46 protein-coding genes, 1 tRNA gene and 2 rRNA genes are annotated in these 57,671 nt (G+C 64.9%); 32 read left to right on the top strand and 17 right to left on the bottom strand.

Annotation, left to right across the window (positions count from 1 at the left end):
* Positions 1–93 precede the first annotated feature (93 nt).
* From QF050_RS00245 to QF050_RS00210, 8 genes are all read left to right on the top strand, one after another.
* On the top strand, positions 94–699 hold the full coding sequence (locus tag QF050_RS00245; RefSeq protein ID WP_308928614.1) for a PadR family transcriptional regulator: 606 nt from the start codon (positions 94–96) through the stop codon (positions 697–699).
* Positions 696–1,433: an ABC transporter ATP-binding protein gene (locus QF050_RS00240; RefSeq protein ID WP_308928613.1), complete on the top strand. Its 738-nt coding sequence runs from the start codon at positions 696–698 to the stop codon at positions 1,431–1,433. Before QF050_RS00245 ends, QF050_RS00240 begins: the two co-directional genes overlap by 4 nt.
* Positions 1,433–4,288, top strand: coding sequence for an FtsX-like permease family protein (locus QF050_RS00235; protein ID WP_308928612.1), 2,856 nt, complete (start codon positions 1,433–1,435; stop codon positions 4,286–4,288). The genes QF050_RS00240 and QF050_RS00235 overlap by 1 nt, the downstream gene beginning before the upstream one ends.
* Positions 4,289–4,463: 175 nt before the next feature.
* The gene (locus QF050_RS00230) at positions 4,464–6,761 is read left to right on the top strand and encodes a carbon starvation CstA family protein (RefSeq protein ID WP_308928611.1); all 2,298 of its coding nucleotides are present in this window, start codon (positions 4,464–4,466) and stop codon (positions 6,759–6,761) included.
* On the top strand, positions 6,761–6,964 hold the full coding sequence (locus QF050_RS00225) for a YbdD/YjiX family protein (protein WP_308928610.1): 204 nt from the start codon (positions 6,761–6,763) through the stop codon (positions 6,962–6,964). Before QF050_RS00230 ends, QF050_RS00225 begins: the two co-directional genes overlap by 1 nt.
* A gap of 78 nt (positions 6,965–7,042) precedes the next feature.
* Positions 7,043–7,669 (top strand): bacterial proteasome activator family protein, encoded by a 627-nt coding sequence (locus QF050_RS00220; protein WP_308928609.1) that lies wholly within the window; start codon positions 7,043–7,045, stop codon positions 7,667–7,669.
* Between the two features lie 7 nt (positions 7,670–7,676).
* The gene (locus QF050_RS00215; RefSeq protein ID WP_308928608.1) at positions 7,677–8,120 is read left to right on the top strand and encodes a hypothetical protein; all 444 of its coding nucleotides are present in this window, start codon (positions 7,677–7,679) and stop codon (positions 8,118–8,120) included.
* Positions 8,121–8,237: 117 nt separating this feature from the next.
* Positions 8,238–9,083: an aldo/keto reductase gene (locus QF050_RS00210; protein WP_308928607.1), complete on the top strand. Its 846-nt coding sequence runs from the start codon at positions 8,238–8,240 to the stop codon at positions 9,081–9,083.
* A 218-nt stretch (positions 9,084–9,301) separates the two neighbouring features.
* On the opposite strand, the gene QF050_RS00205 is transcribed toward QF050_RS00210, so the two are convergent.
* From QF050_RS00205 to QF050_RS00190, 4 genes are all read right to left on the bottom strand, one after another.
* The gene (locus tag QF050_RS00205) at positions 9,302–9,487 is read right to left on the bottom strand and encodes a hypothetical protein (protein ID WP_308928606.1); all 186 of its coding nucleotides are present in this window, start codon (positions 9,485–9,487) and stop codon (positions 9,302–9,304) included.
* A 94-nt stretch (positions 9,488–9,581) separates the two neighbouring features.
* Positions 9,582–10,451 (bottom strand): class II glutamine amidotransferase, encoded by an 870-nt coding sequence (locus QF050_RS00200; protein ID WP_308928605.1) that lies wholly within the window; start codon positions 10,449–10,451, stop codon positions 9,582–9,584.
* Positions 10,452–10,469: 18 nt separating this feature from the next.
* A complete protein-coding gene (locus tag QF050_RS00195) occupies positions 10,470–11,870 on the bottom strand; it encodes a glutamate decarboxylase (protein ID WP_308928604.1) in 1,401 nt (466 codons plus the stop codon).
* Between the two features lie 102 nt (positions 11,871–11,972).
* Positions 11,973–12,947, bottom strand: a complete 975-nt coding sequence (locus QF050_RS00190) for a hypothetical protein (RefSeq protein WP_308928603.1) — start codon at positions 12,945–12,947, stop codon at positions 11,973–11,975.
* Between the two features lie 100 nt (positions 12,948–13,047).
* Between QF050_RS00190 and QF050_RS00185 the strand changes: the two genes are divergently transcribed.
* Positions 13,048–14,289 carry an NAD(P)/FAD-dependent oxidoreductase gene (locus tag QF050_RS00185; protein ID WP_308928602.1) on the top strand — a complete coding sequence of 414 codons (1,242 nt, stop codon included), beginning with the start codon at positions 13,048–13,050 and terminating at the stop codon, positions 14,287–14,289.
* Positions 14,290–14,305: 16 nt separating this feature from the next.
* Here the strand turns inward: QF050_RS00185 and QF050_RS00180 are convergent, their stop codons facing one another.
* Together QF050_RS00180 and QF050_RS00175 are read right to left on the bottom strand one after the other, a co-directional pair.
* The gene (locus QF050_RS00180) at positions 14,306–14,944 is read right to left on the bottom strand and encodes a hypothetical protein (protein WP_308928601.1); all 639 of its coding nucleotides are present in this window, start codon (positions 14,942–14,944) and stop codon (positions 14,306–14,308) included.
* Between the two features lie 124 nt (positions 14,945–15,068).
* Entirely contained in the window at positions 15,069–15,650 is a 582-nt protein-coding gene (locus tag QF050_RS00175; RefSeq protein WP_374121556.1) for a polysaccharide deacetylase family protein, read from the bottom strand.
* A gap of 693 nt (positions 15,651–16,343) precedes the next feature.
* Here QF050_RS00175 and QF050_RS00170 point away from each other — a divergent pair.
* The 3 genes from QF050_RS00170 to QF050_RS00160 all read left to right on the top strand — a co-directional run bounded on the left by QF050_RS00170 (position 16,344) and on the right by QF050_RS00160 (position 18,810).
* On the top strand, positions 16,344–17,075 hold the full coding sequence (locus tag QF050_RS00170; RefSeq protein WP_308932061.1) for a PspA/IM30 family protein: 732 nt from the start codon (positions 16,344–16,346) through the stop codon (positions 17,073–17,075).
* Positions 17,076–17,316: 241 nt separating this feature from the next.
* Positions 17,317–18,399: a hypothetical protein gene (locus QF050_RS00165; RefSeq protein WP_308928599.1), complete on the top strand. Its 1,083-nt coding sequence runs from the start codon at positions 17,317–17,319 to the stop codon at positions 18,397–18,399.
* 168 nt (positions 18,400–18,567) lie between these two features.
* A complete protein-coding gene (locus QF050_RS00160; protein ID WP_308928598.1) occupies positions 18,568–18,810 on the top strand; it encodes a hypothetical protein in 243 nt (80 codons plus the stop codon).
* 397 nt (positions 18,811–19,207) lie between these two features.
* Here the strand turns inward: QF050_RS00160 and QF050_RS00155 are convergent, their stop codons facing one another.
* Positions 19,208–19,840, bottom strand: a complete 633-nt coding sequence (locus QF050_RS00155; protein ID WP_308928597.1) for a hypothetical protein — start codon at positions 19,838–19,840, stop codon at positions 19,208–19,210.
* Positions 19,841–19,984: 144 nt separating this feature from the next.
* Here QF050_RS00155 and QF050_RS00150 point away from each other — a divergent pair, with 144 nt between their 5' ends.
* On the top strand, positions 19,985–20,836 hold the full coding sequence (locus QF050_RS00150; protein WP_308928596.1) for a phosphotransferase: 852 nt from the start codon (positions 19,985–19,987) through the stop codon (positions 20,834–20,836).
* A gap of 26 nt (positions 20,837–20,862) precedes the next feature.
* Entirely contained in the window at positions 20,863–20,985 is a 123-nt protein-coding gene (locus QF050_RS00145) for a hypothetical protein (RefSeq protein ID WP_308928595.1), read from the top strand.
* A gap of 484 nt (positions 20,986–21,469) precedes the next feature.
* On the opposite strand, the gene QF050_RS00140 is transcribed toward QF050_RS00145, so the two are convergent.
* The 6 genes from QF050_RS00140 to tmk all read right to left on the bottom strand — a co-directional run bounded on the left by QF050_RS00140 (position 21,470) and on the right by tmk (position 26,980).
* Positions 21,470–21,715: a hypothetical protein gene (locus tag QF050_RS00140; protein ID WP_308928594.1), complete on the bottom strand. Its 246-nt coding sequence runs from the start codon at positions 21,713–21,715 to the stop codon at positions 21,470–21,472.
* A 173-nt stretch (positions 21,716–21,888) separates the two neighbouring features.
* Entirely contained in the window at positions 21,889–22,602 is a 714-nt protein-coding gene (locus QF050_RS00135; RefSeq protein WP_308928593.1) for an alpha/beta hydrolase, read from the bottom strand.
* A 782-nt stretch (positions 22,603–23,384) separates the two neighbouring features.
* Positions 23,385–23,457, bottom strand: a tRNA-Thr gene (locus tag QF050_RS00130).
* A 105-nt stretch (positions 23,458–23,562) separates the two neighbouring features.
* Complete coding sequence (locus tag QF050_RS00125; RefSeq protein ID WP_308928592.1) at positions 23,563–25,131, bottom strand: alpha/beta hydrolase; 1,569 nt, start codon at positions 25,129–25,131, stop codon at positions 23,563–23,565.
* Positions 25,128–26,291 carry a DNA polymerase III subunit delta' gene (locus tag QF050_RS00120; protein WP_308928591.1) on the bottom strand — a complete coding sequence of 388 codons (1,164 nt, stop codon included), beginning with the start codon at positions 26,289–26,291 and terminating at the stop codon, positions 25,128–25,130. Before QF050_RS00120 ends, QF050_RS00125 begins: the two co-directional genes overlap by 4 nt.
* The gene (gene tmk, locus QF050_RS00115; protein WP_308928590.1) at positions 26,288–26,980 is read right to left on the bottom strand and encodes a dTMP kinase; all 693 of its coding nucleotides are present in this window, start codon (positions 26,978–26,980) and stop codon (positions 26,288–26,290) included. Before tmk ends, QF050_RS00120 begins: the two co-directional genes overlap by 4 nt.
* Before the next feature lie 135 nt (positions 26,981–27,115).
* Between tmk and QF050_RS00110 the strand changes: the two genes are divergently transcribed.
* Positions 27,116–28,306, top strand: coding sequence for a PLP-dependent transferase (locus QF050_RS00110; RefSeq protein WP_308928589.1), 1,191 nt, complete (start codon positions 27,116–27,118; stop codon positions 28,304–28,306).
* A 9-nt stretch (positions 28,307–28,315) separates the two neighbouring features.
* Entirely contained in the window at positions 28,316–28,669 is a 354-nt protein-coding gene (locus tag QF050_RS00105; protein ID WP_308928588.1) for a DUF2516 family protein, read from the top strand.
* On the opposite strand, the gene QF050_RS00100 is transcribed toward QF050_RS00105, so the two are convergent.
* On the bottom strand, positions 28,654–29,514 hold the full coding sequence (locus tag QF050_RS00100; RefSeq protein ID WP_374121482.1) for a class I SAM-dependent methyltransferase: 861 nt from the start codon (positions 29,512–29,514) through the stop codon (positions 28,654–28,656). The genes QF050_RS00105 and QF050_RS00100 overlap by 16 nt on opposite strands.
* 100 nt (positions 29,515–29,614) lie before the next feature.
* Here QF050_RS00100 and QF050_RS00095 point away from each other — a divergent pair, with 100 nt between their 5' ends.
* Positions 29,615–30,361 carry a phosphoglyceromutase gene (locus QF050_RS00095; protein WP_308928586.1) on the top strand — a complete coding sequence of 249 codons (747 nt, stop codon included), beginning with the start codon at positions 29,615–29,617 and terminating at the stop codon, positions 30,359–30,361.
* A 67-nt stretch (positions 30,362–30,428) separates the two neighbouring features.
* On the opposite strand, the gene phoU is transcribed toward QF050_RS00095, so the two are convergent.
* Entirely contained in the window at positions 30,429–31,091 is a 663-nt protein-coding gene (gene phoU / locus QF050_RS00090; protein WP_308928585.1) for a phosphate signaling complex protein PhoU, read from the bottom strand.
* A 205-nt stretch (positions 31,092–31,296) separates the two neighbouring features.
* Between phoU and QF050_RS00085 the strand changes: the two genes are divergently transcribed.
* Together QF050_RS00085 and QF050_RS00080 are read left to right on the top strand one after the other, a co-directional pair.
* Positions 31,297–32,538: an ATP-binding protein gene (locus QF050_RS00085; protein ID WP_308932060.1), complete on the top strand. Its 1,242-nt coding sequence runs from the start codon at positions 31,297–31,299 to the stop codon at positions 32,536–32,538.
* Positions 32,535–33,215 (top strand): response regulator transcription factor, encoded by a 681-nt coding sequence (locus QF050_RS00080; protein WP_308928584.1) that lies wholly within the window; start codon positions 32,535–32,537, stop codon positions 33,213–33,215. The genes QF050_RS00085 and QF050_RS00080 overlap by 4 nt, the downstream gene beginning before the upstream one ends.
* Before the next feature lie 115 nt (positions 33,216–33,330).
* Here QF050_RS00080 and QF050_RS00075 read toward each other — a convergent pair whose 3' ends face one another.
* Positions 33,331–33,903 carry a hypothetical protein gene (locus QF050_RS00075; protein WP_308932059.1) on the bottom strand — a complete coding sequence of 191 codons (573 nt, stop codon included), beginning with the start codon at positions 33,901–33,903 and terminating at the stop codon, positions 33,331–33,333.
* A 271-nt stretch (positions 33,904–34,174) separates the two neighbouring features.
* Here QF050_RS00075 and QF050_RS00070 point away from each other — a divergent pair, with 271 nt between their 5' ends.
* The 8 genes from QF050_RS00070 (at position 34,175) to QF050_RS00035 (ending at position 41,705) form a co-directional block, all read left to right on the top strand.
* Positions 34,175–34,657: a CarD family transcriptional regulator gene (locus QF050_RS00070; protein ID WP_011690592.1), complete on the top strand. Its 483-nt coding sequence runs from the start codon at positions 34,175–34,177 to the stop codon at positions 34,655–34,657.
* Positions 34,658–34,764: 107 nt separating this feature from the next.
* Positions 34,765–35,544, top strand: coding sequence for a 2-C-methyl-D-erythritol 4-phosphate cytidylyltransferase (ispD, locus tag QF050_RS00065; protein WP_308928583.1), 780 nt, complete (start codon positions 34,765–34,767; stop codon positions 35,542–35,544).
* Positions 35,545–35,552: 8 nt separating this feature from the next.
* Positions 35,553–36,053 carry a 2-C-methyl-D-erythritol 2,4-cyclodiphosphate synthase gene (ispF, locus tag QF050_RS00060; protein WP_308928582.1) on the top strand — a complete coding sequence of 167 codons (501 nt, stop codon included), beginning with the start codon at positions 35,553–35,555 and terminating at the stop codon, positions 36,051–36,053.
* A gap of 9 nt (positions 36,054–36,062) precedes the next feature.
* Entirely contained in the window at positions 36,063–37,529 is a 1,467-nt protein-coding gene (cysS, locus tag QF050_RS00055) for a cysteine--tRNA ligase (protein ID WP_308928581.1), read from the top strand.
* A gap of 104 nt (positions 37,530–37,633) precedes the next feature.
* Positions 37,634–38,623, top strand: a complete 990-nt coding sequence (rlmB, locus tag QF050_RS00050) for a 23S rRNA (guanosine(2251)-2'-O)-methyltransferase RlmB (protein ID WP_308928580.1) — start codon at positions 37,634–37,636, stop codon at positions 38,621–38,623.
* A 91-nt stretch (positions 38,624–38,714) separates the two neighbouring features.
* Positions 38,715–40,820, top strand: coding sequence for a glycogen debranching protein GlgX (gene glgX, locus QF050_RS00045; RefSeq protein ID WP_308928579.1), 2,106 nt, complete (start codon positions 38,715–38,717; stop codon positions 40,818–40,820).
* A 32-nt stretch (positions 40,821–40,852) separates the two neighbouring features.
* On the top strand, positions 40,853–41,341 hold the full coding sequence (locus QF050_RS00040) for a ribonuclease domain-containing protein (protein WP_308928578.1): 489 nt from the start codon (positions 40,853–40,855) through the stop codon (positions 41,339–41,341).
* 7 nt (positions 41,342–41,348) lie between these two features.
* On the top strand, positions 41,349–41,705 hold the full coding sequence (locus tag QF050_RS00035; protein WP_308928577.1) for a barstar family protein: 357 nt from the start codon (positions 41,349–41,351) through the stop codon (positions 41,703–41,705).
* Between the two features lie 7 nt (positions 41,706–41,712).
* Here QF050_RS00035 and glgP read toward each other — a convergent pair whose 3' ends face one another.
* Positions 41,713–44,331: an alpha-glucan family phosphorylase gene (glgP, locus tag QF050_RS00030; RefSeq protein WP_308928576.1), complete on the bottom strand. Its 2,619-nt coding sequence runs from the start codon at positions 44,329–44,331 to the stop codon at positions 41,713–41,715.
* Positions 44,332–44,523: 192 nt separating this feature from the next.
* Between glgP and QF050_RS00025 the strand changes: the two genes are divergently transcribed.
* The 5 genes from QF050_RS00025 to QF050_RS00005 all read left to right on the top strand — a co-directional run bounded on the left by QF050_RS00025 (position 44,524) and on the right by QF050_RS00005 (position 57,662).
* Positions 44,524–46,566: an alpha-1,4-glucan--maltose-1-phosphate maltosyltransferase gene (locus tag QF050_RS00025; RefSeq protein ID WP_308932058.1), complete on the top strand. Its 2,043-nt coding sequence runs from the start codon at positions 44,524–44,526 to the stop codon at positions 46,564–46,566.
* Positions 46,563–48,356, top strand: coding sequence for a maltose alpha-D-glucosyltransferase (gene treS / locus QF050_RS00020; protein WP_308928575.1), 1,794 nt, complete (start codon positions 46,563–46,565; stop codon positions 48,354–48,356). Before QF050_RS00025 ends, treS begins: the two co-directional genes overlap by 4 nt.
* Position 48,357: 1 nt before the next feature.
* Positions 48,358–52,023: a 1,4-alpha-glucan branching enzyme gene (locus QF050_RS00015; protein WP_308928574.1), complete on the top strand. Its 3,666-nt coding sequence runs from the start codon at positions 48,358–48,360 to the stop codon at positions 52,021–52,023.
* Positions 52,024–52,512: 489 nt separating this feature from the next.
* Positions 52,513–54,034 (top strand): 16S ribosomal RNA (locus QF050_RS00010).
* A gap of 499 nt (positions 54,035–54,533) precedes the next feature.
* Positions 54,534–57,662 (top strand): 23S ribosomal RNA (locus QF050_RS00005).
* The 16S and 23S rRNA genes sit together here, the layout of an rRNA operon.
* Positions 57,663–57,671: the final 9 nt, after the last annotated feature.

Here is a 57,671-nt window from a genome sequence, read left to right as displayed (position 1 = left end):
GGGTCCCTCCGCCGGGTTAGTGTTGTCTATACGCGGTATGCACGGGTCTTGGGGGCTCGTGCATACCGGTAATGACCAGCCCGGGGGAGCATAATGTCCATACGCCACAGCCTCCTCGCCCTGCTGCAGGACCAGCCGCGCTACGGCTACCAGCTGCGGGTCGAGTTCGAGAACCGCACCGGGGCCACCTGGCCCTTGAACATCGGGCAGGTGTACACCACGCTGGACCGGCTGGAACGCGATGCGCTGGTAGCCAAGGACGGCGACGACGGCGAGGGCCACGTCGTCTACAGCATCACCCCGGCCGGCCAGGCCGAGGTCCGGAGCTGGTTCGCCGCGCCCGTAGAGCGCACCCACCCGCCCCGCAACGAGCTCGCCATCAAGCTCGCGCTCGCCGTGACGCTGCCCGGCGTGGACGTCCAGGCCATCATCCAGGCCCAGCGGGTGGCGTCCATCAGGGCCCTGCAGGATTACACCAAAGCCCGCCGCGACACCGCGGCGAACCAGCGCGCCGCGGACACCGCCTGGCTGCTGGTGCTTGACTCGCTGATCTTCCAAACCGAAGCGGAGGTCCGCTGGCTGGACCTCTGCGAGGCCAGGATGGTGCAGCAGGCGCAGTCCGCCGCGGCGGCCACTGCCCGGAAGACGTCCAACGGGGCCACGGAAGACGCCCCGCTGAACGCGGACACCCGCCGGTGAGCGTGCAGGGGCCGCAGCAGGTCCTCGAGCTCGCGAAAGTCGGCAGGACGTTCGGTGCGGGCGCGACGGCGGTCGCCGCGCTTCGCGACGTGGACCTCACCATCGGCGCGGGGGAGTTCGTCGCCGTCATGGGCCCCTCGGGCTCCGGCAAGTCCTCCCTGCTGGCCCTGGCCGGCGGCCTGGACCGTCCGACGTCGGGCGCTGTCTTCGTGGAGTCCACGCCCCTGGCGGGGCTGGGCCTGAACGAGCTGGCCCGGCTGCGCCGCCGCGCTGTGGGGTACGTGTTCCAGGACTTCAACCTGGTGCCCACCCTGACGGCCGAGGAGAACGTGGCGCTGCCCCTGGAACTGGACGGGACATCGACCAGGAAGGCGCACCGGCAGGCAGCCGACGCGCTCCGGCAGGTGGGGATACCCGAGCTCGCCTCCCGGTATATGGACCAGATGTCCGGCGGCCAGCAGCAGCGGGTGGCCATCGCCCGGGCCATTGTCGGCGAGCGGCGGCTGATCCTGGCCGACGAACCCACCGGGGCCCTGGACTCCACCACCGGCCAGGGGGTCATGGAGGTCCTGCGGTCCCGTGCCGACGCCGGTGCCGCCGTCATGCTTGTCACCCATGAGGCGCGGCACGCCGCCTGGGCTGACAGGGTGGTGTTCCTGCGGGATGGCCGGATCATCGACCAGGCCACCGCCATGCACGACCCCACCATGCTCCTCACCCAGGCCGGACTCTGATGCCGTTCGACCTGGCTCCGGCGCCGCATGGCCGCCGGAGCAGCCTTCGGGTTGCCCTGCGGCTGGCGCGCCGCGACATCGCCCGCCACAAGGGGCGGTCCCTTCTGATCATCCTGCTGATCATGGTGCCGGTGGCCGGGATGACCGGTGCCGCCACCCTCTACCAGAGCTCCCAGCGGACGCCCGCGGAAATCGTGGACTACGAACTCGGCGGCACGCAGGCCCGGTTCAGCGCCCTGCCGGTTCCGGGCGCCGATTCGCTCCAGGACCCGCTCAACGACGCCATGGTGGCCTCCAGCACCGGCCGTCATGACCCGGATTTCAAGCCGACCGACCCCCGCGATGTCCTTCCCGCCGGCTACCAAGTCCTGCCACAGCGCCTGCTGCAGCTGACCACCGGGGTGGGGGAAGCCCTTGTAGCACTGCAGGGCAGGGAAGTGGACGCACTCAACCCGGCCTTCGCCGGCAAGTACACGCTCCTGGACGGGCGTCCTCCGCGCGGCGCGGCGGAGGTCCTCGCCTCACCCGGGCTGCTGGCCCGCTTCCACCTCACCTTCGGCCAGGAAATCACGACGTCGGCAGGAACCTTTGTCCCGGTGGGCACCATCCGCGACGCCGGCTCGGCGGACAGCAACAGCTTCCTGTACCTGCAGTCCAACCAGGTGCCGGCGGACCTTGCCCCCGGCCCGCAATCCCACCTGTCGGTGTCGTATTACCTGGTGGGGCCTGAGCCCGTGACATGGGACTACATCAAGGACGCCAACAGCAAAGGCGTGGCTGTGCTGTCCCGCAGCGTGGTCCTGGACCCGCCGCCCCTCGAACAGCGCGTCGTCCCGGGTTCGCGGCCCCGCGACGACTCCTCGGCCCTAATGGCCGTCTACGCCACCTTCGGCCTGGTCGGCGCGCTCGCACTCCTGGAGATGGGCCTGCTGGCCGGCGCCGCCTTCGCCGTGGGAGCCAAGCAGCAGGTGCGCGAACTGGCCCTCCTGGCTTCCTCCGGGGCGGAAAGCCCCACCATCCGCGCGGTGGTCACGGCGGGCGGACTGTGGCTTGGCGGCATCGCTGTTGCCGCGGGGGCCGCGGTGGGGCTGGGAGCCGCTGCCGTCGTCGTCCATCTGGTCCGGCTGACCGGATCCGTCCGGCTGGCGGGCCTGCACCCGGACGTCCCCATGACACTGGCCGCTGCTGCCATGGGCCTGGCGGCCTGCATCCTGGCAGCCATGGTGCCGGCCCGGCAGGTGTCACGCCAGGCGGTACTTGGCGCGCTCAAATCCGGGCGGGCGCCGGGGCCGAAGACCCGGCGGTCAACCATTGCCGGTGCCGTGACGCTGGTCGCTGCGGCGGCGCTCCTGCTGACCGGCTGGGTGCTGGGAACGTCCACCGCAGATCCCGACCAGCGGGCCGCGGAGCTGCCGCTGGTGGTCAGTATCCTGATCCTCGGCGCGGTCCTTGGTGTTGCCGGCCTGGTCCTGGTCACCGGCTGGCTGGTCCTCCGCCTGACGTCCCGCACCCGGTGGATGTCCCTGTCCCTCCGGATGGCGGCGCGGGATTCGGCCAGGAATCGCGGACGGAGCGTCCCGGCCGTCGCCGCGGTACTCGCAGCCGCCGCGCTGGCCAGTGCTGCGATGGTGCTCTCGGCGAGCCAACAGGCGGGACTGCGGCAATCGCACTGGTGGGGCGGACTGGAAAACCAGGCGTCCCTGCCGCTGGTGGTGGACCCGCCGATCGCTGCCGGCGGCAGCAGGCGACCGCCCGTGCACGTGGACGCGTCCGCACTTTCCTCCGCCGTGTCCGGTGCCGTGGGCGCGGTGGAATGGACCCACCCCATCACCGCCCCGGAAAGCACCCGCACCTGCACTGACGCTCCGGCCGACCCTGAGTTGCCTGCCCGGACGTCCTCGTCCAACTGCCTGCAGTACTCACTGGCCCTGCCCGAAGCCAACGAGTGTCCGCGAACGCCGCAGGGGAGGCTGAAGGAGTCAGGTGATTGGCGTTGCCGCGGCTCGATGGCCCTTCGGTCGTCCTTCGACGGGACGGTCCTGGTGGGCGGCGAAGAGGACATTCGCGCCGTGCTGGGCCGGGACGCCACCCCGGAGGCCCTGGCCGTGTTGAACGCCGGCGGGATGGTGGTGACCAATCCGGTGTTCGTCAGCGACGGACACGTGCTGTTGCAGGCACAAGACGTACGGACCCATGAACCGGCCGTGCCAGGGCCCGGTACCGTCCCCATCACGGTCAGCAGCACGTCGCTCGCCGCGGCAGTGCTCGAACCGGTGGTCGCCGTCCCCTACTACGGCGTTGTGTCACCGGAAACCGCGCAGCGGCTTGAGTTGCACCCGGAACCTGCGGCCCTGCTGGTCCAATTGGCCAGGCACCCGTCAGCGGCGGAAACGGACGCGGCTTCCGCGGCGGCGGCATCCGTCTACGGGCAACCGGGAATGACATTCCGGGCTGAACCTGGCATCTCCCAGGACAGCCAGTGGACCACCTGGGTCATTGTCGCCGTCAGTGCGCTCATCACCTTCAGCGCCGCGGGGATCACCACTGGCCTGTCGATGGCAGACGCCCGCAAAGACCATGCCACGCTGGCCGGGGTTGGCGCCGCGCCGCGGTTGCGCAAGGCCCTGGCGGGGTCCCAGGCCCTGTTCACCAGCGGGATCGGGGCGGTGCTGGGAACGCTGGCGGGAACCGTGCCCGCTGTCCTCCTGGCCCTCTCCACGGACATGCGGACCGCCGTCGAGGTCCCGTGGCTGCACCTTTCGGTCCTCGTGGCGGCGGTGCCTTTGACGGGGGCGGCGCTCGCGTGGGTTTTCACCCGTTCCAGGCTGCCCATGTCACGGCGGGACCTGGGGTAGGAACCGGATTCGGCAGCCTGCCACCGTGTTCCCCGGGCCGGGTCCCGCTCGTTCGTCGCCGGTTCGCCGCCGCTCACCGCACAGCCTGGCGCCGCGCCGCCGTCGGACGTTCCCGGCGGGTTACCCGTTGGTAGGGTCCCAGTAGCAGAAGTGGGACAACTCTCAAGGAGGAGACATGGCCGGAATGCCGGACCAGCGGAAGAGCGGATCCCGGGCGGAGGGCGGACTGGCGACGGACCCGGATCTTCCCCCGCCGGCCGTGGACGAGGCCCGGCTCGAAGCCGAAGACCGGAAGTGGACGCCGGGCAAGATTGCGCTGTGGATGGCGATCGCGCTGCTGGGCGGGGTTGCCTGGTTCATGCTGGCGATCGTCCGTGGCGAAACCGTCAACGCGATCTGGTTTGTTTTCGCCTCCGTCTGCACGTACCTGATCGGCTACCGCTTCTACTCCAAGGTGATCGAACGCTACATCACCAAACCTGACGACCGCCGCGCCACGCCTGCCGAGTACAAGGCAGACGGGAAGGACTACGTCCGCACGGACCGGAACGTCCTCTTCGGCCACCACTTTGCCGCCATCGCCGGCGCCGGCCCGCTGGTGGGTCCCGTCATCGCCGCGCAGATGGGCTACCTGCCCGGCACCATCTGGATCATTCTCGGCGTCGTCCTCGCCGGCGCCGTGCAGGACTACCTCGTCCTCTTCTTCTCCATGCGCCGCGGCGGACGCTCGCTGGGGCAGATGGCGCGCGAGGAGCTCGGTGTCATCGGCGGCACCGCCGCCCTCATTGCCACCCTGCTCATCATGGTGATCATCGTCGCCATCCTGGCGCTCGTCGTCGTCAATGCCCTGGGTGAAAGCCCGTGGGGCGTGTTCTCCGTAGGCATGACCATCCCCATTGCCCTGTTCATGGGCGTGTACCTCCGCTACCTGCGTCCCGGCAAGGTGATGGAGGTCTCCATCATCGGCTTCGTCCTGCTGATGGCCGCCATCATCGGCGGCGGCGCCGTGGCCGGCACCGAATGGGGTGCAGCCTTCTTCCACCTGGACAAGGTCACCATCGCCTGGGGCCTCATCATTTACGGCTTCATCGCCGCGATCCTGCCGGTCTGGCTGCTCCTGGCGCCGCGTGACTACCTCTCCACGTTCATGAAGATCGGCGTCATCGTGATGCTCGCGCTGGCGATCGTGGTGGTCCGGCCGGAAATCACCGTCCCGGCGTTCAGCGAGTTCGCCGGCCGCGAGAACGGGCCGGTGTTCTCCGGCGCCCTGTTCCCGTTCCTGTTCGTCACCATCGCCTGCGGCGCCCTCTCTGGCTTCCACGCCCTGATCTCTTCCGGCACCACGCCCAAGCTCATCGAGAAGGAACGGCAAACCCGGTACATCGGTTACGGCGGAATGCTGATGGAATCCTTTGTCGCAATCATGGCGCTCGTGGCGGCCATCTCCATCGACCGGGGCATCTACTTCGCCATGAACGCACCGACGGCACTGACCGGCGGCACCGTGGAAACGGCTGCGCAGTGGGTCAACAGCCTGGGCCTGGCGGGGGTCAACATCACCCCCGACGTCCTCGCCCAGACCGCCAAGGACGTCGGCGAGCAGAGCATCATTTCCCGTTCCGGCGGCGCTCCAACGCTCGCCGTCGGACTGGCCCACATCATGCACCAGTTCATCGGCGGGACAGCCATGATGGCCTTCTGGTACCACTTCGCCATCATGTTCGAGGCACTTTTCATCCTCACGGCGGTGGACGCCGGCACCCGGGTGGCCCGATTCATGCTGCAGGACTCGATCGGAAACTTTGTCCCCAAGTTCAAAGAAGCCTCGTGGCGGCCGGGCGCCTGGCTCTGCACTGCCGTCATGGTCGCGGCGTGGGGTGCCGTGCTGCTGATGGGCGTCACCGATCCGCTCGGCGGCATCAACACCTTGTTCCCGCTGTTCGGCATCGCCAACCAGCTGCTGGCAGCGATCGCGCTGGCCGTATGCCTGGCCATCGTCGCCAAGCGCGGCACTTTCAAATACTTGTGGATCGTTGCCCTGCCGCTGGCCTTCGCCGCGGTGGTCACCATCACGGCCAGCTACCAGAAAATCTTCTCGCCCGTTCCCGCCGTGGGGTATTTCGCCAACAACGCGGCGTTCAGCAAGGCGCTGGCGGACGGCAAGACCGAGTTCGGCACCGCCAAGTCCGTGGCAGCCATGGAAGCCGTGGTCCGGAACACCGCCATCCAGGGTTGGCTGTCCGTGATCTTCGTGGTGCTCAGCATCATTGTGATCGCCACGGCGGTGCTCGCCACGGCCAAGGCGTTCAGGGACAGGGCGGCCGGGAAAGAGACCAAGGACAACGAAGACCCGGCCTTACCCTCGCGGGTGTTCGCCCCCGCCGGCCTGGCACCAACGGCAGCCGAGCGTCAGCTTGGCGCCGAGTGGGACAAGGTGCCCGCCGCCGCCCGCCTTGAAAGGGCCGGACACTGATGGGTGCCGGAACCACGGCGGTGGCGAATGGCTTTCGCGGGTTTGCACGCTACCTGGGAGGTGTCATGGGCGCGGATGCGTACGCCAAGTACCTGGAGCACCACAAGGCCTCCGGGCACCAGGAACCACCCCTCGGTGAGCGGGAATTCTGGCGGGAGCGCACGGACCGCCAGGACAACAACCCGCAGGGCAGGTGCTGCTGATTGAGCCCGCAGCGGACAAGGCGCCGGCGGCGTTCATGGAGTGGCCCGGGGCCGGATTCCGCATGAGAGTATGAACGCATGAGCGATCCCAATGACACTCAGGCAGCTGAGGACCTCCCGGTAGAAGGCACCACCGTTGATGACGGCCAGTCGCCGCTCCAGGCCCCGCGGGGAACGGACGGAAGGCAGCAGCGCAGCAGCCTGCATGACCTTGTTGACGAGCCCGCCAAGGTGATGCGGATCGGCACCATGATCAGGCAGCTTCTGGAAGAGGTAAAGTCCGCGCCCCTGGACGACGCTGCGAGGGGGCGGCTGGCAGCCATCCACAAGCGCTCCATCAAGGAGCTCGAGGACGGTCTTGCCCCCGAACTGGTAGCGGAACTGGACAGGATCAACCTGCCGTTTTCTGACAATGCCACCCCGTCAGATGCCGAACTCCGCATCGCCCAGGCCCAGCTGGTGGGCTGGCTGGAGGGCCTGTTCCACGGCATCCAGACGGCCATCGCGGCGCAGAACGCGGCACGGGAACACGCTGCGGCTCAGCTGCAGCTTCGCCAACTGCCGCCGGGCACCATGATTGCGCCCGGCGTCGTCATCGGTGAAAACGGTGAGCCCCAGCGCGCCCCGGCCGGGGCACGGCCTCCCGCGCCCGGCTCGCCCAACCAGCGTGACGACCCGGACCACGGTCCCGGCCAGTACCTGTAGGCTCCGCTTGGGCTTTTTCAGCGCCGCCAGGCAGGGGCGCAAAGATGACGTCGAACTCGGCAAGGGGCTGTGGCGCCGAGCGCACGACCGCTTCCACCGTGGTCTGGACCGCTTCCACCAGGTGCTCGAAGGGGTGGAGGACGACCAGCTGTACGGCGAGCTGGTAGGCATTGCCAACGACCTCGCGGCCCTGTTGCTGCGGGTCCGGGCAGTGTGCATGGAGGCACAGCGCCGTTCGCCCAGTGATGGCTTGGACATTCCGGCCGGACTGGCGGACGTGCACCGTGCCCTGTCCAAAGCGGGCAACTCACTGGCAACCACCGCGGAAGCGGCCGCCATGCTTCGTCTCGCCGTGGGCCCGGTCCCGGTAGGGGCGGCGTCCGTCCGGCGCCGCGCTGAAGCGGTCTTCCAGCAGGTTGACGACGCCGAACGCCGGCTCCGCGGGGAGTAGTTCTGTCCACGGCACGAAAATATTCCCGGTCCGGCCGAAGAATATTGCCGTTACGCGCCTGGCTGACAGAGCGGGAAATCAGGCGATGTGGTTCCGCGGCTTTGGCAGGATGAACTTATGACTCTTTCACCTACCTTGACTTTCAACGACGGAAACACGATCCCCCAGCTCGGCTACGGTGTGTGGCAGGTTGAGGACGATGTGGCTGAAAAGGTTGTCCGCCAGGCATTCGAAGCCGGCTTCCGCCACATTGATACGGCAAAGATTTACGGCAACGAGGCAGGCGTAGGCCGCGCTATTGCCAGCTCCGGCCTCTCGCCCGAACAGATTTTCATTACCACCAAGCTGTGGAACGCGGACCAGGGATACGAGCCGACCCTCGCCGCCTTCGAGGAGTCGATGGACCGCCTTGGCCTCGAAACCCTGGACCTGTACCTCATCCATTGGATGCAGCCCAAGCAGGACAAGTACGTCGACACCTGGAAGGCGCTGATCGAGCTCCAAAAGCGCGGCCGGGTCAAGTCCATTGGTGTTTCCAACTTCACCGCAGAAGGCCTGCAGCGCCTTATCGACGAAACGGGAGTGGTTCCGGCCATCCATCAGATCGAACTGCACCCCTATTTCAGCCAGCGCGAGCTGCGTAAGTTCGGCGCTGACAACGGCATCCTGACCCAGGCCTGGTCCCCGCTGGGCCAGGGCGGGGAGCTGCTGCAGGACCCTGCCGTAGCGTCCATCGCGGCCAAGCACCAGGCCACTCCGGCGCAGGTTGTTATCGCCTGGCACCTCGCGATCGGCAACGTGGTCATCCCCAAGTCGGTGACCGAGTCCCGCATCAAGGAGAACTTCGCAGCCCTTGAGGTCTCCCTGGATGCTGACGACGTCGACGCAATCAACGCGCTGGACCGGACTGCCAGCGGTGAAGGCCGCATCGGACCCGATCCCGCCGTGTCCGATTTCCAGTAAGCCCGCGGTTCCAGTAATCCGCGACGGCGGCCCAAGGCCTCACCCGGCCGGTGGACTCCCGCCACTCCAACGTCAGCCCCGCGCTGCCGGCAACCGCCAGCCGCGCGGGCTGACGCCTTTAACGCGGCCGGGTACGTCCCTGCGGCGGCCTGGCCTCCGCGGCGTTTCTGCGGTGGTCACGACGCTGCTGCGCTGCTGCTGCCTTCTTTCGGGGCGTGTCAGGCGGCGATTCTGACCGGCTCGACGCTGACGGCGTCCACCACGGCCCAGCTGTCCTCACCCGTGCACTGCCGGGTGGCAAAGCGTTCCGCTTCAACCAGGGTGTCGAAGACCTCGGCGCGGGCACGCCCACAGTCAGCATCGAAGTAGGTGACGTGAAATTCCTGAACGGCTTGGTTCTCCATGAATCCAGTGTGCAACCGGGGTCTGACATTCTTTGGAATCAGGCCCGCGTGTTGCCATCCGACCGGAGCTCGATAAAGCCGCAGGACCCGGACATCACGGCTTTTGGGACGCGGCAGCTGACGGTTCAAGGTCGGCAAGGGTCAGCAGGTGTGCAGGCCTTTCCGGGAACGGAAAAGTTGCGGTTACCGCCAGGGACGGACCGACGTGAACCAGCTCCCCGGGCGCCATGGCCCGCCAGCGCGGGTTATTGTCCATCGCTTTGGTAGCGAACAGGACGTGCGGGGACAGGGACAGATCCGTACTGCGGGAGTGGATCCGGGGGCTTCTGGCATCCAGCGGTGCTGCAGGGGCCGGTTCGGCGGCAGGGTTCCTCTCCAGGATGTACAACTCGTGGCTGGCCGGATACCGGAGCGCCCAGAGGTCGGTGGCAGTGGTGAGGATGAGGTTCAGGCTGTAGACCGGCAACTCCGCTGAGATCCATTCGATGGCCCGGATGATGCCTTCCCCGATGTCGCCGCCTGCACTCCGGGTTTGGGCCGTGATGAGGGCGAACAGCCGCTCACTGTCGGTCTGGCCCTGTACCAGGTCCGCAACTCCCAGTTCCGCGAGACGGCGGTCAAGCCGTTCGATGCCGGCGAAAGCGCCGTTGTGGGCAAAGAGCCGGCCGTCCTGCATGAACGGGTGCGTATTCACCAGGGTGCGTGCACCGGTGCTCGCGTACCTGACGTGGGCCAGGAAGGTGGTGCTCCGCAGCTCACGCGCCTCGCGGGCAAAAGTGTGGTCTTCCCAAGCCGCCAGCGGCCTTTTGGTCAGCCTGGCCCTGCCATCCGCGTCGAAGGTCCCGATGCCGGCCCCGTCGGGCTCGCGCCGGCTTTGCTCGGTGAGGCTGTCCGGGGCATCCAACAGCCAAAATGTCGCCCGAACGGTTCGCGGACCGGCGTGCAGCCCGAACAATCGGCACATGGCGCGTCCTCCGGGCCGCTAGTGGTGGAAGGCGGGCGTCTGCCCCTCGGAGGGCATGGGCGCAGTCAGTGCGTCCAGGTAGGCGACTTCCTTCTTGAGGTCTGCCAGGAAGCTGGCGGCGAGGTCGCGGGTGAAGCCGTTGCGGACCACGATGCGTTGGACCGTGGTGTCGCTGAGCCCTTCGGGCAGCGGATAGGCGGGGACAAGCCACCCGTTCATCCGGAGCCGCTCGGACAAATGGTGCAGATTCCAGTTCTTGGTGTGGCCGTCGGCGAGTTGCCACGCAAAGACCGGAATGTCGGAACCGTCACTCCACAGGGTGAATGCTTCCATGGCCCCGATCTCCCTGGAGAGATACACAGCAACGTCACGGGAGGTGGCTTGCACGGACTTGTAGCCGGCGAAGCCCAGCCGCAGGAACAGGTAGTACTGCAGCAGTACCTGGGCGCCGGGCCGGGAAAAGTTCAAGGCGAAGGTGGGCATGTCGCCGCCCAGGTAGCTCACGTGGAAGATGAGGTCCTCGGGCAATGCGTCCTCGTCCCGCCACACGATCCAGCCGAGTCCCGGGTACACCAGCCCGTATTTGTGGCCAGAGGTGTTGATCGAGGCCACGCGGGGGAGCCGGAAGTCCCAGGCCAGTTCCGGCTGCAGGAAGGGGGCGATCATGGCCCCGGACGCCCCGTCGACGTGGATGGGGATGTCCAGGCCCTGGCCTGCCTGGATAGCGTCCAGGGCGGCGGAGATCCCCTCGACGGACTCATAGGCACCGGTATACGTCACACCCATGATGGCCACGACCCCAATAGTGTTCCCATCCACGTACCGCTCCAGGTCATGGCCGTCCAGCTTGGGGTGGTCCGCCGAGACGGGTACGAAGCGCGCTTCCACTTCCCAGTAATTGCAGAACTTCTCCCAGCACACTTGGACTGCTGAACTAAGCACGATGTTGGGTTTGTCCGTCGGTTGTCCTGCGGCGCGGCGACGGTGCTGCCAGCGGCGCTTCAGGGCGAGGCCGCCGAGCATGCACGCCTCGGAGGAGCCGATGGTGGAGGTGCCAACTGTCTTCGCCGGATCCGGCGCGTTCCACAGGTCGGCGAGCATCCGCCAGCACCGGGTCTCGATGAGCGCTGTCTGCGGGTATTCGTCCTTGTCGATCATGTTCTTGTCGAAGGTTTCCGCATAGAGCTGTGACGCCTCCCGTTCCATCCACGTCCCCACGAACGTTGCCAGGTTCAGCCGTGAGTTGCCGTCCAGCATCGCCTCGTCGTGGACCATCTGGTAGGCCGTGGAGGGCAAAGATTCTCCCTCGGGAATCGTAAAACGCGGGAAGAGGGTGGCTTCCCCCGGCCGGCTGAACAAGGGGTTCAGCTCAACGCTTGTTTCGGGTTCATGCTTCGATGTCCGGTGTGACCTTGTCATTGCAGGGTTCCTTCGAGCTCGTGAACGCCGGGCATTGCGGCTGGTGTCCACGTTACAAAGGAACAGCGGCCGCCGGCAGCTGGCGCCTTGGTTGTGGGCTGGTTAGTTGCTGTCAAGGCGAAGCACGCGTTCATGTGCGAGCATTGCGGCGCGGCTCGCCTTGTCGGCCGCCCGGGCCGCCTGCTTGGCTTCGGCGGACGTGGCGGCCAGCTTCCTGCGGGCGTTCTCCAGCCGTTCTTCGGCGGCCTTCAGCCTCTCCCTGAGCCCGGCTGTCTCCTGCTGCAGTTCCGCAATTTCGGTTCGCGCCTGCTCGGCGTCAGCCTGCAGGTCCGCGGAACGCCGGGAGGCGTTTTCCTCCGCAGCCTGGGCCTCGGCGTGGGCAGCCTTGGCGCGTTCCAGCGCCGGCGGCGAGGCTGGCCGCGGAGTCTGGCGTACTGCCTCAAGGCGGGGCTTGGCGGGCCTGGGCTGGGAGGCGGGTTGCGGCGTCGTCCGCGTCCTTGCTGCCGTTGTGTCCAGTGCAGCCGGGGGAGGCGTTGACTTGGGGGAGGACGACACAGTGGGGAGCGTTCCGGGGAGGGCCACCGCCCCGCCCAGGTCCACCTGGTTGACGCCGTCGGCGGACAGGACCTTCAGCAGGCGGCCGCTCGCAACGGCCGCGGCTGCTCCCTCATCTGCCGTCAGCGCCCGCAGGGTCTCCTCAACGTCCGCTGCCATGGGTCCGCTGATGGGGCGTCCCTGCTCCGCTGCGACAGTCCGGGCGGTGTCGACGGCGGCAGCCAGCAGGGTGCGGCGCTCGCGGGCAAGCGAACGGAGGGCAGCGGCATCCAGCGATTCCTGCGCGGAGCGCATCCTTTCCCCCAGGGCGGACAGGCCAGCCAGGACGTCAGGTCGTTGCCGGGCCAGCATGTTCACCGCCCAGGCGGCCACCGACGGTTTCGGCAGGGCGCGGATCGCCGCCGCCAGCTCCTTGTCCTGTCCCGCCGCCTCCTTGGCGGCAGCAGCCCGGGCCGTGATGAAGCCGTCAAGATCCCCGGCATAAAGCCTGTCCGCACTGTCCACCAGGGCTTCGTCTTCCATGCCGCCATCTTAGGTGCCGGCCGTTGCACCGGTGTCCGTCCGGTCCGGCCGGTGTCCGGAGTCCCTGTTACTCGTGACCGGGGAGGGGTATGTTGCTCGAATGGACGATTCTTATCAGGTGATTGTGGTTGGCGGCGGTTTCGCCGGAAAGACGGCCGCCGAGGAGTTGGGCCGCAAGGGTATCCGGGTGTTGCTGGTCGATACGAACAACTATCAGCAGTTCCAGCCGCTGCTCTACCAGGTGGCTGCGTCCCAGATCGGCGTCTCGGCGGTCACCCGGCCGCTCCGCTCCGAATTCCGGCGCATCAACAGCGTGCGGGTCCTGACGGCGGAGGTGACCGCCATCGATGCTGCCAACCGCACTGTCACAACCCGGGACGGATCCAGCTACCGGGCCCGGGCCCTGGTGATCGCCACCGGTGCGGTGCCGAATTTCTTCAACACGCCGGGCGCCGAAGAACACGCCTACCCGCTGTACTCGGTGGCCGATGCCACCCGCCTCAGCGCCGCCATCACCGCAATGCTGGACGAGGCCGACCGTGAGCCCGCTGCCGGGGCCGACGTCATCGTGGTGGGCGGTGGCCCCACGGGCGTGGAGACCGCAGGAGCGTTGGCCGAGAACGTCAAATACCTGGTGCCGAAGTACTTTTCGCCGGGGCTGGCCGCACGCTGCCACGTGCATTTGATGGATATGGTTCCCAACGTGCTGGCCGCCTTCTCGGAAAAATCCCAGGCCTACGCACGGGACCGCCTGACCAAGCTGGGAGTCCAGTTACACATGGGCCAGGCCGTGGGCGACGTAAGGCCTGACGGTGTGACCCTCAAGGATGGGACCGATATTCCTGCCCGGATCGTGGTGTGGGCAGGTGGACTCCAGGCCGGCAGGATCATTGCGGAGTCCGGACTGAAACAAGGCCGGGGCGGACGCGTGGATGTCCAACCCGACCTGACGGTTCCTGGCTTCGAGGGCGTCTACGTGCTGGGTGACTCCGCCAACATCACCGATGCCGCTGGCCACAAATTGCCGCAGCTCGGGTCGGTGGCCCAGCAATCGGGCAAATGGGCCGCGCGAAACATCTATGCGGACCTGACCGGCGGCACACGGGAGCCCTTCCGGTACTGGGACAAGGGATACATGGCCATGGTGGGCCGGGGCGCAGCGGTGGCGGAGCTGGGGCGCCGGCGCCTGCAATTGCAGGGGCCGCTGGCTTTCGTGTCCTGGCTCGCTGTCCATCTCGCCCTGCTGCCCGGATTCCAGCAGAAAGTCCGGGCCTTGTTCTCGTGGGCGAACGGCTACCTCACGCACAGCCCGGCGCAGGTGGTGGTGGGACGGCCGGATTAGGCGCGGGCCGCCGTCGTTATTCCGTGGCGAAGCCCAGGAGGCGGCCCGCGGTGGTCCAGCCGGACTCCTGAAAGCCGGCGGCTGCATCCGGTTCAACCACCATGTTCAGGTCCCCGGCACCATGCAAAAATGCTTCTTCAGCCATGGCCGCGAACAGGGCACGCGTGAAAACCTCTTGGTCCGGGCCCTCGGGGACTTCGAGGATGGCGACGACCGCAACTTCGTCGCGCACCTGGATGCGGCCCCTGGCCACCGGGTGGTCAAAGACAGTGATTTCGACGGCGTCGTAGGTTTCCATGGGTGCCAGGGCCACCTGGGAATTCTCGGGCAGGTCGAGGCCCGTGTTCAGCTGGGCTGTCGGGGCGCTCAGCAGAAGCCTCTCGGCGGCGGGGGAGAATCCAGGCGGGGCGGGCACCTCCGCTGCGGCTCCGGCGACGATCAGGGTCAGGCGTGCCCCTGGCCTGCCCGCAGCCGTGCTGGCCAGCTCTTCCGAATCCGGGCCGGGCCAGCCTGCCACGTACTCCTGCCCTCCAGCGGCGCTTCCGGGGCCGTCGTCCAGGATGAAGCCGGCGCCTGCCGGATCGGCGGACCGGCCCTGCAGGTCGGCCCAGGCGGGGACCCAGCCGAGCGTCGGGGCTTCGTGCTGTTCCGGCATCCGGGGTTCCTAACGTCAGAGTGCGGCCGTTGCCCGCACGGTCCTGTTGAATCGGTCGACGCGGGCGTCCCTGCCAACGTATCGGATCAGCCGTGGGGCCGCCAACGCCCGGGGGCGACGGTGGTCAGGGCAGGTGGGTGAAGGACATTCCTGCCGCCAGCAGTTTGTCGAGGGCGTGGGCCACGCCCTCAGCCGTTCCGCCGTTCGGGTGGTTGCCATGGCAGATCACCACATCACCTGGCCTCGCCTTGCCGATTTCCTTGGCGACGACGGCGGGCGGATAGGTTGCGCCGCCGTCGCCGTTGACGCTGAAGCCTGCAGGCCTGACACCCAGGGCACGGAGTATGTCGGCGGCGACGTCGTCCATGTAGGCGGTGCCGGGGCGGAAGTAGCGGGGGCGGCCGCCGGTGAGCCCCGTCAGCGACAGATCGTTGGGGATGACCTCATCATAGACTTCTCCGGCGTTCCTGGTGCCGGGAATCCCATAGGCGTTGTTTCCGGTGGTGGACAGCGGCTTGTGCGAGGTTCCGTGGTTGGCCAGTTCGAACAGCGGGTCCGCTGCCAGTTGCCGCGCCGTTGCGGGGTTGGCGGTGATCCACCGCGAGTTCAGGAAGAGCGTGGCCGGAATGTGCCGCTGGCGCAGGGTGTCGAGCAACGCCTGGTCGTAGCCGTTGCCGCCGGGTCCACCGCAAAAGTCGAAGGTCAGGGAGATGCCCTGGGAGGCGGGGTGGAAGCCTGGTCACGACGCCCGGGGCCTCAAGGCCCCAGTAGCGGGCCTGGTGCTTTCCATAAGCGGCAACAATCTCCGCGCGTGAGGGCACGGGCGGCAGTGAAACGGGAAGCGGGGACGAATCGTCGGGATTCACATCGAGGATCCGGGCGGGAGCGCGTGTGGCAACGCTTGATGGTTCCGCAACTGTTCCTGCAGCGTCAGCCGCACCCTTCCTGTCGGGCTCGAGGTCCGGAACGGCCGCCGAGAGCGTGAGTACCGCCGCCAGCAGGACTGCTCTGCGGCCGGGGCCTTTACCGTCCTGGCTCATGTGGCGTGCGCCCTGTGGTTCCAACGCTAGTTCCCCCGCAGGGACTTCAGGCCGTCCCACGACTGATCCCTGTTGACCCTGAACCTGGGAGTGCTGGATGAGGTGGGGAAAGGCACTACCGGCTGTGCGACGGCGCACGGAACAGCAGCCGGAACGAAGGGGGTCATGACGGGATGATACCCCGGTTTCCTTGACATTCCGTGAACCCGGAACCGCAGCGGAGTGCCTGCGTGCATTTCTGGCCACTAACCGGCGCAAGACCCGGCAATCGTCGGCAAAGCAGAACGACGGCAGGGAAGCGAGTTGCTTTCGCCGGGGCTGCACACATTGAATCCGACGTCCACTACCGATAGAAAGACATTGTGAAGCAGAGTATTTTCGCCCGCGTCGCCCAGCTCGCGAAGGCCAACCTGAATGCCCTCCTGGACTCAGCGGAAGACCCGAAGAAGATGCTGGACCAGATGGTCCGGGACTACTCGGAGAATATCCGTGAAGCTGAGGCAGCGGTCGCCCAGACCATCGGCAACCTCCGGATGGCAGAGGACGACCACGCCCGCGCCGTCAACGACGCCAGCACCTGGGGCCGCAAGGCGGTCGCCGCGTCCCGCAAGGCCGACGAATTCCGGGCCGCCGGGAACAGTGTGGACGCCGACAAGTTCGACGCCCTCGCCAGGCTCGCTCTCCAGCGGCAGATGTCCGCCGAATCGACGGCTAAGGCGCAGGCGCCTGCCCTGGCCGCGCAAAACGAGGTCGTCGACAAACTCAAACAGGGGCTCGACCAGATGCGCGGCAAGCTCGGTGAGCTGACCGCCAAGCGCAACCAGCTCGTCAACCGTGCCAGGGTTGCCGCCGCCCAGTCGCAGGTGAACGACGCTCTCAAAGCCCTGGATACCGGGGACCCAACCTCGGCTATCGGCCGCTACGAGGAGAACATCCGCCGGCAGGAAGCCACGGTCCGCGGCCAGCAGGAACTCGCCGCATCATCCCTGGACGCACAGTTCGCCTCCCTCGAAGACCTCGGAGAGCAGACCGAATTGGAGGCACGGCTCGCCGCGCTCAAGTCCATGGACCGGAAAGCCCTCGACCACTGAGGCTCTTCGCTGAAGGCGCTTGACCCTTAACCGCCAGGTCTGGCGGAGTGGCCAGCGGGAGCCCCTGTGAAGGCGGTTTCGGTTAGTCGTCTTAGGCACCCGAATTTTCCATCAAAGCTTGCAAGATCCCTTGCCGTGCGGCGGTGTGGCGGGCTTGGATCGCTTCATGAGAACACCGCCGAGCAACCGGCTGACAGTTGGCTCCGTAACCATCGAGGCGGGGAAGATCCGTCGGAAGAATATGGATTCCATCCTCGATCTGGGATTCCTCTGCGCACCTGCCCCGGGCTCCGTGCTGCCCTCACTTGCGGACGTCAACGACGTCATTGCTGGAGTCACCCTTCCCTCGGCGCCACATCAGCGGTTCCATGCCGTACGGATCGGTCAGGGAATTGTCTTCTTCGTTTCTCCGGTCTCTCCCAGCTATGCGATTCGCGTCGCACAGGCCACTGCCCAAGCCCTACAGCTCTTGGGCTTCACTGGAACCATCACGGCATGCGCGGACAGACTAGGTCCCCGGCCCCGAAAAAAGCCGCGATATGCCTACAACGCCTCCATCTGCGCGGCTGACGCCGCGACCGACCAGGACTGGATGCCGCTGGCGTTCCGGGAGGTGAAAGACAACCAGTCGTGTTGGGCCGCTGAATCGCCGGCTTTCTCGACCTTGGTTAATCACCTGACCGGATGGGCTGCCGACAACACCAAAGGCCCGATCCTTGCAGGCCTCCACTTCACGATGACTCGGTGCGACCCCGATCAGGCCGCCGCAGTACTCAAACAGTGCTGTGGTGACGTCGGATGGGCCAATCTGCTCTTTCCCACAAAACACGGTGACTGGTACGCAAACTTTTCACGCGAAGGGTGGGTTCAGATCGGAGTCGAGTACAAAGACGGGGAACCGGAAGGTCTCAACGCTCTTACTGCGTTGCTCCAGGACCTGGCGCCGGTGTACGACTACGCCGCCGTCACGTTCAACCATTTTGGGGCCGTCACAGCCAACAGCGTGATGATGTCGTCGGGTGTTCCGGGTCCCTCAGATTCCAAGTTCGCAGCAGATCATTCCTTTGCGAAGACGTTCGCGCCAGGAATTTTCGCCTTTCAGGTCCTGGGACCCGGCCACCCGGAGTTGAAACCGGGGGACGCTTGGGAGACTTTCCCCCTCGACGGCGGTAAGCGAATGGTCATTTCCCGGGACCCGGGTGCCTGGTGGGGGCGGCAGGAAGGCTACCCCGAAACCGGTTTTGACGCCCTCAGAGAGGCCAACAAACAGCTGCTCGGCAAATGGGCCGTTCCCGTGACGACGCCCGGCGCCGATCCAACGTGAGGCCATGAGCTGGGATGCGACCCCGATGAGCCACGGAGCTATCGGTGCGCCGATTGGGCTGGCGCGCCGCGCCTGAAACCGTATGTCCTAATACAGGATTGCGGGACGACCGACGAATCCATCCCACATCGTTTTCTGACGATCGAGCAGGTCGCGGAAGACCTGAACGTGAAGGCCAACCAGATCCGGTTCCTGATCAAGTCCGGGGACCTTCGCGGGATCCGGGTCGGTGCCCGGGGTGTGTGGTGCATCGGGGCCGCCGGCCTGATCCAGGACGTTGAGGACTACATCGCCGAGGCGCACCGCCGCACCGCCGCACCGCTGAGCGGATTGCGGCCGGAGAAGTGGGGGAGGACACGCACGCCTCGGAGGCATGAGAAAGGATCCGGGGAGTCTGCGCGAACTTCATGACCCACCTGCTCTGGGCCGTCCCGTATCTGGCCTCCGGATGCGTTTGATGAGGATGCGCACTATAGGGACCAGGAAGTACAGGATCAGTAGACCCGATATGACTGCCAGGACGCTTGCGGCAAGGGACCCGATAATAGGCCCGCTTTCGCAGTAGCTCTCTCCCTGCCCGGGAGCGTAATCGGTGCAATGTCCGACTTGCATGACGGACCAGGGCAGAAGGAAGACCACGACGGCGACAATGCCAATCATCCAAGGCCAAAGTTGGGTCCAGGGCCATGAGGGCTCTCCCCGTTTTCTCATCACCGGGGCTGATGCGTGGGGTGGATGACGCCGTAGGGGACGTAGAAGAAGACCGGCGCAAAGACCAGGGTCGGGGCCACGCTGTCAGGGTCAATCATCACTGGGCTTCTTCCGGCCAGTACTTCTGCGCACCGGCGGCAGCGTCGCGGAGCTGCGTGCCGTCCACGGTGATGGAGGATTCGGGCATACCCATGTCGGTCCATTGGGCGACCAGCCGCAGGTCCCCGGCGGGCGGTAGCGGCCACAGCCACAAAGTTCCGGACCCTGCCAGTTCGTCATCTCCACCGCCGCCTCCTTGGTTCTGAAGGTAGAGGACTGGTGGGTCAGGGCGGTAGGTCGGGTCGTCGGGCTTGTAAGGTGATGGAATGCTGCCAGTGCTGGCCTTCGATCCGTCTGAGATCTGGACGCCGAAGAGGAGCTCCGTGCCTTTACTCGCACTGATCGGGACGTGCCTTGAACCGAAGAAAGTTGCGTGGAGCATGGCCCATTCCTTATCCGTCTCATCACCGCGTCGTAGTAACCAGGAGACGTCAATGAGGCAGCCAGTGGAGAAAACGTGCGCGCCCCTAACGGCGAGGATGCGCGTGGGACTCCGGTACAGGAACTGGCCAAGGTGGACGACGGCCGGCAGTTCGTCGGCGGGAGCACCAGACCATTCCGGGCGGACAGGCTTCGGAGTTCTGGGCCGCGAGGGGAAGTCCGGTGCAGGAAAGCCCTGAAAGAAGGTCATGGTCATCCTTGGTTTGCTAGCTGCGACCGACCAGCGGAACAGTGGCCTAAGCCGCTCTGGATCCCCCAATCCGTCCTAACCCGCCCCAGTCTATCCCCGGCCCTTGACGACTTGACCGGACAGAACGCTGGTAGGCTCCGGCACATGCTGCGATGGGATGGCGGACGGTTATCGACCCTGCAGGCTGACGTGGTGAGCGCTTGGCTGCACAGGCCAGAGCTTATTGCCGACCTGTCTTGGGGGCAGCTGGACACGCAGGTCCTGCAGGTTCAGGTAAACGGCTCCATGGTGATCGTGAAATCCGCGGGCCCCGCGAACCACCACATAGGGCGGGAGATCAGCGCGCACACGTCCTACACCCGTCCCCTCGTCGAACGGGGGCGGGCAGGGCGGATGCTGCACTCCAGCCGGGAGCTGAACCTTCTGGTTCTTGAATATCTGGACGGTGACCTCCTGGAGAACACCGACGTCGAATTCGCCGAAGACGTTCACTTCCAGGCAGGTGAGCTACTCAAGGCACTGCACGCCCAGGAACGAAGAATCGACGAACACTACGAGTTCCGCGAAACAGCAAAATCCATAAACTGGCTGGACAAACAGCATCGCATTGAATCGGCTGTGGAACAGGAAGTCCGCTGTCGGCTGGCCGAGTACCGGCCGCAGCCAATAGATGTTGTTCCCACACATGGGGACTGGCAGCCCAGGAACTGGCTTAGCGATCACGGCGCGGTAAAGGCAATTGACTTCGGCCGCTTCGACTTTCGTCCCGCAGCCACAGATTTCTGCAGGCTGACGGTCCAGCAGTGGCAGCAGGCTCCGGGCCTGGAGGTAGCCTTCCTGCATGGGTACGGCGAAGACCCTCGATCCCAGACTGTCTGGCGGATGAACCTGCTGCGCGAAGCCGTGGGGACGGCTGTCTGGGCCCATATCGTAGGCGATGAAGCCTTTGAATCCCAAGGGCACCGGATGTTGCATCAGGCACTCCAACACTTTTGAGTGAACGAGCTTCTCACCGTCGATAGGTGGTGCACTCCCGGGAGGTGGCAGTCCTGTTCGTGGGTACCCGGCCGGTGGACGCCATCAACTTCCATCACGAATTGCTGGGTGTCGACGACCCGAAAGGCTTCTTCACGCGTCCAGGCTGAACATAGAGTGCGAAGCCTACGCTCATGAGAAAGGCATGACGGAACGCGGACAATCTGGGGAACTGGTGGGGGAGAAATCCGCTGCGACAGGTTTGGCGACCCACGTCTTTGTCCGCACCGGTGGCTCAGGAGCTTGTCAGGCCCGTTGGCTCTTCGCCAGCAGTGTGGGTAGCGGCCATCCCACCAGCCTCCCTTCCAGAAGGCTGAGCGGCACACCTGGTCCCAGGAGTAGAACGAATACTTCAGGCAGGGGAAAAAGCCCACCCTTTCTGGGAAGAATGATGTGTTTGCAGGTGACATCCGCGGACGTGGTTGAGGCGACTCCTGCATAGCTGTTCGTTGTCCTTGCGGGATATCGATTACCCGGCGCCCGGGAGCCAGGCAACGGGAATCAGCGCCTTAAGGTCGGAATTGGGCAACCCTATGGCCGGCTGTTTGCGCCCCGCCCCGGCCGTCCTTGCCGCCAGCCCGGGGACGACCTGGTTCAGCATCCATTCCGGATCAGGTGCCTGGCGTTTGGGCTGGGTCCCAGGGCTGACCCCAGCCGTGGGCTGAGCAGCTCCTGGGTGTCCTCGGATTTGTGCATCTCCACGTTCTCTTGGTTGGTGGGACCCCCATCGGTTGGGCGCAGGTGCCGTGCCTTGGCCAGGGCAATCAGCAGCGTCAGGATGGTGCCCATCCACGCCAACCCAGCAAGGAATACCAGGCCGATCGCCGCTAAGGGGTGCATGCCGACAGCCTAGGACGCTTGGGCCGGGATTCGCGGGAGCAACCCCGGGACGACGCGAAAAGGGTGCGCCCCGTTTGAACTGAGCGCACCCTTTTCAATTCCCCTCGCACCGGATCCCCATCCGATTACACCTATCATAAGCATGCTTAGTAATGTGTTGGCAAGCCCAGTTCCTACTTGGGCGGATGCTCGAGGATGGCGTCCGCGATGATCTCCGGGCGGTTGAACAGCATGAAATGGTCCGTATCGACGTCGCGGACATCTGTCACTGCTTCGCGTGCCCATGCCCGCGCTTCCTGGCTGGTCAGATTGTCATGTGCTCCCAGGAGTACGGTCGTGGGAATCTCGGCCCAGGCCTCGGCCGGGACGGGATCGCTGCGGGTCTTTTTCGTGGCGAACCTGCGGGGGTGGTCTTTCAGGAAGGCGCGCACTTCGTCAGGGAGCCGCAAACCGGCTTCATCCTCGCTGAGCCACCAGTCCCCGTCCAGGGCATGCCGGCCGTGCTCGTCATGATGCATGTGCTCCATCGCGTCCACCCAGCTCGCATCACGGACTTCGGAATGCCGCTTCAGGGGAGGGGACGAGACGTACACCAGATGGGCCACGTTGTCCATGCCGTGGGCCGCAATCCCCACAACATCACAGCCATAGGACCAGCCGACAACGACCGTGGGTGCCGGGCTTGCCTCGATGGCCGCACGGACCTCGTCAGCGTCTTCGAGCAGCCCAGCGTCGGGCAAGCGGTGCGATGGGAGATCCGGTGCGACCACCTGCAGGTTGGGTTGCTTTTTGAGTGCACGCTGGACCCACGCCCAGTCTTCGGGGACACCCCACATGCCGTGTACGAGAACAACGCCTTGTGGCACTAGGCCTTGCTTGTCATCCATGGCCCGAAGATAGTCCCGGGCGACTCCCGGCCTAAGGGTACAAAGGCCCTACCGCCAGCGGGTGCTCTAGCGAATTGATGCGGGCGGCTCAAGTCCCGTCTAGCCTGAGGTAGAGCCCAGGCATGCATTGGCTCAGCGAGGCACAGTCGGTTATGGAACGTGACGCCTCGCGCGAGGTGTTGGCCACCAGCCGCGCCCAGGTAGGCCGCCAAACTGGTTCGGCCTTTGTCCATGACTTTGTGGTGGTTCCAAGCGAAGAGAGGACGGAGCGCAGGCGCCGTCATGTTCATCCATCGACGGGTTGTGCGCGCATGCCAGTATCAGAGGGCACTCCTTACGTCCCCTTCTTGGGAGAGCTCCATTGGCCTGTCCCTTCCAGCTGCGCGGTTGATTTGGACTCCAAAAGCCGGGGAGGGCCCTGACGTACGTTTTCCAGGGTGAAGGACAGGGATTACGGCAGTTTGAGCTCCAAACTATTTCGACGCCGGTCCCACCACCCCCCCCCAATCCGCAGTCAGTCTCCTGAGCTTAACCTGCTCGCCGTGGGCAGTTCGAGCAGTGCTGATTCCCTCGTACACGGAGCCTGGATAGCATCGCCTGCTCGATGCGGGTAGCCGTGTCGTGATCACCGCACATATGCAGCCAATGACTCAGATCTTCGTACCCACCCTCAACGTTCACCTGCCAGGCCAAAGTGTGCCCTGCGCGCGGGGCAGCCACCCGTTAACCAGCGAAAAACCCCGGAAACCCCTAAAACAAGGGGCTGTCCGGGGTTTATCCCGAGCTTCCTATCAGAATCGAACTGATGACCTTTTCATTACGAGTGAAACGCTCTACCGACTGAGCTAAGGAAGCACCGCACGAATTCCCCGGCTGAACCGGGCGCTTCATGCAAGAGTCAACTGTAATAGAGTCTCCGCGCCCCGGTCAAAATGGGACAACCGGAAGCCGGTGAGGGGTTCAACACACGGTGTTATCGGCCGGAAGCTTGCCGCCCACCAGGTAGTTGTCCACCGAATCTTCAAGACAGCTGTTGGCCCGGCCGTAAGCAGTGTGCCCCTCGCCCTTCCATGTGAGCAGCGAGGCGTTCCCCAGCTGTTTGCGCAAAGACGCAGCCCAGTCCACCGGGGTAGCGGGGTCGCCGGTGGTGCCGATGACGACAATCGGGGAATCCCCCTTGTATTCCACCGGCTGCGGCGTCCGGACGTTCTTGTACGGCCAGTCCGCGCAACTGGTCCCGCCGTAAGCAAAGAAGTAGCCAAAGGTGGGGGAGTCCTGTTCCAGGCGTTTCTCCTCGGCCCGCATTCCGGCGGTGTCGGAAACCATGGGGTAATCCAGGCAGTTGACCGCGTTGAAGGCGAACGTGGAATTGGAGGTGTACGAGCCGTCGGTCGAACGGTCAGCGCTGATGTCGGCAAGGCGAAGCACCAGGCTCACGTCACCGTTCATGGCAGCCTCCAACGCCTGCGTGAGGGCAGGCCAGCTCTGGTCGTTGTAGAGCGGGGTGATCAGGCCGCTGACGAACGTCGTTGCGTTGACCAGGCGGCCGTCCTTGGCCGTACGGGGTGTCTGTTGGACGGCGTTGATGAGGTCCCGGATCTGCTGCACGCCGGAGTCGACGTCACCGGTCAACGGGCACTTGCCCTGCCGCTGGCAGCTGGCCACATAGGTGTGGATGGCTTTCTCGAAGGCGCGGGCCTGGCCGCTGGTCAGGTCCTCGTTGCTGATGGACGGGTCGAGTGCGCCGTCGAGGACCATCCGGCCTACGTTGTCCGGAAACAGTGAGGCGTAGGTGGAGCCCAGGAATGTCCCATACGAATATCCGAGGTAATTCAGCTTGGTGTCATTGACCACAGCACGCAGCACATCCAGGTCCTTGGCGGCGCTGACGGTGTCGATGTGCGCCAGGACCGGGCCTGTTTGCGCCGCGCACTGGGCGGCAATTGCCTTGTTGTCCGCCAGGGCCGCCGCAAGTCCGGTGTCGGTTTCGAGGGCGTAAGTCTTGGCACGTGCCGCGTCACGTTCGGCGTCTGTCATGCAGGTAACGGGAGCCGAACGCTTGACGCCGCGGGGATCGAAGCCCACGAGGTCGTATGCATTGCGGACGGCCGCCGAAAAGTGTGTGGCGGCCGCGTCCTTCACGAAGTCGTACCCGGAAGCGCCCGGGCCGCCGGGATTGACCAGCAGGCTGCCCGTTTTCTTGCCGGTGCTGGGAGCCCGCAGGGCCGCGATCTGAATGGTGTCGCCGGCCGGGTTGGCGTAGTCAAGGGGGACAGTCACCTTGGCACACTGGAATTCGCCTTCGCAGGGCTGCCACACCACTTCCTGCGAATAGAACTTCTCCAGCCCCGCGGGAGCGGACGCCACGATCGACGGGTCGGCCTTGGCGGTGGCCGCCTCCGGCGGGCTCTTGTCCCCGCCGTTGAGCAGGCTGCACGAGGCGAGTGCCATGACCAGGGCCATGGCGCCCGCGGCGCGGACGGCAGACATCAGGGACCTGTGGCGTGCGGGCAGGGGGCGGGCAGTCATCGGGTCTCCTTGGAGGGCTGGATCAGGCTGGCCGCCATGGACTCGAGGGTCAGCAGCGGGGCGACGTTGGTGGTGGTGATGCGTTCGCGGGCTTTGTTGATGGCATCCATCCGGGCAAGCGTGCCTTCCGGAGTGCTGCGGGCGGCGAACTCCTCCAGCTCACTCCTCAGCTCAACGTTGACCAGCTCCACGGCGTTCCCCAGCTGGATGATCAGTACGTCCCGGTAGAAGGACAACAGATCGGTGAGGGTCCGGTCCAATGAGTCCGTGATGGACCGCTTGGCCCGCCGTTTCTGGTCCTCCTCAAGCTGTCTCACCTGGCTGCGCATAGCCGGGGGGAGGGTGCCGGACTCCGGCGCGCCCAGCGTTGCCAGGAGGGCGGTCTTTTCCGCGGCGTCGCGCTCTTCGTTGGAGCTGGTGGCCTCTGCGGTGGCGATCTTCACCAGCTTGTCCGCCATCATCACTGCGGCGGTTACGCCCCGCAGTCCGAGCGGGAACCGCACCGTTTCCAGCCGGCGCTCCCTGGCGGCGGGGTCGCGGGCCAGCCGGCGGGCGATGCCCACGTGGCTTTGTGCCGCGCGTGCGGCGCGTTCGGCGAGGTCAGGATCAACGCCGTCCCGCCTGACCAGCAGGGCTGCAACTTCGGAGGCCGGCGGCAATCGCAAGGCAACGCTGCGGCAGCGCGACCGGATGGTCACCAGGACGTCGGCCGGGGAGGGTGCGCAGAGCATCCACACGGTCCGCGGGGTGGGTTCCTCGATGGCCTTCAGCAGCACGTTGGTGGTCCGCTCGGCCATCCGGTCGGCGTCCTCCACCACAATGATCCGCCAGCGCCCCGAGGACGGCCGGTTCCCGGCCGTCGCCACCAGTTCGCGGGCTTCATCGATGGTGATGGTGACCTTTTCCGTGCGGACGAAAGTGACGTCCGAGTGGGTTTCGCCGAGGATTGTGCGGCATGCCTGGCACTGGCCGCAGCCCCGGAGTCCCACGTCCTCCTGGTCGCAGTTCAGCGCGGCCGCGAAGGCTTTGGCAGCATTGGAGCGCCCGGAGCCCGGCGGCCCGGTGAACAGCCAGGCGTGCGTCAGGGCTTCGCCGCTTGCGGCCTGGCGCAGCTGTTCGACGACGGCGGCCTGGCCCGAGAGGTCATCCCACACCGTCATGAGCCGGCACCGTCCGTTCCGTGCCCGGCGGCCACGGTAAAGGAAGGAACCGGAGCAGCCAGCAGCACATCAACCCGGGCCAGGATCCGGGCCGCGAGTTCGTCCACGGGCAGGTCTGCTGGCAGCACCAGGTAGGACCCGGGGCGGCTGGCAGCGAGGTCGAGGAAGGCCTTCCGAATCCGGGCGTGGAAGTCATCAGCTTCGGACTCCAGGCGGTCCTCGGCCGCCTCGCCGGCAGTGCGGCGGCTGCGGCCAAGCCGGGGATCAACGTCCAGGAGGACCGTAAGGTGCGGCTGCAGGCCCGAGGTGGCCCAGTCGTTCAGGGACTTGACGGCGTCCTGGCCGAGGCCGCGGCCGGCTCCCTGGTAGGCCACTGAAGAGTCGATGTAGCGGTCTGTCAGCACGATCTCGCCGCGACCGAGTGCCGGCCGGATGACCTGGGATGCGTGGGCGGCGCGGGACGCCGCAAAAATAAGGGCCTCGGTATGGGCGTCGATCTCCCCATTGCCATGGTCCAGGACCAGCGAACGCAGCTTTTCGCCAACGGGCGTGCCCCCGGGTTCACGGGTGCGGCGCACGGTGTACCCCCGGGTTTCCAGTTCAGCCGCAAGCCGGGCCGCCTGGGTCGACTTGCCGGCGCCATCGCCACCTTCGAATGCGATGAATAGGCCGGCCCTTTGTTTGCTCACCTCCCAAGCGTACCGAGCCGGGGGGACATTTCCTGACCCGCCGCTGCACGCTGTGTGGACGCCCGGTGAACGCCGGGCGTCCATACAGCGGCACCCCTTTCCGGCGGATCCGGGCCGGACAGTACGCTTTTGGTCATGAGTCTTTCCGAGCAACAGGCCGCGTCCCTTTCTCCTGAGACCGTGGTGGTCGCGGCCGGACGTCCGCCGCGGGAAAGGGACCAGCCGGTCAACCCGCCCATCACCCTGTCCTCCACCTACTTCGGCACCGGTCCGCTTGGCGACGGTGACCGGGGCTACGGCCGTTATTCGAACCCTACGTGGGATCCGTTCGAAGAGGCGCTGGGGCAGCTGGAGGGCTCCGCACTGCCGGGCCTGCTGTACGCGTCAGGCCTGGCGGCCGTCAGCTCGGCGTTGTCCCTGATCCCGGCCGGGGGAGTGCTGGTGATGCCGAACCACAGCTACTCGGGCTCCCTGGTCATGGCCTCGGAACTCGCCCAAAAGGGCTTTATTGAGCTCCGCACCGTGGACATCGCCGATACCGATGCGGTCAAAGCCGCACTGGCCCCCACCGGTCCCTCGGCGCGGGCTGCGGCCATGCTGTGGCTGGAAAGCCCCACCAACCCGATGCTGGGGATCGCGGACATGGTGGCCGTCGCGGACGCCGCGCACGCCGCCGGGGCTATCGTCGTCACTGACAACACCTTTTCCACCCCCCTTGTGCAGCGGCCCCTCCAGCTCGGGTCCGACGTCGTGCTCCACTCGGTGACCAAATACCTCGCCGGGCACTCCGACGTCGTCTTGGGAGCGCTTGTCACCTCCAACCCGGACATCCGGTCCGCCCTGCTCCACCACCGCATCATCCACGGCGCCATCGCCGGTCCCTTCGAAGCATGGCTGGCGCTGCGCGGCCTGCGGACCCTTGCGCTGCGCGTGGAGCGGTCCCAGAACTCCGCGATGCTCCTGGCGGAACGCCTTGCGTCGCACCCCGCCATTGAATCCATCCGTTTCCCGGGCCTCCCCTCGGACCCCGGCCATGCGAGGGCCAAGGCCCAGATGAAAGGCTTCGGCTCCATCATCTGCGTGCAGGTGGCACCGGCTGCGGGCCTAAGCGGCGCCGATGCTGCGGACAAAGTGGTGCAGGCCCTCGAATTGTGGCTCCCGGCCACTTCGCTGGGCGGCGTTGAATCCCTCATCGAACGCCGGCGCAGGCATACGGCCGAACCTGCCAGCGTGCCGGAAAACCTCGTACGCCTCAGTGTGGGAATCGAAAGCGTGGAGGACCTCTGGGCGGACCTGAAGCAGCCGCTGGACACGGTGGGCGGCTAGGCTGGGTTCGTGGACGGTGAACTGATTATTCGGCCTGTAGAGCAGGCAGTGTTCTTTATCCTTGGCCTGGTGGCCCTCGGACTGGAATTGTGGGCGCTGGTGGACTGCGCCAGGCACCGTGCCAACGCGTTCGAAGCGACCGGCAAGCGGACCAAGGCGTTCTGGCTTGCGCTGACCGGGGGCGCCACGCTGGTGGGCGTGATCTCGCTGTTCGGCGCCGGCGGGGGCATCATCAGCACCCTCGGCCTCTTTGGACTCGCTGCTGTCGTGGCCGCTTCCGTCTACCTCGCCGACGTCCGTCCCGCCGTGAAGGACGCCGGCCGGGGCGGCAACCGCAACGCGGGGCCCTACGGCCCCTGGTAATCGCCGCCGGGCCGCACTGCGTCCCAGCCCACCGTTAATTCACCGAGCCGCCATCTGGCCGGGCCGTCCTGGACCGGCCACCCGGCGTCGCGCAGGCTCCGGCACATGCCCACCCAGCGCTGCCTGTTGCCGAACGAGGCAAGGGGCGCGCATTCCAGCCAGGCCCGGTCCATCGCCTGCATGAAGTCGTGGACCGGTTCACCCGGAATGTTGCGGTGGATGAGGGCTTTCGGCAGGCGCTCGGCCACCTCCGAGGGCAGGCCGAAACTGCCGAAGCGGACTGAAATGCTCAAGGACAGCGGGCGCTCCCGGTCCAGCGCAACCCACGCCACCCGGCGGCCGACTTCGTCGCACGTGCCGTCGATGAACAGTCCGCCCGGCGCCAACCGGTCCTGCACCAACCGCCAGATTCCCGGCACGTCGGCTTCCTCGTACTGCCGCAGGACGTTGAAGGCCCGGACCAGGACCGGACGGCCGGGCACGGGAAGCTCGAAACCGCCCACGTGGAAGGTCAGTCCCGGACGCTGGAGCGGCATCGCCGCCCGCACGCGCGCCGGTTCGATTTCGATGCCGCAGACGCGCACGTCCGGCCGCACGGCGGCAAGCCGGTCAAAGAGTTCGACGGCGGTGGCCGGGGTGGCGCCGTAGCCAAGGTCCACAACGAGGGGGTCGGCCGCGGCCAGCAGCCGCCATGCCTGCGGCCCCGTCAGCCAGCGGTCCACCCGCCGCATCCGGTTGGGGTTGGTGGTTCCCCGGGTGACATTGCCTACCGGGCGGCCCTGCCGGGCGGCGGATGTCCTGCCGGAGAGTTGCGGGGAATTCACCCGTTCAGCCTTTTGAACCACCGCCCCACACTATCGCCGCAGTGGTGGAAACCGGTCCAAAAGCCTGCGTGGCCGTGTAACGCTGGGCGGCCGGCAACACTGCTCGGCTAGGATGAAAATCATGACTTACAAGCTGATTCTGCTGCGCCACGGCCACAGCGAATGGAACGCCAAGAACCTGTTCACCGGCTGGGTGGACGTTGACCTGAACGACCAGGGCCGCGCGGAAGCAGCGCGTGGCGGCGAGCTGCTGGTGGAGAACAACATCCTCCCGGACGTGCTCTACACCTCCCTGCTGAAGCGGGCCATCAACACTGCGAACATCGCACTGGACAAGGCCGACCGTGGCTGGATCCCGGTCAAGCGCGACTGGCGGCTCAACGAACGCCACTATGGTGCGCTGCAGGGCAAGGACAAGGCGCAGACCCTCGCCGAGTACGGTGAAGAGCAGTTCATGGAATGGCGCCGTTCCTATGACACCCCGCCGCCGCCCCTGGACGACGACTCCGAGTTCTCCCAGGCCCACGACCCCCGCTATGCCGGCCTCGGCGACGCCCTGCCGCGCACCGAGTGCCTCAAGGATGTCCTCGTGCGCCTGCTGCCCTACTGGGAGTCCGACATCAAGGAAGACCTCAAGGCCGGCAAGACCGTCCTGGTCACCGCCCACGGCAACTCGCTCCGCGCGCTGGTAAAGCACCTGGACGGCATCAGCGATGAGGCTATCGCCGGCCTGAACATTCCCACCGGCATCCCGCTGGTGTACGACCTCGACGAGGACTTCAAGCCGGTCAAGCCCGGCGGTACCTACCTCGACCCCGAAGCCGCTGAGCAGGCAATCCTGGCCGTAGCCAACCAGGGCAAGAAATAGGGCTTAAACGCGTACGACGGCGGGCTGGTCACCTCAGGTGACCAGCCCGCCGTCGTAATCCGCTGGGTTAGCTGTGTTCGGTGGCGTTCGGCTGCCACGCGCCGGTAACCAGGTAGGTCACCTTCTGGGCGACGGAGACGCCGTGGTCAGCGAACCGCTCGAAGTAGCGGCTGGCGAGGGCCACGTCCACGGTGGTCGCGGGCGACTCGGTCCATTCGGGCGACGCGATGGCCTTGAAGACGCTCAGGTGCAGGTCGTTGATGGCGGTGTTCGCCTTCAGGATGTCCCTGGCCACCTCGAGGTCACGGCTCTCCAGCAGCACCGTCAGCTTGCCGGCAATCTCCTGGTCCAGTTCGGCCATGCGGTTGAAGGTCTCCGTCATGGACGCCGGAATCACCGTGGACGGGTACCGGAGGCGGGCCAGCTGGGCGAGGTGGCGCGCCAGGTCGCCCATCCGCTCCAGGGACGCACTCATCCGGAGCGAGCCCACGATCATGCGCAGGTCGCTGGCCACTGGACCTTGCAGCGCCAGGATGTCGATGGCCCGCTCATCCAGGCTGTTCTGCAGGAAGTCGATGCGCGCGTCCGCCGCAATGACGTCTTGGGCGAGATCCACGTCCGCGACCTGGAATGAGGTGGTGGCCTTGTCTATGGCTTCGCTGACCAGCCGGGAGATCTCCACCAGCTGGTCACCGACCTGGGTGAGCTCTTCCTGAAAAACCTTACGCACGTAGGCGTCCTTTCCTTGGAACTCCCGCCGGCCGCTCCAGGGCAGCAGGAATCGTGTCGCCATTGGGCGCTCTAACCATTAACTCTGTCATCGCCCGGTAAACGATTATGCCCATGGAGGTGAACGTTAGTTGAACCGTTCGCGGTAAGGGCTTCGAAGCGCCGGTGGGCCTTGGGCAAGAGCATAAAGTGGAGCTGTGGATCCTATGCTCATTGGTCTGGTCGCCGGCCTTGTAGGCCTGGCGCTTGGCACGTTCGGCGTGCTTGCGTTCCGGGTCAGCGAGAAGCAGCGCGAGCTGCTGGAGGTTGATGCCGGTGAACCCGCGCTGCCGGACGGTGCGGCAGAGGTGCTGGCCGTCGTCGGGCGTGCCTTCGTGGTGCTGGACGACGTCGACGGCGTTGTCCGCGCCAGCCCGGCTGCCTACGCCTACGGCCTGGTCCGCGGCCACACGGTGGTCCACAAGGAACTCCTGGACATGACGGCGGGCGTCCGGCGGGACGGCGTCATCCTGGAGAAGCAGCTGGAGCTGCCGCGTGGCCCGCTGGGGCAGGGGACCATCATCGTGCAGGTCCGGGCAGCCATGCTTGGTGAGGAATACATCCTGCTCCTTGCAGATGACCGGACCGAGATTACCCGCACGGAAGAGATCCGCAACGACTTCGTCGCCAACGTCTCGCATGAGCTGAAGACGCCCGTTGGCGCGATCTCCCTGCTGGCTGAGGCGCTCGAATCTTCCGCGGACGACGAAGAAGCCGTGCGCAGGTTCGCCAAGCGGATGCATAAGGAATCAGCCCGCCTCGCCGCGCTGGTCCAGGACATCATCGAACTGTCCCGGCTGCAGGGCGCCAGTGTGACGCAGCAAGGCGGCCCCGTGGACATCAACGCGGTCATCGCCGAGGCCGTCGACCGGTCGCAGCTGCCCGCCGAAAGCAAGAACATCAGCATTGTGGTGGGCGGCCGCACCGAGGGCAAGGTCTTCGGCGACCAGGACCTGCTGGTCACGGCGCTGCGCAACCTCATCGACAACGCCATCCGGTATTCGCCCGCGAACACCAGGGTAGGCATTGGCGTGCGTTCCAGGGAGGGCCTGGTGTCCATCTCGGTGACAGACCAGGGGGACGGGCTCACGCCCGAGGACCAGGAACGCGTCTTCGAGCGCTTCTACCGTGTGGATGCCGCCCGTTCACGACAGACCGGCGGCACCGGCCTGGGCCTGAGCATCGTCAAGCACGTGGCATCTAACCATGGCGGCGAGGTAACGCTCTGGTCCCAGCCCGGCCAAGGGTCAACTTTCACGCTGCGGCTTCCCGAGATGGAGGGACAGGACGGCGACCGTCCTGTCCCCGACGCACCGGCACTGGCGTCGGCGCGGGAGGCAGCAGGCCGGCCGACTCTCACCCAAGTACCCCGCGCCGCCGGCGCAACAGAACGAGGAGCTAGCGCTTGAGCAGGATTTTGATTGTGGAGGACGAGGAGTCATTCAGCGATCCCTTGTCCTATTTGCTGGGCAAGGAAGGGTTCGAGGTTGAGGTGGTGGACAACGGCCTCGACGCGATCACCGAGTTTGACCGCAACGGTGCCGACCTGGTTCTGCTGGACCTGCAGCTGCCCGGACTGTCCGGCACCGAGGTGTGCCGCCAGCTCCGCCAACGTTCCAGCGTTCCGGTGATCATGCTGACAGCCAAGGACTCCGAGATCGACAAAGTGGTGGGCCTGGAGCTCGGTGCGGACGACTACGTCACCAAGCCCTATTCCTCCCGCGAACTGGTGGCCCGCGTCAGGGCGGTCTTGCGGCGCCAGGGGGAACCGGAGGAACTGATTTCCGCGACGGTCCAGGCCGGCCCGGTCCGGATGGACATCGAACGGCACGTGGTCAGCGTGGACGGCGAGCAGGTCCTGCTGCCGCTGAAGGAATTTGAGCTCCTGGAGATGCTCCTGCGCAACTCGGGGCGGGTCCTGACCCGTGGGCAGCTGATTGACCGGGTCTGGGGCTCGGACTACGTTGGCGACACCAAGACCCTTGATGTCCATGTGAAGCGCCTCCGCGGCAAGATCGAACCCGATCCCTCCGCCCCCCGCTTCCTGGTCACCGTTCGCGGCCTCGGCTACAAGTTCGAACCCTAGGCAGCCTGGCGGCCACCGGACGTCCGGCGCAACTCAGGAGGGAACAGTAAAGGGAGGGCCGAGCGGCCCTCCCTTTACTGTGCCTTCCGTCCTGCCGTGCCCCGGCGGGCCCGGACTAGTGGCTGGCGGTTGCGGTGGCCGTTGCGCTCGGAGTTGCGCCGGACGTTGCGCTGGCGCTGGAGCCGGCGGACGACGACGGCGTGGCCGACGGGCTGGCGGACGGCACGTAGTCCTTGTATTCCTTCAGGGTGGCATCCAGGACGGGAACCTTGACCGTGTTGGAGACGTTGGTGCCGTTCTCGGTGATCTTGAGGTCCACCATCGACCCCGGCTTGCCGCCGGTGGTGCTCAGGATGGCCTGGTCAGTGTTTTCGTTGAGGAGCGTGTAGGAGTTCGCCTTCACCGGAACCTCCGTCTGCGAGCCCTTGGCGCCATTGACGGTGAGCTTCACGTCCTTGGAAGAGGAGTTGTAAACGGCGCCGATCAGGCGCCCGGGCTCGTCTTCGCCACTGGAGACGATGAGCATGTTCCGCAGCTGCAGCGGGCCGAGGTCTGCACGGATGCCATCCGAGGCGGAGTACTGGTGGCTGGTCTGCTGGGGCGTGATGTAACCACAGCCCGCAGTCAGCAGGCTGACGCCAATGGCAGCAGCCGTCAGTGCCAGTTTGCCGCGCTGGGCCCGGTTCATCGCAGTGGAACGCACGTCACGTACTCCTCGAGAAATTTGAAGTCTTTTTCAGCCATAGCCTATCCGCAAACGGGGTCAAACGAGGATTCGGGGCCGTCACATCGACTGTGGGAACGCTCACCTGATGCACTAATATCCTCATCCGTCAAGGGGGTGGAGGAGGTGGATTGGGGCGATTTTCCGCGTATTTTCGCGGTTGGAAGCCCTTTCTCCGACCGGTCATATGCCTGAATCGTGATAAACTGGTCTGCGGGAAAGGGGAAATGTCCACATGGTATTTGAGGTCGGCGAGACAGTAGTTTACCCTCACCACGGTGCTGCGAAGATTGAAGAAATCAAGATGCGCACCATCAAGGGCGAAGAGAAAATGTATCTCAAGCTCAAGGTGGCTCAGGGTGATCTGACCATTGAAGTTCCAGCAGAAAACGTTGATCTTGTTGGGGTTCGGGACGTAGTGGGCAAGGAAGGCCTGGAGCACGTGTTTGATGTGCTTCGCGCCGAGTTCACCGAGGAACCCACCAACTGGTCACGCAGGTACAAGGCAAATCTGGAGAAGCTTGCTTCCGGTGACGTCATCAAGGTGGCGGAGGTCGTTCGCGACCTGTGGCGCCGGGATCACGACCGGGGCCTTTCCGCAGGCGAGAAGCGAATGCTGGCCAAGGCCCGCCAAATTCTGATTTCAGAACTGGCGCTGGCTGAAAAGACCGACGAGGAGAAGGCAGCAAGCGTTCTCGACGAGGTCCTGGCTTCCTAAGAATTTAGCCCCGGCAGCACTGATGTGCCGCCGGGGCTTCTTTTTGCCCCGAGCCCGGCAGCGCCCGGGGCATGTCGGGGCCGCACCGGCGTCGTAGGCTAGTCCGCATGAGTGAATCAACGCCCCTGGTCACGGGAGTCATCGTGGTGGCCGCCGGTTCCGGGCAACGGCTCGGCTACGGCATGCCCAAAGCGGCTGTGCCGCTCGGGGGCGAGCCGATCCTGATGCATGCCCTGCGGGGTATCGTCGCCTCCGGTGTCGCAAGCCAGGTATGCGTGGTGCTCCCGGCAGGAGACGAGGGCTTGCGCCGCCTCTGCGGCGACTTCCGGGAGGAACTGGCCGACGGCGGTCCCCTCCTGACCCTGGTGGACGGCGGCGCCACCCGCGCCGACTCCGTCCGCGCCGGTATGGCTGCCCTAATGGACGGCACGGAAGCCGTGCTGGTCCACGATGCTGCCCGGGCGCTGACCCCCGAGTCCGTCTTCCACCGCGTATCAGAAGCCCTTGCCGCGGGCGCTGCCGCGGTTATCCCCGTGCTTCACGTCGTGGACACGGTCAAGACCGTTGCCGCTACCTCGGGGGAGGACAGCGTGTTCGCACCGGAGGTGGTCACCGGAACAGCCCGGCGCGAGGAACTGCGGGCCGTGCAGACCCCCCAAGGATTCACACTCAATACCCTGGTGCAGGCACACCAGGCCGCGCAGGGGCTGGACCAGCAGCAATCGGCGGCCGTCACCGACGACGCCATGCTTGTGGAGATGCTGGGTACACCGGTCTACGCTGTCCGCGGTTCAACCCAGTCCCTCAAGATCACCACGCCGCTTGACCTGATCTTTGCCGAAGGCCTCCTCGAGGGCCCCCTCGGTGCCCGGTGGGTGGAAGGATGAGCGCGGACATGATCCTCCCGCGGACCGGAGTGGGAATCGACGTCCATGCCTACGCCGGCCAGGACGAGGGCCGCCCGTTGTGGCTGGGCGGACTCCTCTGGCCCGGCGAACGCGGCCTCGCCGGACACTCTGACGCCGACCCCGTCGCCCACGCCGCGGCGGACGCGCTGTTCTCCGCCGCCGGCATCGGCGACCTTGGCACCCACTTCGGTACCGACCGCCCGGAATTCGCCGGCGCGTCCGGGGTGACCCTGCTCGCGGAGGCTGCTCGGATAGTCCGGGCCGCGGGTTTCGAGATCGGCAATATCGCCGTGCAATTCGTGGCCAACCGGCCCAAATTCGGTCCGCGCCGGGAAGAGGCGCAGGAAGTCCTCACCGCCGCCGCCGGTGCGCCGGTGAGCGTGACTGCCACCACCAGCGACGGCCTGGGATTCACCGGCCGGGGCGAGGGTATCTCCGCAGTGGCCACCGCATTGGTGTACCCGCGGCCCCGGGAAACCATCGGCTAGTCTGGAGCGGTGACCCTGCGCTTCTATGACACTGCCTCCGCCGAAGTCCGGAATTTCATCCCCATCGTCGAGGGCAAGGCCAGCCTCTACTACTGCGGGGCCACGGTGCAGGGAATGCCGCACGTTGGCCACATCCGCTCCGCCATCGCCTTCGACCAGCTGACGCGCTGGCTGCAGTTCAGGGGCCTGCGCGTCACGGTTGTCCGCAACGTCACGGACATTGACGACAAGATCCTCGCCAAGTCCGAGGCTTCCTTCGCGCCGGCGTTCAGCCCCGAGCCGGGAGAAGTGCCGCGCGAGGAATGGTGGGCCCTGGCGTACCGCTACGAGCAGGAATTCCTGAAGGCCTACGACACCCTGGGCGTCTCACGCCCCACGTACGAGCCCCGGGCCACCGGGCACATCCCTGAGATGCATGCCCTGATCCAGCAGCTCATCGAGCGCGGCCACGCCTATCCCGCCTTGGACGATTCCGGGGACGTGTACTTCGATGTCCGCTCGTGGAATAAGTACGGCGCCCTCACCCGGCAAAACATCGATGACATGCAGGCAGCGCCCGACGCCGACCCCCGCGGCAAGAAGGATCCCCGCGACTTTGCGCTGTGGAAGGGTTCCAAGGCAGGAGAGCCGGCCACCGCCAGCTGGGCCTCGCCCTGGGGCGCAGGACGGCCCGGCTGGCACCTTGAGTGCTCGGCCATGGTCACCAAATACCTGGGCACCGCGTTCGACATCCACGGCGGAGGCCTGGACCTGCGCTTCCCGCACCACGAAAACGAGATGGCGCAGTCACAGGCGGCAGGACACCCGTTCGCCAACTTCTGGATGCACAACGGCATGGTGACGTACCAGGGCGAAAAGATGTCCAAGTCCATTGGCAACACCATCAGCCCCACGGAAATGCTGGAACTCGCATCCCCCCGGGTTGTCCGCTATTACCTCGGCCAGGCCCATTACCGCTCCGTCCTGGACTACCGGCCCACGTCGCTGCAGGAAGCCGCTGCCGCCGTCGAACGCGTTGATGGGTTCCTGGCGAAGGCCGTGGCGCGCTTCGGTACTGACGCCGGCCTCCTGGTGGCCGGCTCCGGTTCCGGGAGTGATGCACTGGTCACTTTTTCCGCCGCGATGGACGACGACCTGAACGTCCCGCGTGCCCTGGCGGCGCTGCACGAGACCGTGCGGGCCGGAAATACCGCCCTGGCGGACGGCGACGACGATGCTGCCCGCACGGCGATGGACGCCGTCGTCACCATGACCGATGTCCTGGGGCTCAACGCCGTTGCCGGCTCCGAAAAGGCCAGTACCCGGGAAGCCGAGGCCCTGGGCGTCCTGGTGGAGGCGCAGCTCGCTGCCCGCGCCGCTGCCCGCGCCGCCAAGGACTGGGCGGCATCCGACGCAATCCGGGACACCCTCAACCAGGCCGGAGTCGTCGTGGAAGACGGCCCGGACGGTGCCACCTGGAGCCTCAAGCGGGACTGAGCAGCCACTGCGCCTGAGCCACCCACAGCCCGCAGCGCGTCGATTTTTCTTCGGTCAGTAGACTGGTAGGCAGACTCAGTCAGCACAATCAAGGGTGGAACATCATGGCCAACAATGGTCGCCGATCGGTTAAAGCGAAGAAGGGCCCAACCATCGGAACCGGTGGCCATGGCCGCAAGGCCCTCGAAGGCAAGGGGCCCACGCCCAAAGCCGAGGACCGTCCGTACCACAAGGCGCACAAAGCCAAGCAGCTTTCCGAGCGGTCCGCTGCCAAGCGCGGAACGGGCGCCCGCAGTGCCGGTGCCGCCAAGTCCGGTCCCAAGGGCCGCGCCACCGAGGAAGTGGTTACCGGCCGCAACTCCGTGGTTGAAGCGCTCCGCGCCGGCATCCCCGCGAAGGCCCTGCACGTGGCCATCCGAATCGAGATGGACGACCGCGTCAAGGAGTCCCTGAAACTCGCCGCCGAACGCGGCATCCCGCTGCTCGAAACCGGCAAGCCCGAGCTGGACCGCATGACCGACGACGCAGTGCACCAGGGCCTGGTGCTCCAGATTCCGCCGTACGAATACCAGGACGCCTACGAGCTGGCTGAGGAAACGCTGGAGAAGTGGAAGAAGGGGCACGTCAGCAACGCGCCACTCTTCGTCGCTCTTGACGGCATCACCGATCCCCGGAACCTGGGTGCGATCATCCGTTCCGTCTCCGCTTTCAGCGGCCACGGCGTCATCGTGCCCGAGCGCCGTTCCGTAGGTGTCACGGCCTCCGCCTGGAAGACCAGCGCCGGCGCGGCCGTCCGCGTCCCGGTTGCGCGCGCCTCCAACCTGAACAACGCCCTGAAGCAGTTCAAGGGCATGGGCATTTTCGTGCTGGGGCTCGACGGCGACGGCGACGTCTCGCTGCCCGACCTCACCCTGGCCACCGAGCCTGTGTGCATCGTGGTGGGCTCCGAGGGGAAGGGCTTGAGCCGCCTGGTCCGGGAAAACTGCGACCAGATCGTCTCCATCCCGATCGACTCCGCCATGGAGTCACTCAACGCCTCCATGGCAGTGGGCATCTCGTTGTACGAGGTCTCACGCCAGCGCGCGGCGGGGTAGTGGTCCAGCGCCCGTCATGCGTGTGCACGTTTCCTTGCGGCGCAGGGGCACAGGGGCAGGTCAACTGCCGCAGGCGGCTATTATCTAGGTGATGGTCATGCCGCTTTTCGACACCGCATCCACCATGGACGCCTCCTCGGCGGTTCCCCTCGGTGTCAGTGTTCCGCGCGTTGATTCGGGCGGAACGCGCCACCACGCCGGCGGCCGCGCCAACGTTGCCTGTTTCGCCCCGTCCGTGACCAGCCTGGATATTGTCTACTGCCCTCCGGGCGGCCAGTGGCGGTCCCGGACCCTGCCAAACGTGGTGCGCGGCGTCCACCACGGCATCGTCGAGGACCTGCCGTACGGATCGCGGTACGGGTTCCGCCCATCCGCTGACCGCCGGCCCTTGCCGCCGTATGCTCCTGCGGTCCTTGGGGACGACGCCGGGAACCCGCCCTTGCTGCTGGACCCGTACGGCCGGGGAGTAGAACAGAAGGACGGCGTCCTGGCTACTGTCCGCACCGCTCCCGACTTCGATTGGGGGGCGGACGAACGGCCGGCCCTGCCGTGGCGTAACACCATCCTCTATGAAGCCCATGTCCGGGGCCAGAGCAAGCTTCACCCCGACGTGCCCGAAGAACTGAGGGGCACCTACGCCGGCATGGCCCACCCGGCCGTGCTGGAGCACCTCACCAGCCTGGGCGTCACCGCCGTGCAGCTGCTCCCCGTGCATTTCCACCTTGATGAGCCGCACCTGCAGGATTTGGGGCTTACCAACTACTGGGGCTACAACACCGCCGCTTTCTTTGCCCTGCACCCCGGCTACGCCACCCGTGCTGCCCGGGAAGCGGGCCCGCAGGCTGTCCAGGACGAATTCAAGGACATGGTCAAGGCCATGCACGCCGCCGGGCTCGAAGTCATCCTCGACGTCGTCTACAACCACACGGCGGAGGGCACCCAAGATGGTCCGGTCCTGAACTTCCGCGGCCTTGGGGAGCAGGCGTACTACCGGATGGACAGCCACGGAAAGTACGTGGACACCACCGGGTGCGGCAACACCTTGAACTTTGGCGAACCGCACGTGGTCCAGATGGTGGTCGATTCGCTGCGGTACTGGGTGGACGAGTTCCACGTTGACGGTTTCCGGTTCGACCTTGCCGTCACCCTCTGCCGGAACGCTGCGAACGAGTTCGACCCCAACCACCCGTTCCTCACCACCATCGCTGCGGATCCCGTCCTTTCCGGAGTCAAGCTGATCGCTGAGCCGTGGGACATTGGCGACGGCGGCTGGCAGACCGGGCGGTTCCCGTCGAGGTGGGTGGACTGGAACGACCACTTCCGGGACGCCGTGCGGACCTTCTGGCTGGCAGACCGTGCAGCCATGGATGCCGGCGGGGACGGCGGAACCATGGCCAGGCTCGCCGATTCGTTGTCCGGTTCTGCCGGCCTCTTCCAGGCATCGGGCCGCTCGCGTTTGGCGTCGGTCAATTTCGTTACCGCCCACGACGGCTTCACCATGAACGACCTCGTCTCCTTCGACCGGAAGCACAACGAGGACAACGGTGAGGAGAACCGGGACGGTCACGGAGACAACCGCAGCTACAACCACGGGGTGGAGGGGCCCACCGAGAACGGCCTGATCCTGGCCAAGCGCGCGCAGTCCCGCCGCAACCTCATGGCGACGCTGATGGTTTCGCTCGGAGTCCCCATGATTACGGCCGGCGACGAGTTGGCCAGGACGCAGCAGGGAAACAACAACGCCTACTGCCAGGACAGCCCCATGACCTGGCTTGACTGGACGTTGACTCCGGAGGCGCACGAAATGCTGCGCAGCACCAAGCGGTTCATCCGGTTGCGCAAAGAGTTCCTGGCCGCCCAGCCCCACGATTTTCCCGTCCGCGACGAACAGTCCTACCTGTACTGGTTTGACCAGCACGGCCAGCCCATGTCCGCCGAGCGGTGGAACGATCCGCACCACCGCGTCCTGCAGCTTCTGCTGGGGGATGACGGCGGTGCCCTCGCCGGCCTGGTAGTGGTGAACGGCGGCGCCACGGATGTTCAGATCACGCTGCCGGACCTTGGGCGGGCAACACCGAGCCTCTTCGAGCTGCGCCTGACCACATCGCCCCTCCACGAGCAGCGGCAGGGCATTCGGGTTGCCTCCGGCGAGACCGACCTTGCAGAGGCCAATTCCATCAGCATTTACCGCACCTAGACCCAGTACAACCGGCCGGCAGGTACACCCTAATGCGCAACCGCTCCATGTTTCCCTTGCTCCTTATCGCCCTGGTGGTGCTGACGCTGGTGGCGTTCGGCGGGGCTGGGGTGTTGGGCGGGCAGGCAGAACGCACGACGCCGGGAACGGCTTCCGGCCCCACCCCTCCTCCCGGCGGCGCGGGTACGCCGGCACCGGAAAAGAGCGCGGCGGCACACCGGACAGCCAACCCGTCCGGCATGGCGGAAATCCGTGAATCCACGCTCCCGGTGGAAGGACGCCGTGTCCTGGCGCTGATCCGTGCGGGCGGCCCGTATCAGTTCAGCCAGGACGACCAGGTGTTTGGCAACTTTGAGCGCGTGCTGCCCGCCCGGGACCGGGGCTACTACCGCGAGTACACGGTTCCAACTCCTGGCGAACCGGACCGGGGCGCACGGCGGATCGTGGCCGGCAACGGCGGGGAGAAATACTACACCGGAGACCACTACCAAACGTTCAAGTACATAGCGGAAGGCAGCTAGGACACCTATGAGAATCTTTTCCGGCGATACCTGGACCCTCGAAGAGCTGGAGGAGCAGGTAGCCGCCGCCGGCCGCCGCAGCGTGGTGGTCCCGCCGGCCGACAGCAAACGCGCTGTCCTTGAAACCTTCGGCGAGGTCCTGGGCTTCGCTGAGCATTACGGCGTGAACCTTGATGCGCTGAACGATTCGCTCCACGACTTCGCCGACAGCATCACGGACAACGGCAATCCGCCGGTGACCGTCCTCTGGCAGGTTGCCGCCCTGTTCCGCAGCGAGAGGGCATTCGGCATTATCTGCGAAATCCTGCAGGACGCCGAACGGTACGCCGGCACCGACCTCGCCGTCACGGCCGTCTTCCTGTAGGCAGGCGTCAGGCGTTGACGATCAGGCCGAGTTCCGCTTTCGAGGCCAGCGCCTCGTGCCGGGGCAGCACCCGGACCGTGTAGCCGAACGGTCCGGAGCGATCTATCAGCAGTGAGCCGCTGAACAGGTGGCGGCCACTGCCGAGATCCTCCTTCACCTGGAGTTCCATCATGGTGATGTCCGCCAGGGCGTCGTTCTCCTCGGCCCGTCCGTAAGCCACCTCAACGCAGACATCCTCCGGGGTCAGGGCGTTCAGTGCCACGTAGGCATTGACCTGGAGGGTGTCACCGATCTGCGGATCCTCGGACACGCCCACCGAATCCACATGCTCCACGTGGACCTGGGGCCAGGCGCCGCGAACCTTGGCACACCAAGCCGCCAGGGCCCGGGCCTGCGAGTATGAATTCGCGGTGGCGCTGCGGCCCGCGTCCGCCGCCGGGCGGTACAGGATGTTCACGTAGTCCCGGAGCATCCGCTCGGCGGAGACGGCCGGGCCCAGGTGCGAGAGGGTGTGTTTGATCATGGACACCCAGTGCGTTGGCACCTTCTCGCTCGGGGTGGTGGAGGGACCTGCAGCCCCCGCACCCTCGGACACCGTGCTCCCGTAGAAGCGCGGCGCCACCTGCGTTTCAAGCAGCTCGTACAGCGCGGCCGCCTCGATGTCGTCACGCTCTTCCGGGGACGCGTCGTTATTGGCCGTCGGGATCGCCCAGCCGTTCTCGCCGTCGTACATCTCATCCCACCAGCCATCCAGGACGGACAGGTTCAGGGACCCGTTCAAGGCGGCCTTCATGCCGGACGTACCGCAGGCCTCCAAGGGCCGCAGCGGGTTGTTCAGCCAGACGTCGCAGCCCGGGAACAGCGTCCGTGCCATCGCGATGTCGTAGTTGGGCAGGAACGCGATGCGGTGCCGGACCTCGGGGTCGTCCGTGAAACGCACCAGGTCCTGGATCATCTTCTTGCCGGCGTCATCGGCCGGGTGGGACTTTCCGGCAATGACCAACTGGATGGGGTGGTCCTTGTGCAGCAGGAGCGCCTTCAGCCGGGCAGGTTCGCGCAGCATCAGGGTCAGGCGTTTGTACGTGGGCACCCGGCGGGCGAACCCGATGGTGAGCACGTCCGGGTCCAGGACGTTGTCAGTCCAGCCCAGTTCGGCGTCGGCCGCGCCGCGCTTCTTCCACGCGGCCCGGAGCCGGCGGCGGACGTCTTCCACCAGTGCCGCCCTCATTTCGCGGCGCAGCGCCCAGACGTCGGCGTCGCTGACGTTGTACGCGAGGTCCCAGCGCCCGTTGGCTTCGGCCTGGCTGCCGAACTGGTCGCGGGCCAGCTTGGAGATCCTGCTGTCCACCCATGTGGGCACGTGGACGCCGTTGGTCACGGATGTGATGGGGACCTCGGAGTGGTCGAAGCCCGGCCACAGGGCGGAGAACATCCCGCGGGACACTTCGCCGTGGAGCTTGGCCACGCCATTGGCGCGCTGGGCCAGGCGCAGGCCCATGACGGCCATGTTGAAGACGGCGGGGTTCCCGTCGGCGTAGTTCTCCCGGCCCAGTTCCAGGACCCTGTCCAACGGGACGGCGGGTGCCAGGCCGGCCTGGAAGAAGTGGCTGATCTGGGCAATCTCGAACCTGTCAATGCCCGCGGGGACCGGTGTGTGCGTGGTGAACACCGTGGAGGCGCGGCCTGCGGCCAACGCTTCGTCGAACGTCAGCGCCTGTTCCCCGGACATCAGTTCCTGGATGCGTTCAATCCCGAGGAACCCCGCGTGTCCTTCGTTGGTGTGGAACACCTCCGGGGCAGGGGAGCCCGTCAGCTTCTGGAACGCGCGCAGGGCCTTGACCCCGCCCATGCCCAGCAAGAGTTCCTGCTGCAGTCGGTGGTCACCGCCTCCGCCGTACAGCCGGTCGGTGATGCTTCGCGCGGCGTCGTCGTTACCGGGCACGTTGGAGTCCAGCAAGAGCAGGGGAACGCGTCCGACGTCGGCACGCCAGATGTGCGCCAGGAGGCGCCGCCCGTTGGGCAGGGGGAGCGATACCTCCAGGGCCTTTCCGTTGCCGTCAGGGGAAGGCTCGCGGAGCAGCGTGAGGGGCAGCCCGTCGGGATCCAGGACCGGGTAGGTCTCCTGCTGCCAGGCATCGCGGGAGAGCGACTGCTTGAAATAGCCGGCTTGGTACAGCAGGCCAACACCGACCAGCGGGACACCCAGGTCCGACGCGGCTTTGAGGTGGTCGCCCGCCAGGATGCCCAGGCCGCCCGAGTACTGGGGGAGCACCTCGGTGATGCCGAATTCAGGAGAGAAGTAGGCGATGGAGGCGGGCGCGTCCGGGCCCAGGCCCTGGTACCACCGCGGCTCCTCAAGGTACCGGTCAAGGTCGTCCTCGGCCGCGCGGACCCGGTCCACCACCGACTGGTCTGCGGCGAGCCGCTGGAACTCCTCCCGGCTGACCATCCCCAGGAAACCGTTGGGGTCCTGCCCGCTTTCCTCCCACAGGCGCGGGTTGAGCCCGGCGAAGAGCTCGCGCGTGGGGCGGTGCCAGGACCACCGCAAATTGCTGGCCAACCGGGCCAGCGGCCGAATGGGCTCGGGGAGGACTGTACGGACCGTAAACCTGCGGATTGCCTTCACCTGCGCCACACTAACCGACAACATGCCGGGCCGGAACCAGCTTTGGGTTTCTTTTGGGTAAATGACAGGGGCGTGAAGAAATTGGGCAGCGGCGCGAGGGATTTTAGGGAGCAGCCTTAGCAATCCTGGGCATTTCTCGCTAACGTCGAGGCTGTGACGACTAACTCAGGAACCAGTGCCGCATCCACCAAAATGCCCCAGCGCCGCATAACCGAGGGTCTGCGGTTCGGGCGTTTTCCCATCACCAATGTGCAGCCCGTCGTCGACGGCGGAAAGGTACCCGCCAAAGCCCTGCCCGGCGAGGCCATCGTTGTGGGGGCCACCGCCTTCCGGGAGGGCCATGACCAGTTGGGCGTCAGCGCGGTGCTCCTTGACCCATCGGGTGCCGAGCGGCAGCGTGTCCGGCTCGCGCCGCCGCGCGGGGTACGCGGCATGGGGACCGACCGCTGGGAAGGGGTCCTCACGCCGTCGGAAACGGGCGACTGGTCCTTCGCCATCGAAGCCTGGCACGACCGCTACGGAACCTGGCACCACAACGCAGAGGTGAAGATCGACGCCGGCATCGACGTCGAACTCATGCTCGCCGAGGGTGCCAAGCTTCTGGGCGAAGCGTCAGCGGAAGACTTCCGGGATGAGGTGGACCAGGCAGCCCTCCGGCACGCCTCGGAAGTCCTGGCCGACCAGTCCCGCAGCACCGAGGAACGGCTCGCGGCCGGATTCGGCCAGGAAATCGCGGACATCGTTGCCCGCCAGCCCATCCGCGAACTGGTCACCGTTTCGGAGAAGTTCCCCCTGCTGGTGGAGCGGGACCGGGCCGGCCGGGGCGCCTGGTACGAGTTCTTCCCACGGTCCGAAGGTGCCGTCAAGGACCACAACACCGGTGCCTGGACATCCGGGAACTTCCGGACGGCGGCCCGGCGCCTCGACGCCGTTGCGGCCATGGGCTTCGACGTCATCTACATGCCCCCGATCCACCCCATCGGTGTCCAGCACCGCAAGGGACCCAACAACACCCTCGTGGCCGGCCCCAACGACCCCGGCTCGCCCTGGGCCATCGGCGCCAAGGAGGGCGGCCACGACGCCATCCACCCCGATCTTGGTTCCTTCGAGGACTTCGACGCCTTCGTGGGCCGCGCCAGTGAGCTTGGCCTGGAAGTTGCGCTGGACCTCGCACTGCAGGCGGCCCCGGACCACCCGTGGGTGCAATCGAACCCGGAATGGTTCACCACCCGGGTGGACGGCAGCATCGCCTACGCGGAAAACCCGCCAAAGAAGTACCAGGACATATATCCGCTCAATTTCGACAATGACCCGGAAGGGCTTTCCCGCGAAATTCTCCGGATTGTGCTGCTGTGGGTCAGCCACGGGGTAAAGATTTTCCGGGTGGATAACCCGCACACCAAACCCGTGTGGTTCTGGGAATGGCTAATTGCCGAGGTGAATAAAACCGTTCCCGGCGTCGTATTCCTCGCCGAAGCGTTTACCAGGCCCGCCATGATGCACGCCCTGGGCAGGGCAGGCTTCCAGCAGTCATACACCTACTTCACCTGGCGCAACACCAAGAAGGAGATCGAGGCTTACTTCGACGAAGTCAGCCATGAATCCCCGGCGTTCTTCCGCCCCAACTTCTTCGTGAACACCCCGGATATCCTCACCGAATACCTCCAGTACGGGGGACCGGCTGCATTCCGGATCCGGGCGGTCCTTGCCTCCACGGGAAGCCCGCTGTGGGGCGTCTACGCCGGCTATGAGCTGTACGAACACGTTGCCCGGCCCGGAGCCGAGGAGTACATCGACAACGAAAAGTTCGAATACAAGGCCCGCGACTGGGACGCCGCCGCGGAGTCCGGGCGCACCATGGCGCCGTATATCACCCGGCTGAACCACATCCGGCGTGACCACCCGGCGCTCATGGACTTGCAAAACCTGACGGTGCACCAAAGCACGGATGAGTCGACAGTGGTCTACTCCAAGCACAAGACCCTTCCCGACGGGTCCAAAGACACGCTCATCGTAGTGGTCAACGTGGATCCGCACGTCACCAAGGAGTGCAGCGTGGCCCTGGACCTGGCAGCCCTGGAACTGGATCCGCAGGACCTCACCCCGGGCGGCGGCTTCTACGTGGACGACCTGATCTCCGGCCAAAGCTGGGAGTGGGGCGAGTACAACTACGTGCGCCTCGACCCGCACGTGGAGCCGGCCCACATCCTGAGCGTGAGGAGAATGCATTCGTGAGTTTCAATCCGCAAAGTTCCGGCCACTTCACCCCCAAGAGCACGTTCGAGCTAAATGCGCCTGGCCTTCAGCATGACCCCCTGTGGTACCGCAAGGCCGTGTTCTACGAGGTACTGGTCAGGGCCTTTGCGGATGCCAACGGCGATGGGTCCGGAGACTTCTCCGGACTCATTGACCGGCTGGACTACCTGCAGTGGCTCGGCGTCGACTGCCTCTGGCTTCCCCCGTTCTTCCAGTCACCGCTGCGGGACGGCGGCTACGACATCTCGGACTACAACTCCGTGCTGGACGAATTCGGCACCATCAGCGATTTCAAGCGGCTCGTGGCGGAAGCCCATGCCCGCGGCGTCCGGGTCATCATCGACCTGCCGCTGAACCACACCTCTGACCAGCATCCTTGGTTCCAGGAATCCCGGAAAGACCCCGACGGTCCCTTCGGTGACTTCTATGTCTGGAGCGACACGGACGAGAAGTACCAGGACGCCCGCATCATCTTCGTCGACACGGAGGAATCGAACTGGACGTTCGATCCCATCCGGCGGCAGTTCTTCTGGCACCGGTTCTTCAGCCACCAGCCGGACCTGAATTTCGAAAACCCCAAGGTCACCGAAGCCGTCTTCGATGTGGTCCGGTTCTGGCTGGACCAGGGAATCGACGGGTTCCGGGCAGACGCCATCCCCTACCTCTTCGAGGAAGAGGGCACCAACTGCGAGAACCTTCCCGCCACCCACGAGTTCCTCCGCCAATTGCGGGCCATGGTGGACGACAGCTACCCCGGCCGGGTGATCATCGCCGAGGCAAACCAGCCGCCCACCGAGGTGGTGGAGTACTTCGGGACGGAGGAGGAACCCGAATGCCACATGGCGTTCCACTTCCCGATCATGCCGCGGCTCTACTACGCCCTCCGGGACCAGAAGGCCGCGCCCATCATTCAAACCATGCGCGACACCCCGGACATCCCCGCCGGCGCCCAGTGGGGGACGTTCCTGCGCAACCACGATGAGTTGACGCTGGAGATGGTCACCGCCGATGAGCGCGCGGCGATGCTGGGCTGGTACGCGCCGGACCCCCGCATGCGCGCCAACATCGGGATCCGGCGCCGGCTGGCACCGCTGCTCGATAATTCCCGGGCCGAAATCGAGCTGATCAACGCACTCCTGCTCTCGCTTCCGGGGAGTCCGTTCCTCTACTACGGCGACGAGATTGGCATGGGGGACAACATCTGGCTTGAGGACCGCGACGCCGTCCGAACCCCCATGCAATGGAACCCGGACCGGAACGCCGGGTTCTCGCACGCCGATCCCGGCAAGCTCTATCTGCCGCCCATCCAGTCGCTGGTGTACAACTACAGCATGGCCAACGTCGAAGCCGAGGCCGCCCACTCAGGGTCCCTGCTGCGCTGGACACGGCAAATCCTCAGCGTGCGCAAGAACCACCCGGCGTTCGGCCTTGGCGGGTTCAAACACGTGGAAGCGGACCATGATGCCGTCCTGGCGTACCTGCGCGAATTGCCGGCCAACAACCAGACCGGCGCCGCGGCCGAAACCATCTTGTGCGCCTTCAACCTCTCCCAACATCCCGTGGCCGTCAAACTGGCCATTCCCGAGTATGCGGGGAGGGGGCTGCGCGATGTTTTTGGCGGCCAACCGTTCCCGGGTATCGGCGATGACGGAAGCCTCACGCTGACCATCGGGAGCCATGACTTCTTCTGGCTCCGGATGCGTACGGCGGGATCCAACCCGTCGTCGCCATACACCCAGGCCATGCCCATCCTGTCGATAGAGAACTGAGATGAACCAGCCAATCCTCACTCCCGCCCTGACCGCGCTGCTCAAGGAATGGCTGCCGCAGCAGCGTTGGTTCCCCGTCAAGACTCCCGACTTCGCCATGGCCCAAGTGGGCAGCCTGGGCCTGGAGGACCCCACAGGCCGCGCCGCGCTTGCCGTGTTCCTCCTGAATGTCATCACGGACGGGCCCGACGGCGGCCGGCGGACCACCGTGGTCCAGGTGCCGTTGAGCTTCCGTCCGGCCCCGGCGGGTGGCATGGAACGCGCGCTCGTGGGCGAGGCAGCAGGAACCGACCCGTCCCGCCCGTGGGTCTACGACGCCGTGCACGACCCCGATTTCGTTGGCGCCTGGCTCGAGCTCATCCGGCAGGAGGACAAGGCAGCAAGCGGGTCGGCCACCGGATACCGCGTGGAGGGGCCATACCGCCTTCCCACCGCCAAAGGCGTGGTGAAAGTGCTGTCCGGAGAGCAGTCCAACAGCTCCGTCATTGTGGACGACGGCGAGTCCGCCGCGATGGTGAAATTCTTCCGGGTGCTGTCGGACGGGACAAACCCTGAAATCGAAGTCGGGGCGGCGCTGACCACTGCCGGAACCCCCGAAGTGCCTGCAACCCTCGGCTGGGTCCGTGGAGAGTGGCTCGGCCATGGAAAACCCGTCCAGGGCGAGCTTGCGGTGGCCCACGAATTCCTCGCCGGCGGCCGGGATGCCTGGCGGCTGGCAGTGGATGCCGCCCGGCAAGGCGGCGATTTCACGGCGGAAGCCCGGGCCCTCGGTGCGGCCACAGCCAACGTGCACCGGCGGCTGGCGGAGGCGCTGGGACAGACAGCTGCGCCCGACGCCGGCAAGGCTATTGGGCCCGCTGTAGCCCAGCGCGTCCGCAGCGCCTGGACGGAAGCCCGCGCCGCCGTCGGACCTTATGACGACGCGCTGGAAGCCCTCCTGGCAGGCCTTGACGGGGCGCCCACCGGTCTCCTGCAACGTATCCATGGCGACCTCCACCTTGGCCAAATCCTGCAGGTCGCCGGGCAATCCGGCGGCCAATCCCGGTGGGCCATCCTCGATTTCGAGGGCGAACCGCTGCGGCCCATTGCCGAACGGAACGTCCCCGACGTGCCGCTTCGCGACGTCGTGGGAATGCTGCGGTCCTTCGACTATGCAGCCGGAGCGGCCCGGCGCGAGCAGGAGGGCGCCCAGGTCCCGGACACCTGGGTGGATGACTGCGCGGACGCGTTCCTTGAAGGGTACGGAGCCGTCATTCCCGGCACGGTGGACCGGACCTCGCCCCTGTTTGTGGCATTGTGGCTGGACAAGGCGCTGTATGAAGTTGTTTATGAAATGCGTAACAGGCCCGACTGGCTGGCGATCCCCGTGAATGCCGCCAGACGGCTCCTGAGCGGTAACGGCACCGGCGATCAGGCCGGCGCAGCATCGGAAGGTAACAAAATGACAGGCTCAGCACGAACTGACCGCCCGGGGGTGCCGCTGCACGTGGACGAAGGCACCCTGGGCAAGATCGCAAACGGTGAACACCACGCGCCCCATTCCGTCCTTGGCGCGCACCTGGACGATTACGGGCACGTCACCGTCCGGACGGTCAAGCACTTGGCTGAAGCAGTCAGTGTCGTCACCCCGGCCGGCGAAGTTCCCATGGAACACGAGGCCCACGGCGTATGGGTGGGCGTCCTGGAGCCGCTGCAGCAGGGTCATGTTCCCGACTACCGGCTCTCAGTCACGTACCCGGGCAAGGATCCAGTGACCGTGGATGAGCCCTACCGCTACCTGCCGACCGTAGGCGAAGTGGACCTGCACCTCATTGGCGAGGGCCGGCACGAGAAGCTCTGGGAGGTTCTCGGCGCCCACGTCCAGCACTACAAGTCCTCGCTTGGGGACGTCAACGGTGTCTCCTTTGCCGTGTGGGCTCCCAACGCACAGGCCGTCCGCGTCAAGGGTGACTTCAACGCCTGGGACGGACGTGAGAACTCCATGCGCTCACTGGGATCATCCGGGGTTTGGGAAGTCTTTATTCCAGGTGTGGCAGCAGGTGCCTGCTACAAATTCGAGATCCTGACCCGCGGCGGATACTGGGTGGAAAAAGCCGATCCCCTGGCGTTCGGCACCGAAGTTCCTCCGCTCACGGCCTCCCGGGTGGTGGAACCGTCCTACGCCTTCAAGGATGACGAGTGGATGGAAGCGCGCGCCCAGCGCGACCCGCACAACTCGGCCATGAGCGTCTACGAAGTCCACCTCGGATCCTGGCGCCTGGGACTTGGCTACCGGGAACTCGCCAAGGAACTGGTGGAATACGTCAAATGGCTGGGTTTCACACATGTGGAGTTCATGCCGGTGGCGGAACACCCGTTCGGTGGCTCATGGGGCTACCAGGTCACGTCCTATTTTGCGCCGACCTCCAGGTTCGGCCACCCCGACGAGTTCCGCTACCTGGTGGACACGCTCCACCAGGCGGGAATCGGCGTGCTGCTGGACTGGGTACCCGCACACTTCCCGAAGGACGCCTGGGCGCTGGCCCGGTTCGACGGCGAACCCCTCTATGAGCACTCCGACCCGGCCCTCGGGGAACACCCGGACTGGGGGACGCTCATCTTTGACTTTGGCCGCACGGAGGTCCGGAACTTCCTGGTGGCGAACGCCCTCTACTGGCTGGACGAGTTCCACATTGACGGCCTGCGCGTGGACGCGGTGGCCTCCATGCTGTACCTCGACTACTCCCGGCAGGAAGGCCAGTGGCGGCCCAACCGCTTCGGGGGCAGGGAAAACCTCGAAGCCATCTCCTTCCTGCAGGAAGTCAACGCCACGGTCTATAAGACCCACCCGGGTGCGGTCATGATCGCGGAAGAGTCCACCGCTTTTCCTGGGGTCACCGCCCCCACCAGCCACGGAGGCCTTGGGTTCGGCCTGAAGTGGAACATGGGCTGGATGCACGATTCCCTGAAGTACATCTCGGAGGACCCTTACAACCGCCGGTGGCACCACGGCACGGTGACGTTCTCCTTGGTTTATGCGTTCACGGAGAATTTCCTCCTTCCCATCAGCCACGACGAAGTTGTCCATGGCAAAGGCTCCATGCTCCGCAAGATGCCTGGCGACCGCTGGCAGCAGCTGGCCAACCTCCGCGCGTTCTTTGCCTACCAGTGGGCCCACCCGGGCAAGCAGCTCATCTTCATGGGTACCGAATTCGGCCAGGAGGCGGAGTGGTCGGAACAGCACGGCCTGGACTGGTGGCTGGCAGACATCCCCGCGCACAAGGGCCTGCAACTGCTGACCAAGGACCTCAACGAGCTGTACAAGTCAACGCCGGCGCTCTACACCCAGGACAACGTGCCGGCCGGATTCCAATGGATCAACGGGGGAGACACCGACCGTAACGTCCTCTCGTTCATCAGGTGGGGCACCGACGGCGAGCCTATCGTCTGTGCCATCAACTTCTCCGGGGGCCCGCATGTTGGCTACACCTTGGGCGTTCCTTCCGCCGGCGCCTGGACCGAGGTCCTCAATACCGACCACAGCAGTTATGGCGGATCCGGCGTCCTCAACAGTGGCGAACTGACCGCCACTGCCGAAGGACAGGACGGGCAGCCGGCCACCCTGACGGTGACGCTGCCTCCGCTGGGCGCGTCCTACTTCAAGCCCGGAGCACCTGCCTCGGCCTGACCAGCCCCGGCATGTCTCCCCATTGAGCGGGAAGAGCCCGGAATCCGCCAGGATTCCGGGCTCTTCTGCGCCGGGGCATCGCCCTGGGAGCACGGCGGGGGCAAGCTTTCCAGGCCGACTGGCGATCCCGAAAGAGTGGTGGTAGAGTTTATTTCCGCGCTGCTCCACGGAGTCAGGCGGACAACCGATCCCCCAAGCTTATGCTGAGGATGGTCGTGGACGCCGATTTGACACGCTGGAAGTCAGCCGGTAAGTTTGGAAAGTTGCTCCGGAGCGATCTGCGGCCCTGTTGGGTTGTGGTGGTGCTGGGTGTGTCTGTTGTTTGAGAACTCAATAGTGTGCCAAGTTTGTTGATACCAATTGTTTTATTGATTGGTTGTTTTGGCTGTGTCGCCACCCCGTGGTGGCATGGTTTTTACAGCTGGTTTCAAATTTTGTGCAGTCGTGGTTGCCGTTATTTCCGGTGGTCGTGGTTGTGTCTGTTTTACTTCAACGGAGAGTTTGATCCTGGCTCAGGATGAACGCTGGCGGCGTGCTTAACACATGCAAGTCGAACGATGAAGGGAGCTTGCTCCTGGATTAGTGGCGAACGGGTGAGTAACACGTGAGTAACCTGCCCTTGACTCTGGGATAAGCCTGGGAAACTGGGTCTAATACCGGATATGACCTTCCATCGCATGGTGGTTGGTGGAAAGCTTTTGTGGTTTTGGATGGACTCGCGGCCTATCAGCTTGTTGGTGGGGTAATGGCCTACCAAGGCGACGACGGGTAGCCGGCCTGAGAGGGTGACCGGCCACACTGGGACTGAGACACGGCCCAGACTCCTACGGGAGGCAGCAGTGGGGAATATTGCACAATGGGCGCAAGCCTGATGCAGCGACGCCGCGTGAGGGATGACGGCCTTCGGGTTGTAAACCTCTTTCAGTAGGGAAGAAGCGAAAGTGACGGTACCTGCAGAAGAAGCGCCGGCTAACTACGTGCCAGCAGCCGCGGTAATACGTAGGGCGCAAGCGTTATCCGGAATTATTGGGCGTAAAGAGCTCGTAGGCGGTTTGTCGCGTCTGCCGTGAAAGTCCGGGGCTCAACTCCGGATCTGCGGTGGGTACGGGCAGACTAGAGTGATGTAGGGGAGACTGGAATTCCTGGTGTAGCGGTGAAATGCGCAGATATCAGGAGGAACACCGATGGCGAAGGCAGGTCTCTGGGCATTAACTGACGCTGAGGAGCGAAAGCATGGGGAGCGAACAGGATTAGATACCCTGGTAGTCCATGCCGTAAACGTTGGGCACTAGGTGTGGGGGACATTCCACGTTTTCCGCGCCGTAGCTAACGCATTAAGTGCCCCGCCTGGGGAGTACGGCCGCAAGGCTAAAACTCAAAGGAATTGACGGGGGCCCGCACAAGCGGCGGAGCATGCGGATTAATTCGATGCAACGCGAAGAACCTTACCAAGGCTTGACATGAACCGGAAACGCCTGGAAACAGGTGCCCCGCTTGCGGTCGGTTTACAGGTGGTGCATGGTTGTCGTCAGCTCGTGTCGTGAGATGTTGGGTTAAGTCCCGCAACGAGCGCAACCCTCGTTCTATGTTGCCAGCACGTGATGGTGGGGACTCATAGGAGACTGCCGGGGTCAACTCGGAGGAAGGTGGGGACGACGTCAAATCATCATGCCCCTTATGTCTTGGGCTTCACGCATGCTACAATGGCCGGTACAAAGGGTTGCGATACTGTGAGGTGGAGCTAATCCCAAAAAGCCGGTCTCAGTTCGGATTGGGGTCTGCAACTCGACCCCATGAAGTCGGAGTCGCTAGTAATCGCAGATCAGCAACGCTGCGGTGAATACGTTCCCGGGCCTTGTACACACCGCCCGTCAAGTCACGAAAGTTGGTAACACCCGAAGCCGGTGGCCTAACCCCTTGTGGGAGGGAGCTGTCGAAGGTGGGACTGGCGATTGGGACTAAGTCGTAACAAGGTAGCCGTACCGGAAGGTGCGGCTGGATCACCTCCTTTCTAAGGAGCACCTACAATGTTCTGCTGCTGACGCATGTTGGTGGTGGGGGTTGTCAGGAGTAAAGGCCCGTTTCACGGACGAGTGTTTCGTGGCGGGTGCTCAAGGGTGGAATATCAATGAATAGCGGCCGTGGTGTTTTCTTCTTCTCTAGTACGGGCCAGTGATGGTTCTGGAACGGTGGGTGGGGGATGGCGCGGTTTAGTGTTTGGCACACTGTTGGGTCCTGAGGCAACAGGACTGTTGGCGGCCTCCTTTGGTGGGGGTTGTTGGTGGGACTTTGTTTCTGGTTTCCTGGCTGCACCGATCATGCATGGTGGCTCCTTTGTTGTGGGCTTGTGTGTGGGGTGTGTGGTTTGGGGTTGTTGTTTGAGAACTACATAGTGGACGCGAGCATCTTGTATAAGAAGCAATTTCCAAGAATATGAACCTGGATCTGGCCGCATCTTTGGGTGTGGACGGTTTTCATGGTTCTCTCGAGAAATTTTTTTTGATCTTTGTGGTCAAGTTTTTAAGAGCACACGGTGGATGCCTTGGCATTAGGAGCCGAAGAAGGACGTAGGAATCTGCGATAAGCCTGGGGGAGTCGATAACCGGACTGTGATCCCAGGGTGTCCGAATGGGGAAACCCCGCCAAGCGCGCGAGTGACTTGGTGACCCGTACCTGAACACATAGGGTGCGTGGGGGGAACGCGGGGAAGTGAAACATCTCAGTACCCGCAGGAAGAGAAAACAATAGTGATTCCGTTAGTAGTGGCGAGCGAACGCGGATCAGGCTAAACCGTTCCATGTGTGATAGCCGGCGGGCGTTGCATGGTCGGGGTTGTGGGACTTTCCATACCAGTTCTGCCGGGCTGGTGGGGTGTGATGTGCGCGCATAGGTGAACGGTTTTGAAAGGCCGGCCAGAGAGGGTGTTAGTCCCGTAACCGTAATGTGTTTGTGCCGCCTGTGAGAGTATCCCAAGTAGTACGGGGCCCGAGAAATCCCGTGCGAATCTGTCAGGACCACCTGATAAGCCTAAATACTCCCTAATGACCGATAGCGGACCAGTACCGTGAGGGAAAGGTGAAAAGTACCCCGGGAGGGGAGTGAAACAGTACCTGAAACCGTGTGCTTACAATCCGTCGGAGCCAGTCTGATTCTGGTGACGGCGTGCCTTTTGAAGAATGAGCCTGCGAGTTAGTGTTACGTCGCGAGGTTAACCCGTGTGGGGCAGCCGTAGCGAAAGCGAGTCTGAATAGGGCGTTGCAGTGGCGTGATCTAGACCCGAAGCGAAGTGATCTACCCATGGCCAGGTTGAAGCGACGGTAAGACGTCGTGGAGGACCGAACCCACTTCAGTTGAAAATGGAGGGGATGAGCTGTGGGTAGGGGTGAAAGGCCAATCAAACTTCGTGATAGCTGGTTCTCCCCGAAATGCATTTAGGTGCAGCGTTGCGTGTTTCTTGCTGGAGGTAGAGCTACTGGATGGCTAATGGGCCCTACAAGGTTACTGACGTCAGCCAAACTCCGAATGCCGGTAAGTGAGAGCGCAGCAGTGAGACTGTGGGGGATAAGCTTCATAGTCGAGAGGGAAACAGCCCAGACCACCAACTAAGGCCCCTAAGCGTGTGCTAAGTGGGAAAGGATGTGGAGTTGCGAAGACAACCAGGAGGTTGGCTTAGAAGCAGCCACCCTTAAAAGAGTGCGTAATAGCTCACTGGTCAAGTGATTCCGCGCCGACAATGTAGCGGGGCTCAAGTACACCGCCGAAGTTGTGGCATTCAGACATGTACTAAGCCTTCGTGGTTCAGGTGTTTGGATGGGTAGGGGAGCGTCGTGTGGGCGGTGAAGTCGCGGTGTAAACCAGTGGTGGAGCCTACACGAGTGAGAATGCAGGCATGAGTAGCGAAAGACGGGTGAGAAACCCGTCCGCCGAATGATCAAGGGTTCCAGGGTCAAGCTAATCTGCCCTGGGTAAGTCGGGACCTAAGGCGAGGCCGACAGGCGTAGTCGATGGACAACGGGTTGATATTCCCGTACCGGCGAAAAACCGTCCATGTTGAACAGGGGATACTAACCGCCCGAGACCTGCCTGACACCCCTTGTGGGTGGAGGGTTTTGGTGGAGCGCGGGACCTGATCCTGGGAGGCAAGCGTATTAACAGGTGTGACGCAGGAAGGTAGCCGAGCCGGGCGATGGTTGTCCCGGTCTAAGGATGTAGGGCGAGTGGTAGGCAAATCCGCCACTCATGGTGCCTGAGATCTGATGGGACCCCCGTTTGGGGGGATTTGGTGATCCTATGCTGCCGAGAAAAGCATCGACGCGAGGTTTTAGCCGCCCGTACCCCAAACCGACACAGGTGATCAGGTAGAGAATACTAAGGCGATCGAGAGAATTATGGTTAAGGAACTCGGCAAAATGCCCCCGTAACTTCGGGAGAAGGGGGGCCCCAACCTTGAACGGTACTAGCGACCGGGAGGGGATCGGGGCCGCAGAGACCAGGGGGAAGCGACTGTTTACTAAAAACACAGGTCCGTGCGAAGTCGCAAGACGATGTATACGGACTGACTCCTGCCCGGTGCTGGAAGGTTAAGAGGACCGGTTAGCCGTAAGGCGAAGCTGAGAATTTAAGCCCCAGTAAACGGCGGTGGTAACTATAACCATCCTAAGGTAGCGAAATTCCTTGTCGGGTAAGTTCCGACCTGCACGAATGGAGTAACGACTTCCCCGCTGTCTCAACCATAAACTCGGCGAAATTGCAGTACGAGTAAAGATGCTCGTTACGCGCAGCAGGACGGAAAGACCCCGAGACCTTTACTATAGTTTGGTATTGGTGTTCGGAGTGGCTTGTGTAGGATAGGTGGGAGACGTTGAAGCCCGGACGCCAGTTCGGGTGGAGTCATCGTTGAAATACCACTCTGGTCACTTTGGACATCTAACTTCGGCCCGTAATCCGGGTCAGGGACAGTGCCTGATGGGTAGTTTAACTGGGGCGGTTGCCTCCTAAAAAGTAACGGAGGCGCCCAAAGGTTCCCTCAGCCTGGTTGGCAATCAGGTGTCGAGTGTAAGTGCACAAGGGAGCTTGACTGTGAGAGAGACATCTCGAGCAGGGACGAAAGTCGGGACTAGTGATCCGGCGGTACATTGTGGAATGGCCGTCGCTCAACGGATAAAAGGTACCTCGGGGATAACAGGCTGATCTTGCCCAAGAGTCCATATCGACGGCATGGTTTGGCACCTCGATGTCGGCTCGTCGCATCCTGGGGCTGGAGTAGGTCCCAAGGGTTGGGCTGTTCGCCCATTAAAGCGGTACGCGAGCTGGGTTTAGAACGTCGTGAGACAGTTCGGTCCCTATCCGCTGCGCGCGCAGGAAATTTGAGAAGGGCTGTCCTTAGTACGAGAGGACCGGGACGGACGAACCTCTGGTGTGTCAGTTGTACTGCCAAGTGCACCGCTGATTAGCTACGTTCGGATGGGATAACCGCTGAAAGCATCTAAGCGGGAAGCTCGCTTCGAGATGAGATTTCCATACACCCTCGGGTGTGAGAGGCCCCCAGCCAGACCACTGGGTTGATAGGCCGGATGTGGAAGCGAGGACTAACGACTCGTGAAGCTGACCGGTACTAATAGGCCAACAACTTACACCACACAGATACA

Source organism: Arthrobacter sp. SLBN-112, from assembly GCF_030944625.1.
Classification (GTDB): Bacteria; Actinomycetota; Actinomycetes; order Actinomycetales; family Micrococcaceae; genus Arthrobacter.
Note: the sequence above shows the minus strand (reverse complement) of the source record. Positions and strands in the feature narration are given on the sequence as shown.

Bases quoted from the DNA above. Each gene is read 5' to 3' on its own strand.
- QF050_RS00245 (WP_308928614.1), top strand. From the start codon at position 94: ATGTCCATACGCCACAGCCTCCTCGCCCTGCTGCAGGACCAGCCGCGC.
- QF050_RS00235 (WP_308928612.1), top strand. From the start codon at position 1,433: ATGCCGTTCGACCTGGCTCCGGCGCCGCATGGCCGCCGGAGCAGCCTT.
- QF050_RS00230 (WP_308928611.1), top strand. From the start codon at position 4,464: ATGGCCGGAATGCCGGACCAGCGGAAGAGCGGATCCCGGGCGGAGGGC.
- QF050_RS00225 (WP_308928610.1), top strand. From the start codon at position 6,761: ATGGGTGCCGGAACCACGGCGGTGGCGAATGGCTTTCGCGGGTTTGCA.
- QF050_RS00220 (WP_308928609.1), top strand. From the start codon at position 7,043: ATGAGCGATCCCAATGACACTCAGGCAGCTGAGGACCTCCCGGTAGAA.
- QF050_RS00210 (WP_308928607.1), top strand. From the start codon at position 8,238: ATGACTCTTTCACCTACCTTGACTTTCAACGACGGAAACACGATCCCC.
- QF050_RS00205 (WP_308928606.1), bottom strand. From the start codon at position 9,487: ATGGAGAACCAAGCCGTTCAGGAATTTCACGTCACCTACTTCGATGCT.
- QF050_RS00200 (WP_308928605.1), bottom strand. From the start codon at position 10,451: ATGTGCCGATTGTTCGGGCTGCACGCCGGTCCGCGAACCGTTCGGGCG.
- QF050_RS00195 (WP_308928604.1), bottom strand. From the start codon at position 11,870: ATGACAAGGTCACACCGGACATCGAAGCATGAACCCGAAACAAGCGTT.
- QF050_RS00190 (WP_308928603.1), bottom strand. From the start codon at position 12,947: ATGGAAGACGAAGCCCTGGTGGACAGTGCGGACAGGCTTTATGCCGGG.
- QF050_RS00185 (WP_308928602.1), top strand. From the start codon at position 13,048: ATGGACGATTCTTATCAGGTGATTGTGGTTGGCGGCGGTTTCGCCGGA.
- QF050_RS00180 (WP_308928601.1), bottom strand. From the start codon at position 14,944: ATGCCGGAACAGCACGAAGCCCCGACGCTCGGCTGGGTCCCCGCCTGG.
- QF050_RS00165 (WP_308928599.1), top strand. From the start codon at position 17,317: ATGGATTCCATCCTCGATCTGGGATTCCTCTGCGCACCTGCCCCGGGC.
- QF050_RS00155 (WP_308928597.1), bottom strand. From the start codon at position 19,840: ATGACCTTCTTTCAGGGCTTTCCTGCACCGGACTTCCCCTCGCGGCCC.
- QF050_RS00150 (WP_308928596.1), top strand. From the start codon at position 19,985: ATGCTGCGATGGGATGGCGGACGGTTATCGACCCTGCAGGCTGACGTG.
- QF050_RS00140 (WP_308928594.1), bottom strand. From the start codon at position 21,715: ATGCACCCCTTAGCGGCGATCGGCCTGGTATTCCTTGCTGGGTTGGCG.
- QF050_RS00135 (WP_308928593.1), bottom strand. From the start codon at position 22,602: ATGGATGACAAGCAAGGCCTAGTGCCACAAGGCGTTGTTCTCGTACAC.
- QF050_RS00125 (WP_308928592.1), bottom strand. From the start codon at position 25,131: ATGACTGCCCGCCCCCTGCCCGCACGCCACAGGTCCCTGATGTCTGCC.
- QF050_RS00120 (WP_308928591.1), bottom strand. From the start codon at position 26,291: ATGACGGTGTGGGATGACCTCTCGGGCCAGGCCGCCGTCGTCGAACAG.
- QF050_RS00110 (WP_308928589.1), top strand. From the start codon at position 27,116: ATGAGTCTTTCCGAGCAACAGGCCGCGTCCCTTTCTCCTGAGACCGTG.
- QF050_RS00095 (WP_308928586.1), top strand. From the start codon at position 29,615: ATGACTTACAAGCTGATTCTGCTGCGCCACGGCCACAGCGAATGGAAC.
- QF050_RS00085 (WP_308932060.1), top strand. From the start codon at position 31,297: ATGCTCATTGGTCTGGTCGCCGGCCTTGTAGGCCTGGCGCTTGGCACG.
- QF050_RS00075 (WP_308932059.1), bottom strand. From the start codon at position 33,903: ATGAACCGGGCCCAGCGCGGCAAACTGGCACTGACGGCTGCTGCCATT.
- QF050_RS00070 (WP_011690592.1), top strand. From the start codon at position 34,175: ATGGTATTTGAGGTCGGCGAGACAGTAGTTTACCCTCACCACGGTGCT.
- ispD (WP_308928583.1), top strand. From the start codon at position 34,765: ATGAGTGAATCAACGCCCCTGGTCACGGGAGTCATCGTGGTGGCCGCC.
- ispF (WP_308928582.1), top strand. From the start codon at position 35,553: ATGATCCTCCCGCGGACCGGAGTGGGAATCGACGTCCATGCCTACGCC.
- rlmB (WP_308928580.1), top strand. From the start codon at position 37,634: ATGGCCAACAATGGTCGCCGATCGGTTAAAGCGAAGAAGGGCCCAACC.
- glgX (WP_308928579.1), top strand. From the start codon at position 38,715: ATGGTCATGCCGCTTTTCGACACCGCATCCACCATGGACGCCTCCTCG.
- QF050_RS00040 (WP_308928578.1), top strand. From the start codon at position 40,853: ATGCGCAACCGCTCCATGTTTCCCTTGCTCCTTATCGCCCTGGTGGTG.
- QF050_RS00035 (WP_308928577.1), top strand. From the start codon at position 41,349: ATGAGAATCTTTTCCGGCGATACCTGGACCCTCGAAGAGCTGGAGGAG.
- QF050_RS00025 (WP_308932058.1), top strand. From the start codon at position 44,524: ATGCCCCAGCGCCGCATAACCGAGGGTCTGCGGTTCGGGCGTTTTCCC.
- QF050_RS00015 (WP_308928574.1), top strand. From the start codon at position 48,358: ATGAACCAGCCAATCCTCACTCCCGCCCTGACCGCGCTGCTCAAGGAA.